The sequence below is a fragment of the Streptomyces rhizosphaerihabitans genome, assembly GCF_025399795.1.
Lineage (GTDB): Bacteria > Actinomycetota > Actinomycetes > Streptomycetales > Streptomycetaceae > Streptomyces > Streptomyces rhizosphaerihabitans.
In genome coordinates this window covers 1-57,671 of record NZ_JAODTZ010000022.1, presented here as the reverse complement: position 1 = coordinate 57,671, position 57,671 = coordinate 1, and the positions used below count along the sequence as shown (strand labels likewise).

42 protein-coding genes are annotated in these 57,671 nt (G+C 71.7%); 15 read left to right on the top strand and 27 right to left on the bottom strand.

What is annotated here, in order from left to right; translation table 11 throughout:
* Positions 1–80: 80 nt before the first annotated feature.
* Both N4G66_RS22400 and N4G66_RS22395 read right to left on the bottom strand, forming a co-directional pair.
* The gene (locus N4G66_RS22400) at positions 81–527 is read right to left on the bottom strand and encodes a DUF3017 domain-containing protein (RefSeq protein WP_391858859.1); all 447 of its coding nucleotides are present in this window, start codon (positions 525–527) and stop codon (positions 81–83) included.
* A 523-nt stretch (positions 528–1,050) separates the two neighbouring features.
* Positions 1,051–1,905: a bifunctional methylenetetrahydrofolate dehydrogenase/methenyltetrahydrofolate cyclohydrolase gene (locus tag N4G66_RS22395; RefSeq protein WP_081218974.1), complete on the bottom strand. Its 855-nt coding sequence runs from the start codon at positions 1,903–1,905 to the stop codon at positions 1,051–1,053.
* Between the two features lie 267 nt (positions 1,906–2,172).
* Here N4G66_RS22395 and N4G66_RS22390 point away from each other — a divergent pair, with 267 nt between their 5' ends.
* Positions 2,173–2,826, top strand: coding sequence for a hypothetical protein (locus N4G66_RS22390; protein ID WP_261705936.1), 654 nt, complete (start codon positions 2,173–2,175; stop codon positions 2,824–2,826).
* Positions 2,827–2,899: 73 nt separating this feature from the next.
* Here the strand turns inward: N4G66_RS22390 and purH are convergent, their stop codons facing one another.
* Together purH and purN are read right to left on the bottom strand one after the other, a co-directional pair.
* Positions 2,900–4,489, bottom strand: coding sequence for a bifunctional phosphoribosylaminoimidazolecarboxamide formyltransferase/IMP cyclohydrolase (gene purH / locus N4G66_RS22385; RefSeq protein ID WP_261705935.1), 1,590 nt, complete (start codon positions 4,487–4,489; stop codon positions 2,900–2,902).
* Positions 4,486–5,106, bottom strand: coding sequence for a phosphoribosylglycinamide formyltransferase (purN, locus tag N4G66_RS22380; protein WP_261705934.1), 621 nt, complete (start codon positions 5,104–5,106; stop codon positions 4,486–4,488). The genes purH and purN overlap by 4 nt, the downstream gene beginning before the upstream one ends.
* Positions 5,107–5,577: 471 nt before the next feature.
* Between purN and N4G66_RS22375 the strand changes: the two genes are divergently transcribed.
* Positions 5,578–6,468 (top strand): hypothetical protein, encoded by an 891-nt coding sequence (locus tag N4G66_RS22375; RefSeq protein WP_261705933.1) that lies wholly within the window; start codon positions 5,578–5,580, stop codon positions 6,466–6,468.
* 330 nt (positions 6,469–6,798) lie between these two features.
* Here N4G66_RS22375 and N4G66_RS22370 read toward each other — a convergent pair whose 3' ends face one another.
* Positions 6,799–8,556: a cell division protein PerM gene (locus tag N4G66_RS22370; protein ID WP_261705932.1), complete on the bottom strand. Its 1,758-nt coding sequence runs from the start codon at positions 8,554–8,556 to the stop codon at positions 6,799–6,801.
* A 108-nt stretch (positions 8,557–8,664) separates the two neighbouring features.
* Here N4G66_RS22370 and N4G66_RS22365 point away from each other — a divergent pair, with 108 nt between their 5' ends.
* The gene (locus N4G66_RS22365) at positions 8,665–9,918 is read left to right on the top strand and encodes a helix-turn-helix domain-containing protein (RefSeq protein ID WP_261705931.1); all 1,254 of its coding nucleotides are present in this window, start codon (positions 8,665–8,667) and stop codon (positions 9,916–9,918) included.
* Between the two features lie 76 nt (positions 9,919–9,994).
* On the opposite strand, the gene sucD is transcribed toward N4G66_RS22365, so the two are convergent.
* The 5 genes from sucD to N4G66_RS22340 form a co-directional block, all read right to left on the bottom strand.
* Entirely contained in the window at positions 9,995–10,879 is an 885-nt protein-coding gene (gene sucD, locus N4G66_RS22360; protein ID WP_261705930.1) for a succinate--CoA ligase subunit alpha, read from the bottom strand.
* A 21-nt stretch (positions 10,880–10,900) separates the two neighbouring features.
* Positions 10,901–12,079 carry an ADP-forming succinate--CoA ligase subunit beta gene (gene sucC / locus N4G66_RS22355; RefSeq protein ID WP_261705929.1) on the bottom strand — a complete coding sequence of 393 codons (1,179 nt, stop codon included), beginning with the start codon at positions 12,077–12,079 and terminating at the stop codon, positions 10,901–10,903.
* A gap of 486 nt (positions 12,080–12,565) precedes the next feature.
* The gene (locus N4G66_RS22350; protein ID WP_261705928.1) at positions 12,566–13,738 is read right to left on the bottom strand and encodes a VWA domain-containing protein; all 1,173 of its coding nucleotides are present in this window, start codon (positions 13,736–13,738) and stop codon (positions 12,566–12,568) included.
* Entirely contained in the window at positions 13,735–16,485 is a 2,751-nt protein-coding gene (locus N4G66_RS22345; protein WP_261705927.1) for a DUF5682 family protein, read from the bottom strand. The genes N4G66_RS22350 and N4G66_RS22345 overlap by 4 nt, the downstream gene beginning before the upstream one ends.
* The gene (locus N4G66_RS22340) at positions 16,482–17,627 is read right to left on the bottom strand and encodes an ATP-binding protein (protein WP_261705926.1); all 1,146 of its coding nucleotides are present in this window, start codon (positions 17,625–17,627) and stop codon (positions 16,482–16,484) included. Before N4G66_RS22340 ends, N4G66_RS22345 begins: the two co-directional genes overlap by 4 nt.
* A gap of 133 nt (positions 17,628–17,760) precedes the next feature.
* Between N4G66_RS22340 and N4G66_RS22335 the strand changes: the two genes are divergently transcribed.
* Both N4G66_RS22335 and N4G66_RS22330 read left to right on the top strand, forming a co-directional pair.
* Positions 17,761–19,116, top strand: a complete 1,356-nt coding sequence (locus tag N4G66_RS22335; RefSeq protein WP_261705925.1) for an SWIM zinc finger family protein — start codon at positions 17,761–17,763, stop codon at positions 19,114–19,116.
* 131 nt (positions 19,117–19,247) lie between these two features.
* On the top strand, positions 19,248–20,867 hold the full coding sequence (locus tag N4G66_RS22330) for a DUF5691 domain-containing protein (protein WP_261705924.1): 1,620 nt from the start codon (positions 19,248–19,250) through the stop codon (positions 20,865–20,867).
* A 316-nt stretch (positions 20,868–21,183) separates the two neighbouring features.
* Here N4G66_RS22330 and N4G66_RS22325 read toward each other — a convergent pair whose 3' ends face one another.
* Complete coding sequence (locus N4G66_RS22325) at positions 21,184–21,600, bottom strand: cobalamin B12-binding domain-containing protein (RefSeq protein WP_037626795.1); 417 nt, start codon at positions 21,598–21,600, stop codon at positions 21,184–21,186.
* Positions 21,601–22,388: 788 nt separating this feature from the next.
* Between N4G66_RS22325 and N4G66_RS22320 the strand changes: the two genes are divergently transcribed.
* Complete coding sequence (locus N4G66_RS22320; RefSeq protein ID WP_261705923.1) at positions 22,389–23,252, top strand: esterase/lipase family protein; 864 nt, start codon at positions 22,389–22,391, stop codon at positions 23,250–23,252.
* 286 nt (positions 23,253–23,538) lie between these two features.
* Entirely contained in the window at positions 23,539–25,248 is a 1,710-nt protein-coding gene (locus tag N4G66_RS22315; RefSeq protein WP_261705922.1) for a M23 family metallopeptidase, read from the top strand.
* A 115-nt stretch (positions 25,249–25,363) separates the two neighbouring features.
* Here N4G66_RS22315 and pcrA read toward each other — a convergent pair whose 3' ends face one another.
* Positions 25,364–27,847 carry a DNA helicase PcrA gene (pcrA, locus tag N4G66_RS22310; RefSeq protein WP_261705921.1) on the bottom strand — a complete coding sequence of 828 codons (2,484 nt, stop codon included), beginning with the start codon at positions 27,845–27,847 and terminating at the stop codon, positions 25,364–25,366.
* A gap of 547 nt (positions 27,848–28,394) precedes the next feature.
* On the opposite strand from pcrA, the gene N4G66_RS22305 reads away from it, so the two are divergent.
* A complete protein-coding gene (locus N4G66_RS22305; RefSeq protein WP_261705920.1) occupies positions 28,395–29,375 on the top strand; it encodes a tellurite resistance/C4-dicarboxylate transporter family protein in 981 nt (326 codons plus the stop codon).
* A 150-nt stretch (positions 29,376–29,525) separates the two neighbouring features.
* On the opposite strand, the gene N4G66_RS22300 is transcribed toward N4G66_RS22305, so the two are convergent.
* The gene (locus tag N4G66_RS22300; RefSeq protein ID WP_261705919.1) at positions 29,526–29,879 is read right to left on the bottom strand and encodes a hypothetical protein; all 354 of its coding nucleotides are present in this window, start codon (positions 29,877–29,879) and stop codon (positions 29,526–29,528) included.
* Between the two features lie 443 nt (positions 29,880–30,322).
* Here N4G66_RS22300 and N4G66_RS22295 point away from each other — a divergent pair, with 443 nt between their 5' ends.
* Positions 30,323–31,423: a C40 family peptidase gene (locus tag N4G66_RS22295; RefSeq protein WP_261705918.1), complete on the top strand. Its 1,101-nt coding sequence runs from the start codon at positions 30,323–30,325 to the stop codon at positions 31,421–31,423.
* Between the two features lie 30 nt (positions 31,424–31,453).
* On the opposite strand, the gene N4G66_RS22290 is transcribed toward N4G66_RS22295, so the two are convergent.
* On the bottom strand, positions 31,454–32,227 hold the full coding sequence (locus N4G66_RS22290; protein ID WP_261705917.1) for a LuxR C-terminal-related transcriptional regulator: 774 nt from the start codon (positions 32,225–32,227) through the stop codon (positions 31,454–31,456).
* Entirely contained in the window at positions 32,224–33,516 is a 1,293-nt protein-coding gene (locus tag N4G66_RS22285; RefSeq protein ID WP_261705916.1) for an ATP-binding protein, read from the bottom strand. Before N4G66_RS22285 ends, N4G66_RS22290 begins: the two co-directional genes overlap by 4 nt.
* A gap of 215 nt (positions 33,517–33,731) precedes the next feature.
* Here N4G66_RS22285 and N4G66_RS22280 point away from each other — a divergent pair, with 215 nt between their 5' ends.
* On the top strand, positions 33,732–35,108 hold the full coding sequence (locus tag N4G66_RS22280) for a PspC domain-containing protein (RefSeq protein WP_261705915.1): 1,377 nt from the start codon (positions 33,732–33,734) through the stop codon (positions 35,106–35,108).
* Positions 35,095–35,319 (top strand): hypothetical protein, encoded by a 225-nt coding sequence (locus tag N4G66_RS22275; protein WP_261705914.1) that lies wholly within the window; start codon positions 35,095–35,097, stop codon positions 35,317–35,319. Before N4G66_RS22280 ends, N4G66_RS22275 begins: the two co-directional genes overlap by 14 nt.
* Positions 35,320–35,326: 7 nt before the next feature.
* Here the strand turns inward: N4G66_RS22275 and N4G66_RS22270 are convergent, their stop codons facing one another.
* Positions 35,327–35,857 (bottom strand): DoxX family protein, encoded by a 531-nt coding sequence (locus N4G66_RS22270; RefSeq protein ID WP_261705913.1) that lies wholly within the window; start codon positions 35,855–35,857, stop codon positions 35,327–35,329.
* Between the two features lie 291 nt (positions 35,858–36,148).
* A complete protein-coding gene (locus tag N4G66_RS22265; RefSeq protein ID WP_391858858.1) occupies positions 36,149–37,522 on the bottom strand; it encodes a hypothetical protein in 1,374 nt (457 codons plus the stop codon).
* 473 nt (positions 37,523–37,995) lie between these two features.
* Between N4G66_RS22265 and N4G66_RS22260 the strand changes: the two genes are divergently transcribed.
* The gene (locus N4G66_RS22260; RefSeq protein WP_261705911.1) at positions 37,996–38,877 is read left to right on the top strand and encodes a DUF4429 domain-containing protein; all 882 of its coding nucleotides are present in this window, start codon (positions 37,996–37,998) and stop codon (positions 38,875–38,877) included.
* A 54-nt stretch (positions 38,878–38,931) separates the two neighbouring features.
* Here N4G66_RS22260 and N4G66_RS22255 read toward each other — a convergent pair whose 3' ends face one another.
* Positions 38,932–39,726 carry a class II aldolase/adducin family protein gene (locus N4G66_RS22255; RefSeq protein WP_261705910.1) on the bottom strand — a complete coding sequence of 265 codons (795 nt, stop codon included), beginning with the start codon at positions 39,724–39,726 and terminating at the stop codon, positions 38,932–38,934.
* A gap of 155 nt (positions 39,727–39,881) precedes the next feature.
* Between N4G66_RS22255 and N4G66_RS22250 the strand changes: the two genes are divergently transcribed.
* Positions 39,882–40,352: a pyridoxamine 5'-phosphate oxidase family protein gene (locus tag N4G66_RS22250; RefSeq protein WP_261705909.1), complete on the top strand. Its 471-nt coding sequence runs from the start codon at positions 39,882–39,884 to the stop codon at positions 40,350–40,352.
* Positions 40,353–40,379: 27 nt separating this feature from the next.
* Here the strand turns inward: N4G66_RS22250 and guaA are convergent, their stop codons facing one another.
* The gene (gene guaA / locus N4G66_RS22245) at positions 40,380–41,960 is read right to left on the bottom strand and encodes a glutamine-hydrolyzing GMP synthase (RefSeq protein WP_261705908.1); all 1,581 of its coding nucleotides are present in this window, start codon (positions 41,958–41,960) and stop codon (positions 40,380–40,382) included.
* 328 nt (positions 41,961–42,288) lie between these two features.
* Between guaA and N4G66_RS22240 the strand changes: the two genes are divergently transcribed.
* Positions 42,289–42,573, top strand: a complete 285-nt coding sequence (locus N4G66_RS22240; RefSeq protein WP_261705907.1) for a chorismate mutase — start codon at positions 42,289–42,291, stop codon at positions 42,571–42,573.
* Between the two features lie 563 nt (positions 42,574–43,136).
* On the opposite strand, the gene N4G66_RS22235 is transcribed toward N4G66_RS22240, so the two are convergent.
* Both N4G66_RS22235 and N4G66_RS45685 read right to left on the bottom strand, forming a co-directional pair.
* The gene (locus N4G66_RS22235) at positions 43,137–44,342 is read right to left on the bottom strand and encodes a hypothetical protein (RefSeq protein WP_261705906.1); all 1,206 of its coding nucleotides are present in this window, start codon (positions 44,340–44,342) and stop codon (positions 43,137–43,139) included.
* 161 nt (positions 44,343–44,503) lie between these two features.
* On the bottom strand, positions 44,504–44,917 hold the full coding sequence (locus tag N4G66_RS45685) for a hypothetical protein (protein WP_315903679.1): 414 nt from the start codon (positions 44,915–44,917) through the stop codon (positions 44,504–44,506).
* Here N4G66_RS45685 and N4G66_RS22230 point away from each other — a divergent pair.
* The gene (locus N4G66_RS22230) at positions 44,910–45,551 is read left to right on the top strand and encodes an LAETG motif-containing sortase-dependent surface protein (protein ID WP_315903678.1); all 642 of its coding nucleotides are present in this window, start codon (positions 44,910–44,912) and stop codon (positions 45,549–45,551) included. The two genes, N4G66_RS45685 and N4G66_RS22230, sit on opposite strands and share 8 nt — an antisense overlap.
* Positions 45,552–45,858: 307 nt before the next feature.
* Here N4G66_RS22230 and N4G66_RS22225 read toward each other — a convergent pair whose 3' ends face one another.
* The 6 genes from N4G66_RS22225 to N4G66_RS22200 all read right to left on the bottom strand — a co-directional run.
* Positions 45,859–47,667, bottom strand: coding sequence for a GMC family oxidoreductase (locus N4G66_RS22225; protein ID WP_261705904.1), 1,809 nt, complete (start codon positions 47,665–47,667; stop codon positions 45,859–45,861).
* An 83-nt stretch (positions 47,668–47,750) separates the two neighbouring features.
* Complete coding sequence (locus N4G66_RS22220) at positions 47,751–49,673, bottom strand: succinic semialdehyde dehydrogenase (RefSeq protein ID WP_261705903.1); 1,923 nt, start codon at positions 49,671–49,673, stop codon at positions 47,751–47,753.
* Positions 49,674–49,881: 208 nt separating this feature from the next.
* On the bottom strand, positions 49,882–51,825 hold the full coding sequence (locus N4G66_RS22215) for a serine/threonine-protein kinase (protein ID WP_261705902.1): 1,944 nt from the start codon (positions 51,823–51,825) through the stop codon (positions 49,882–49,884).
* 109 nt (positions 51,826–51,934) lie between these two features.
* On the bottom strand, positions 51,935–53,605 hold the full coding sequence (locus N4G66_RS22210; protein WP_261705901.1) for a serine/threonine-protein kinase: 1,671 nt from the start codon (positions 53,603–53,605) through the stop codon (positions 51,935–51,937).
* A 61-nt stretch (positions 53,606–53,666) separates the two neighbouring features.
* The gene (locus tag N4G66_RS22205) at positions 53,667–55,433 is read right to left on the bottom strand and encodes a serine/threonine-protein kinase (protein ID WP_261705997.1); all 1,767 of its coding nucleotides are present in this window, start codon (positions 55,431–55,433) and stop codon (positions 53,667–53,669) included.
* 188 nt (positions 55,434–55,621) lie between these two features.
* Positions 55,622–57,671, bottom strand: a 2,050-nt coding sequence (locus N4G66_RS22200; protein ID WP_261705900.1) for a serine/threonine protein kinase, incomplete at its 5' end; no start/stop codon positions are given.

The window sequence follows — 57,671 nt, the reverse complement described above, 5'->3', positions numbered from 1 at the left end:
GGCCCGCCCTCCCCCGAAGGAGAAGACGGGCCGCGGGCACGCACCGGCGAGCCGGCACGCACGCGTACGTCGTCCGCGATTCAGCGCACCGTGAAGTGCAACGTGTCGTCGAGGAACGGGATCACCAGCAAGGGATTGGGCTGGGCCATCAGCGCGAGCACCACGATGGCGATGCCCAGGACGCCGTACGTGAGCATGTCCGTGAAGCGGGAGCGGACCGCGAGCATGCCGACACTGGGCAGTATCCAGCGCATCGCGGCACCCGCGAGCAGCGCGGCGCCGATCAGGATCGTGCCGACGCGGAACAGGTCGAGCGCGGTGAGCAGCAGGCCGAGCGCGACGGCCGACAGCACGGTGAGGATGGGCCACTGCCGCGCGGGCGCCGGGGCGTCCCCGGACGCCGCCCGGCCGCCGCCCTCGGGCCGTGCCGTGTCCCGGGTGAACAGCGGGAAGCGCCGCGTGGTGCGCCGCGGCTTCCCTTCGGCGTCGGGCGCGCTGATCGCGTCCCGCACGGCGAGCCCGTCCAGTTCCTCGCCCTCGGCTTCGACCTCGGCCTCGGCCTCAGTGCCGGCCCCGGTCGCGGCCTCAGCGCCGCCCCCGGACCCGACCCCGCCCGCCGCCTCAGCGCCGGACTCGGACTCAGACCCGGCCCCGGACTCGGCCCGGGCTTCGGTCTTCAACTCGGCCTCGATCACAGCCTCCTCGGACCCGACCCTGGACCCTGCCTCGGTCTTCAACTCGGCCTCGGTCTCGGCCCCCTTTCCGGATCCGGCCTCGGAGCCGGACTCAGGGCCTGCCCCGGACTCGGACCCGGCCCGCGCAGCGCCCTCGGCACCCGCCCCGGGCTCCGGCGCCCGGCCGCCCGTACCGCGCGCCTCGGAGGCAGCGGAGGCCGCAGAGGCGGTGGTGGACGTAGCGGCCGTGGAGGCTCCGGCACGCGCGCCGGTGACGGCATCGCGCAGCGCGCTCTCCGCCTCCCGTACGGCCGCCTCGGTGCCCGCGCCTCGCGCCTCGCGCGCCGCGCCGTCCTCGGACTCGTGGGTGTTGCCGTCAGCCGACACTGCGTTCCGCCGCTTCCACCACGTTGACGAGCAGCTGTGCCCGGGTCATCGGGCCGACTCCACCCGGGTTCGGGGAGATCCAGGCGGCGACCTCGGCGACGTCCGGGTGGACGTCGCCGACGATCTTGCCCTCGGCGCTGCGTGAGACACCGACGTCCAGAACGGCGGCGCCCGGCTTCACGTCCTCGGCCCTGATGAGGTGCGCGGAGCCCGCCGCGGCGACGATGATGTCGGCGCGCTTGAGGTGCGCGGAGAGGTCACGGGTGCCGGTGTGGCACTGGGTGACCGTGGCGTTCTCGCTGCGCCGCGTCAGCAGCAGCGGCATCGGGCGCCCGATGGTCACGCCGCGGCCGACGACCACGACCTCGGCGCCCTTGATCTCCACGCCGTAGCGGCGCAGGAGCGTGAGGACGCCGTTGGGGGTGCAGGGCAGCGGGGCGGGCTCGTTGAGGACGAGGCGCCCGAGGTTCATCGGGTGCAGGCCGTCCGCGTCCTTGTCCGGGTCCATCAGTTCCAGGATGCGGTTCTCGTCGATGCCCTTGGGAAGCGGCAGCTGGACGATGTAGCCGGTACAGGCAGGGTCCTCGTTCAGCTCGCGGACCACCGCCTCGATCTCTTCCTGCGTGGCGGTCGCGGGCAGTTCGCGCTGGATGGAGGCGATGCCGACCTGGGCGCAGTCGCGGTGCTTGCCCGCGACGTACTTCTGGCTTCCGGGGTCGTCCCCGACCAGGACCGTCCCGAGGCCGGGCGTGACGCCCTTCTCCTTCAGGGCCGCCACGCGGACGGTCAGGTCGGACTTGATCGCGGCTGCGGTGGCCTTGCCATCGAGAATCTGGGCGGTCATGACCCCCATCCTCCAGGATGACGCGGTCCAGGTCCCAATCCGGGGCCACAACGGGCGTCCGACGCCCGATTCGCCCGTATCCGGCCATGATCACTCATGTTGCACTTGGACAACACATACGGAATGGCGCTGGACAAGTAAGAGCCTGCTAAAGAACGATGAGCACACAGTGTCGCGGGCAGTACCGGGGGGACGGACCGCTCTGTAGAAATTCCTCCGAACCGTGCCGCGCGTAGTCCCCGCACCAGGCAACGGAGGAATCCCGCCATGAGTTTCGGCGACCCGAACAACCCATACGGCCCGCCGCCGCAGCAGCCTCCCACCGCGCCGCCGCAGGGGCCTCCCGGTTACGGATATCCGCAGGCACCGCCCACCGTTCCCCCACAGGGCTACGGCTACCCGCAGCAGCCCGCGTACCCGGGCTACCCGGTCGGCAACATGATGCAGCCGACCATGCCGGGCCTGTTGACCACGGCCCGCGTCTTCCTGTTCATCATCTCCGCGGTGCAGATCCTGGGGGCCCTCGTCTGGTTCTACGTCGCCGCCTTCGTCAGCGACGTCTCGGACGCGGCGGACCGCTACAGCACGTCGTCCGACGACCCGTTCAGCTCGTTCAGCGACGGCGCCGGCATCGCGTCGGGCGTCATCGTGCTGTTCGCCCTGATCGCGGCGGGCCTCGCGGCTCTGTCGATCATCCTGGGCGTGAAGTTCAGCAAGGGAGGTCAGGGCGTCCGCATCACCACGGTCATCTACGGTGCGCTGGGCGGGATCGTCGGCCTGATCGCGCTCTTTGCGGGCCTGGACTCCGGCCTGGCCTCCGCCATCCTCTTCCCCCTGATCTGGGTGGTGTTCGCGGCCATCATCACGGCGGCTCCGGTCGTGCCGAGCGGCACCGCCTGGTTCGCCCGTCCCCGCTACTGAGCGGCCCTGTCCGCATCGAGGGCCGTGTCCCACCCCGTACCGGGGGGACACGACCCTCGCGTTTGGCGCCGGCTCAGTGGAAGAAGTGCCGCGTCCCGGTGAAGTACATCGTGATGCCGGCCTTCTTCGCGGCCTCCACGACCAGCTCGTCGCGGACCGAACCGCCGGGCTGGACCACGGCCTTGACGCCCGCGTCGGCCAGGATCTCCAGGCCGTCGGGGAACGGGAAGAACGCGTCCGAGGCGGCGTAGGAGCCACGGGCGCGCTCGGCGCCGGCCCGCTCGACCGCGAGCTTCGCGGAGTCGACGCGGTTGACCTGGCCCATGCCGACGCCGACCGAGGCGCCGTCCTTGGCGAGCAGGATCGCGTTGGACTTCACCGCGCGGCAGGCGCGCCAGGCGAAGGCCAGCTCGTCGAGCTCGCCCTCGCTCAGGGCGTCACCGGTCGCCAGGGTCCAGCTCGCCGGGTTGTCGCCGGGGGCCTGGAGGCGGTCGGTGACCTGGAGCAGCGCGCCGCCGTCGACGGGCTTGATCTCGACGGGGGCGGCGGGGGCGTTGTGGGCCCGCAGCACGCGGATGTTCTTCTTCTTGGTGAGGGCTTCGAGGGCGCCGTCCTCGTACTCGGGCGCGACGATGACCTCGGTGAAGATCTCCGCGACCTGCTCGGCCATCTCCTTGGTGACCGGGCGGTTGACCGCGATCACCCCGCCGAACGCGGACAGCGGGTCACAGGCGTGCGCCTTGCGGTGCGCCTCGGCGACGTTCGACGCGACGGCGATCCCGCACGGGTTGGCGTGCTTGATGATCGCGACGCAGGGGTCCTCGTGGTCGTACGCGGCACGGCGCGCGGCATCCGTGTCCGTGTAGTTGTTGTACGACATCTCCTTGCCGTGCAGCTGCTCGGCCTCGGCGAGACCGCCGGTGCCGGAGGTGTAGAGGGCGGCGGGCTGGTGCGGGTTCTCGCCGTAGCGGAGCGTGTGCGCGCGCTCCCAGGTGGCACCGAGGAAGTCGGGGAACTGCGACTCGTCGACCGGCGCGTACGAGGAGGCGAACCAGGAGGCGACGGCGACGTCGTACGCGGCCGTGTGCTGGAAGGCCTCGGCGGCGAGCCGCTTGCGGGTGTGCAGGTCGAAACCGCCGTCCTGGACGGCGGAGAGGACGTCGCCGTAGCGGTCGGGGCTGGTGACGACGGCGACGGAGGGGTGGTTCTTGGCTGCCGCGCGCACCATCGAGGGACCGCCGATGTCGATCTGCTCGACGCACTCGTCGGGGGTCGCCCCGGACTCGACCGTCTCCCGGAACGGGTAGAGGTTGACGACGACGAGGTCGAACGGCTCCACGCCGAGCTCGGCGAGCTGCTGCCGGTGGCTCTCCAGGCGCAGATCGGCGAGGATCCCGGCGTGGACCTTCGGGTGCAGGGTCTTGACGCGGCCGTCCAGGCACTCGGGGAAGCCGGTGAGCTCCTCCACCTTGGTGACGGGCACACCGGTCGCGGCGATCTTCGCGGCGGTGGACCCGGTGGAGACGAGTTCGACGCCGGCCGCGTGCAGCCCGCGGGCCAGCTCCTCGAGACCGGTCTTGTCGTACACGCTGACGAGCGCGCGCCGGATGACCCGCTTGGTGCCCTCGGTGCTCTCGGCCGTGACTGTGCTGTCGGCGGTCACTGGATAACTACCTTTCGTCCCTCAATGCGATAGCCGTTGCGGGCGAGCCGCCCCACGACATCGACGAGCAGTCTTCGCTCGACTTCCTTGATGCGCTCGTGCAGAGCGCTCTCGTCGTCCTCGTTGCGGACCTCGACCACGCCCTGGGCGATGATCGGTCCGGTGTCGACGCCGTCGTCGACGAAGTGGACGGTGCAGCCGGTGACCCGGGCTCCGTACGCGAGCGCGTCACGGACGCCGTGGGCGCCGGGAAAACTGGGGAGCAGCGCGGGATGGGTGTTGACGAACCGTCCGCCGAACCGGGCGAGGAACTCCTTGCCCACGATCTTCATGAACCCGGCGGACACGACGAGATCGGGCTCGTACGCGGCGGTCGCCTCGGCGAGCGCGAGATCCCACTCGTCCCGGCTGCCGTGGTCCCTGACCTTGCACACGAAGGTCGGGAGCCCGGCACGCTCGGCCCGCGCGAGCCCCTCGATGCCGTCCCGGTCGGCTCCGACGGCCACGATCTCGGCACCGTAGGCCGCTGAGCCCGCCTCCGCGACGGCGTCGAGCAGTGCCTGCAGATTCGTACCTGATCCGGAGACCAGCACGACGAGGCGCTTGGTCTTGGCCACGAGAGGGCCCTTTCTCGGGGGAGCGTTTGTACGGTCGTACGAATGCTTCGCGCCCCGGGATACGGGGAAGTCTACGAAGCGGCCGACCGTCAGCAACGATACCGGCACACCGGGCGGCCCCCACGGGACGGGGGCGGGGCCGGAAGGTAGCGTCTGGGGAGGATCCACCCGGGAACACCTCCGGCACGGGGAACGCCCTGTGCCGGCGGGACGTTGACCTGGGACGAGGACGAACATTCGGGGCACGGCCCCGACACCACCTGCGGCACGGGCCCCGGAGACATCCGGAGCGCGTGTCCGGGGGTACGAAGCTCGGGGCGCGAGTCCGGAGTGCGAAGCTCGGGGCGTCAGTCCGGGGCGGACCGGCCCGAGGCGTCAGCCCGGGTGGACCGGCTCGGGGCGCGCGTCGCGAGCGAGAAGCTGTGTGGACACGCCGCCTGCCAGAACCACCAAGGGGAAGACGCTCACCTGATGCCGGACCGCAGTCTCCGACTCCCTCCGCTCCTGCTGCGCGAGCGGCGCCCTTCGTCCACCCCGCCGAGGTCGGACGGGGGCGGCTCCACAGACGGGCCCGGCTCCGCGGACGGGAACGGCGGCGGCTCGGCAGGTGGAAGCGGCGGCGGCCCCTCGGGCGAGCGTGGACCCGACGCGCCCGACACTCCCCCGTCCGGCCCGTCCGCTCCCTCGAACCAGGACGACAATCCGTTCGCGCCGCCGCCGGAGGGGACACCCGACCGGCCGTGGCAGCCGCGTCGGCACGGACAAGGACACGGACAGGGCTCGGGCGAGGACGGCGAGGGCGGACAGCAGAGTCCGGGGCACTCCCCCTGGGGCAGCCAGTGGAGCGACCGGCAGCCCGGTCCCTCCAACGGCGGCGGCTTCGGCGACCGGCCGGGCGCGCCGCAGGGGCAGGGGCAGGGCGGTCCCGAAGGGCCCGGCGGCACACCCGGCGGGGGTATGCGCTGGGACCCCACGGACCCGGCCCAGCGCCGCGCCCGTTACGCACTGCTCTCCGGCATGTGGGCGTTCTTCTTCGTCCTCTTCGGCTGGCCGTACGTGGCCCTGCTGCTCGGCTCGCTCGCCCTGTACTGGGGCGGCAGCGCGCTCCGTTCCAGGAGGCGTACGCCGGACCCGGACGCCCCGGCGCCCGACCCGAACGTCCGCCCCCAGATGACCGCCGCGGTGAGTGGCGTGGTCACCGCGTCGCTGGCCATCGTGATGGTCGCCGGGATCTTCACCGCCCACCTCGTCTACAGCGACTACTACTCCTGCACGAACGACGCTCTGACGAACGCCGCGAAGCAGTCGTGCAACGACCTTCTCCCGAAGGATCTGCGCGGACTGCTGGGCACCCACAACTGACGCCTCGCCTCCTGCCCGGGGTCACCACCCGGCAGGAGGCCGGTCCGCCGCTCGCCAGGAGTCCCGGGACCCCACCGCCCGGCAGGGGCCCGGTCCGCCGCCCGGCAGCAGGCCGGTCCACCACCCGACAGGAAACCCGGGCCACCGCACGGCAGGAAGCCCGGCCCACCGCTGGATTTCCGGGTACCCGCCGGAATCCGCCGTGGCGAGGACCAGAGGCCCCGTCGCGGATCAGCGGGGCGAACCTCTCCCCGGACCACCTCGACCGGGGCCCTCCGCCCTCACTTCGGGCCCCCGAGTTCCTCCGGGCTCTCGAAGTCCTCCATGTGCTCAGGACCCTCCCAGGTCTTCCGGCCCTCCCAGGTCTTCCGGGGCTTCCGGGTGCTCCAGGTCCTCTGATGCGGCGTGCCCGCTCGCCTTCTTCAGGGCCTCCCAGCGGGTCTCCCTCGACGTTTCCTCGTGCCACGCGGCCACCGTGGCCTCCCCCGGCAGAGCGTCGTACGGCCCGTAGGAGTCATAGGGGTCGTACGGGTCGAAGTCGCCAGGAACGGACTCCAGCACCGAGGGTTCGACCCGAGCCGCGGGTTCCGCCCGAGCCGCGATGGACGGCGGCGCCTGCATCCGAACCGGCGTCGGCACCGGCGTCGAGGGGGTGTCCCTCCACCTCGGCAGCCGGCGCGGCATCGACAGCCGGTGAGTCCACCCGATTCCGTGCGCGTCCCAGCCGGCACCCGAGCCCTTCGCCGCCACGCGCCCGCGATCCCTCCACCCGGCCGTGCCCACCGCGACGGGAATCCCGACGACCACCGTCCACACGGCCGCCGCGGGCCCCACCTGCCACCACACCGGCCCGAAATGAGTCAGGGCGCCCACCCCCAGCGGCCCCCCGGCCAGCCCGGCGAGCACGCCGAGCGCGACGCCGCACCATCCGGCGGCGAGCGAGACGACGCCCACCGTCCGCCCGAGCGGCCAGGGCTCCTTCCGGCCCGGGGTCCCTCTTACGGCCCCCGCCTTCACCGCGAACCGTGCCACCGTCGCCCCGGCGGCCACCGGCACCAGCCAGCTCAGCCAGGCCTGCGGCGCCCCGGAATCTGCCCCCGGCAACGCCGCGAGCAGCGGAAACGCGGGGAGTAGATCGGCCGGCGTGTGCGCGCCGGCGACAGTGGCGGACAGCGGTCCCGCGACATGACCGGCGCTCAGGACGACACCAGGCCCGAGCCCGTACGCCGCCCCCCACACCGCCGCGTTCGGCACCAGGACCAGACACAGCAGCAGTACGGCGAGCCGGCCCGACCACCCCCCGGTGAGCTGGACGAACGAGGCGCGAGCCGCGTCCCCGTGCCAGACCAGCGACGCAGCCACGAGCAGGGCACCGCCTCCGACGAGGACCGCGACCCCGGCCGAGGCGGCCCGCGCCGCTCCGCCGAGCACCCGGTCGTCGGCGGCGACGAGACGGCGTACAGCCAGGACCGGACGCACTCCGGCGAGCGGAAGAGCCTTCATGGCCCGATTCCGCCAGAACGCCATCGGCCCCCACGGTCGCCCGTACGCCGTCCAGACCCCCGTTCCGGCGGCGATCACCGTAAGCAGCGGCAGGCAGACCACGGCCCAGGTCCAGGAGGGGCGCAACGTTCCACCCGAGGCGTACAGCGAGGCGGCCCAGCCGACGGACAGATAGCCGGCCACGACACCGGCCCACGCCGTACGCGGCGACGCCCCCGACGTGACATCGGCCGCCTCCCGCGCGGCCCGGTGCAGCAGCCACGCCGGGAGGGCGAGCAGCAGAAGCGGCGTCACCCCCACCGGCATCGGCAGACCGGACAGGGTGTCGGTGCGGATCAACTCCACGCCATGGGCGAGCAGCCAGAGCGCGGCGGCGACATGCAGCGCTCCGCCCGGCCCGCTGTCCGGGTAGGGCGAGCTGATCCACAGCACCATGACGAGGACGGCGAACGAGCCGAGTCCGAGCCCCGCGGCGAGGGCACCGTCCAGGAGACTCGCGGCCAGTCGTGGTGATCGGTCGCGCATCCCGGTGAGCAGGGGCGACAACGAGAGCCTGCGGTCGGTGATTTGGGTCACGGCTCTCATGCTCCCAACGACACGCGCTTTCTCGTCGTAACAGGCGAACCCTGGATGTGTCGCTCAATATGCAGTTATGTACTTTTTCGTACGAAGGGGCACCCTGGGGGATCCGACATGACACAGAGCCCCGCCACCCCGCTGCCGGCGCCCGGGGAACGCCGTCGCCTGCGCGAGGACCGGTCGCTGACCCAGGCCGACGTGGCCACCCGGCTCGGCGTCAGCCGGGCGACGGTGCGCTCGTGGGAGTCCGGCCGTTCGGCGCCGCGCGGCAGCAAGCGGGAGGCGTACGCGAGGCTGCTCACCGCCGAGCCGACCCAGGCCCAGGCACAGGCACAGGCACAGGCACAGGCACAGGCACAGGTGAACGCCCGTCAGGAGGAAATCGCTCCCGAACTGGTGGGAGCGGGGACGGGCGCGGGAACGGGGACGGGGGCGGCCCGTGAGGCCCGGCCGGCCGGCCGGGAGGAGCGTTCCACCGGGGGAAGGAAGCGTTCCGCCCGGGCCGGGGAACGAACCGCCCGGGCCTTGGAGCGGCTTGCCGAGGACGCGGACTCCGATCCCCCGGAGCCGTCACTGACGCCCGCTCAGGCCTTCGACGCGCTCTACGCGTTCTGCGCCCCCGCCCTCGTACGACAGGCCTATCTGCTGACCGGGCGGCGCGAACTGGCCCGCGAGTCCGTGGAACGCGCGTTCCAACAGGCCTGGTACCGCTGGCCCGAGGTGGCCGTGGACCGGGACCCCGCCGGATGGGTGCGCGCGACGGCCTACGAGTACGCGCTCTCCCCCTGGCACCGGCTGCGCCCGCGCTACCGGCACCCGGAGGCGCCGCCCGCCGGCGCCGCCGACCGCGCGCTGCTCGACGTACTCCTCGAACTGCCGCCCGTGTACCGGCGCACCCTGCTGCTGTACGACGGTGTCGGGCTCGGACTGCCGGAGACCGCGGCCGAGACGGAGGCGAGCACGCCCGCGGCGGCCAACCGGGTGCTGCACGCGCGCGAGGCCGTCGCCCGGCGGCTGCCGGAGCTGGCGTCGCCGGAGGCCCTGCACTGGCGGCTCGCCGAGCTGGCGAGCGCGGAGCGGCTGCGCGCGGCGAAGCCCCTCACGGTCCGCTGGTACGGCGAGCGCCGGGCCCAGCAGTGGACCCGGGCGGCCATCGCGTTCACGGTCCTGCTGATCGGGGTGACCGCCCTGACGCTGGACACGGCCCCTGACCACTACGAGGCTCCTCTCTCCCCGCCGGAGACCATCCACGGCCTGCCGCCCCGGGCCGCCCCCGGGCCGCTCTCCGCGGCGGAGCTGAGGCTCCGCGCCAGGCTGAGGTCCCAAGAGGTGAGCGGACCCGAGCGGATGGTCCCGGAGATCCGCTGACGTCCGGGGCGGAGAACGCCGGTGGGCCCGCACCCCCAAAGGGTGCGGGCCCACCGGCGTTCGGTCGAGCGACAGCTCAGCCCGCGAGGATCTCGCGCGCGAGCTTGGCCGTCTCGGTCGGCGTCTTGCCGACCTTGACGCCCGCGGCCTCGAGGGCCTCCTTCTTCGCGGCGGCCGTGCCGGAGGAGCCGGAGACGATGGCGCCGGCGTGGCCCATGGTCTTGCCCTCGGGCGCGGTGAAGCCAGCGACGTAGCCGACGACCGGCTTGGTCACGTTCTTCGCGATGAAGTCCGCCGCACGCTCCTCGGCGTCGCCGCCGATCTCGCCGATCATGACGATCAGGTCGGTGTCGGGGTCGGCCTCGAACGCGGCAAGCGCGTCGATGTGCGTCGTGCCGATGACCGGGTCGCCACCGATGCCGACGGCGGACGAGAAGCCGATGTCACGGAGCTCGTACATCATCTGGTACGTCAGCGTGCCGGACTTCGAGACCAGGCCGATGCGGCCCGGCTTCGTGATGTCGCCCGGGATGATGCCGGCGTTGGACTGGCCCGGGGTGATGAGACCGGGGCAGTTCGGGCCGATGATGCGGGTCTTGTTGCCCTTCGACTTCGCGTACGCCCAGAAGGCGGCGGAGTCGTGGACGGCGATGCCCTCGGTGATGACGACCGCGAGGGGGATCTCCGCGTCGATCGCCTCGACGACCGCGGCCTTGGCGAAGGCCGGCGGCACGAAGAGGACGGACACGTTGGCGCCAGTCTTCTCCATGGCCTCGGCGACCGTGCCGAAGACGGGGATCTCATTGCCGTCGATGTCGACGGACGTGCCCGCCTTGCGCGGGTTCACGCCACCGACGATGTTCGTCCCGTCCGCGAGCATGAGCTTGGTGTGCTTCATACCCGTGGCACCGGTCATGCCCTGGACGATGACCTTGCTGTCCTTGTTGAGGAAGATAGCCATGGCGGTTGTTTCCCTCGTCCCTTACTTCGCAGCCGCGAGTTCGGCGGCCTTGTCGGCCGCGCCGTCCATGGTGTCCACGCGCTGGACCAGCGGGTGGTTGGCGTCCGACAGGATCTGGCGACCCAGCTCGGCGTTGTTGCCGTCGAGACGCACGACCAGCGGCTTGGTGACTTCCTCGCCCTTGTCGGCGAGGAGCTGGAGCGCCTGGACGATGCCGTTGGCGACCTCGTCACAGGCGGTGATGCCGCCGAAGACGTTGACGAAGACGGACTTGACGTCCGGGTCGCCGAGGATGATCTCCAGGCCGTTCGCCATGACCGCGGCGGAGGCGCCGCCGCCGATGTCGAGGAAGTTGGCCGGCTTCACGCCACCGTGGTTCTCACCGGCGTACGCGACGACGTCGAGGGTGCTCATGACGAGACCCGCGCCGTTGCCGATGATGCCGACCTCACCGTCGAGCTTGACGTAGTTGAGGTTCTTGGCCTTGGCGGCGGCCTCGAGCGGGTTGGCCGACTCCTTGTCCTCGAGCGCGGCGTGGTCCGGCTGACGGAACTCGGCGTTCTCGTCCAGCGACACCTTGCCGTCAAGGGCGATGACCTTGCCGGAGGCGACCTTGGCGAGCGGGTTCACCTCGACGAGGAGGGCGTCCTCCTTGATGAAGGTGTCCCACAGCGTCACCAGGATCTCGGCGACCTGCTCGGCCACCTCGGCCGGGAACTTCGCCTGGGCCACGATCTCGCGGGCCTTCTCGATCGACACGCCTTCGTTGGCGTCGACCGGGACCTTCGCGAGGGCCTCGGGGTTTTCTTCCGCGACGACCTCGATCTCCACGCCGCCCTGTACGGACGCCATGGCGAGGAAGGTGCGGTTCGTGCGGTCGAGGAGGTACGAAACGTAGTACTCCTCGACGATCTCGGGCGCGGTCTCGGCGATCATCACCTTGTGGACCGTGTGGCCCTTGATGTCCATGCCGAGAATGTCCGTCGCGCGGGCGACGGCCTCGTCCGGGGTGGCGGCAAGCTTGACGCCGCCGGCCTTGCCGCGGCCACCGACCTTCACCTGGGCCTTGACGACGGACTTGCCGCCAAGACGCTCGGTCGCCTCGCGGGCTGCCTCAGGCGTGTCAATGACTTCACCGGCCAGCACCGGTACACCGTGCTTGGCGAAGAGGTCCCTCGCCTGGTACTCGAACAGGTCCACGCGCGTCCGTCCCTATCAGTGATCTCGCGGTTCGTTGTCTGCGTGGGCGTGCCGCGAAGGGCAACGTGACGTCCGCTGTCACAAGGGTGGCGCACACGGTGTCCGAGCGCGCGGCATGTCCGTCTCGCAGGTTATCGCCGAGGGACGCGGGTCCCTAAATCGCAGATCACACCTCAGCGGTGATACCTGTCACAGAACGTCGCCGGACAGGCCCTCACCAGGCCGGGGATTACCCCGTGAGGCCCCTCTGAGCAGCCGCTGAGGGCGCCGCGGGAGTGGTCCCCACCCCCCATGGGGACCACCCGGCCCTTGCGCGGGGGTCCGGTCGAGTGGATCCGCCGGCCTTCGGCCGTCCGGGTCCACGAGCCCTCGGAAGCCGACCACCCACCGTCGGGACGGAGACCGCTGGATGCCCATGTCCGGATGTCCGTCTCGTCGATCCCCGACCCCTTCGACCGCTGATACTTCGACCGCTTCGGTCTCTTCTCACCTGGTGTCCGGTATCGGGAGCGGTCGCTTCTCGATCGCCGCGGCCATGACCTCGGGGAACAGGTCGGGTGTGCAGGCGAACGCCGGCGCGTCGAGCGCCGCGAGCGCCGCCGCGTGCTCACGGTCGTATGCGGGCGCCCCCTCGTCGGACAGCGCGAGCAGCGTCACGAACTGCACGCCCGCCGCCTTCATCGCCGCGACCCGCTTCAGCATTTCGTTGCGTATCCCGCCTTCGTAGAGGTCGCTGATGAGGACGACGACCGTGTCGGCGGGCCTGGTGATCTGCGCCTGGCAGTACGCGAGGGCCCGGTTGATGTCCGTGCCGCCGCCGAGCTGGGTGCCGAAGAGGACGTCGACCGGGTCGTCGAGCTGGTCGGTGAGGTCGACGACGGCCGTGTCGAAGACGACGAGCCGGGTGGCGATGGAACGCATCGACGCGAGCACGGCACCGAACACGGAGGCGTAGACGACCGACGCCGCCATCGACCCCGACTGGTCGATGCAGAGGATGACCTCCTTCTTCACCGACTGCGAGGCCCGTCCGTAACCGATCAGCCGCTCGGGCACGATCGTGCGGTACTCGGGCAGGTAGTGCTTCAGGTTGGCCGCGATCGTGCGGTTCCAGTCGATGTCGTGGTGGCGGGGTCTGCTGATCCGGGCGCTGCGGTCGAGGGCGCCGGTGAGTGTGGCCCGGGTGCGGGTGGCAAGCCGCTTCTCCAAGTCCTCCACGACCTTGCGCACCACGGCCCGCGCGGTCTCCTTCGTCGTCTCCGGCATGGCCTTGTTGAGGGAGAGAAGGGTGCCCACCAGGTGCACGTCGGCCTCCACCGCCTCCAGCATCTCGGGCTCCAGGAGCAGGGCGGAGAGCCCGAGCCGGTCGATGGCGTCGCGTTGCATCACCTGCACCACGGAGGAGGGGAAGTAGGTCCGGATGTCGCCGAGCCAGCGCGCGACCGACGGCGCCGACGCCCCGAGCCCCGCCGAGCGGTCCCGCCCCGGCTGCCCCTTGCTCCCGTTGCCCCCCTTGCCGTAGAGCGCGCCCAGCGCCCCGTCCATGGCTGCGTCCTGCCCGGAGAGCACGCATCCGGTGCCGTCCGCCTCCTCGCCGCCGAGCACCAGCCGCCATCGCCGCAGCCGCTCGTCGCCGGCGCCCACCGCTGCCTCGGTCATGGAGCCACCCTCACAAGATCGTTGTCGTTGACGTGGTCCGTCCGGTCGCCACCGTCCCCGTCGTCGGCCCGGCGATCCGTGTCGTCTTCGGCATCTGCGGACTCGCCCAGCCCCAGCAGCAGGCTCAGCAGCGGCAGCACGGCGTCCGCGCGCCCGGGGTCGAGGTCGGGGGCGAACCCGGGTATGCCGGAGCCGGAGCCGGTGGCCTCGGCATTCGTCCGCAGCGCCGGGCCGCGCCGGACCAGTTCCCCCAGCGTCCTGCGCACCCCTGTCTCGTACGCCGAGAACGTCCGGCGCAACAGCGGCAGCACATCGGTGAACGCATCCGCGGGCACCCCGGTCAGCCACGCGTCCACCAGCCCGAGCAGCCGCTCGTCGTGCACGAGCAGCATGCCGCCGGAGCCGCCCCCGACGAACCCCTCGATCCACGCGGCCGCGTCCGCGGGCTCCGTCCCCGGCGACAGCACGAGCCCCATGAGCCGCGCGGCCTCCTCCTGCGCCAGCTCTCCTTCGTCGAGGAGCAGTCGGACCGCCCGTCCCCTGACCACTCCGGGCACGGTGTCCCGCGCGGCGAGTACCCGCAGCACGGAGTGCCAGCGCCCGCGGATGCCGTCGGCCGGAGCTCCGTCGCCGAGCGAAGCGGTCCCCGCGGTCACCTCCCCCAGCAGTCCCACCGCCCCGTGCACGGCGTCGACGTGGCGGCGCATCTCCTCGGCCGCGTCGCCGTCGAGGGCGGCGCAGGCCGGCGGGAGACCGACGAAGACGCGCTCGGCGAGACCGGCCGCGACATCGGCGAGGGCGTGGGTGTCCGTGCCGCGTACGTCGCCGTAACGAAGGGAGCGGACGAGGGCGGGCAGGGCCTGCGCCAAGTGGCCCACGTCCGCGTCGAGGGCGGCCCGGTCGGCGAGCACCCGCATCACCACGGGCAGCGCGTCCGGGAGTTCGGCGAGGAGGCAGTGCTCGGCGAGCGCCGTGACATCGGCCAGTGAAGGCGCACCGACGGCATCCGCCTCGGCCTTGGCCGTCGCGGCGGCCAGAACGGTCGTGCCCCACACGCCGGCCTCGGCGACCCGCACCGACAGCTCCGGCTCCCAGCGGAGCCGCCAGGTCTCCCGGAAGGTGCCCGTGCTGCCGCGGGACGTCGCTGGCTCGCCCCACGCGATACCCAGGAGCCGCAACCGGTGCAACAGCGTGCTGCGCCCCGCGTCGGTCTCCTTGCGCAGGTCGAGCTCCATCTCCCGCTCCAGCGCCTCGGGTCTGAGCCGCAGCCGCCGCTGCGACCGCGTGAGGTCCCGCTGCAACGGAACCGCCGGGGCGGACTCCGGCACCTCCCCCAGCACATCCCCGACCACGAGCCGGTCGCGCACCAGCGCCAGGGGCACGTCCGAGCCCTCGCACATCACGGCCCGGACGGCGTCGGTGGTCTCGGTCAGTCCGGGCAGCGGGCGACCGCGCATCGCGGCGAGCGTGTCGGCCAGCCGCACGGCCTCGATGACGTGGGCCGACGACACGCCCCGGTCCTCGTCGCGCAGCAGCCGGGCCACCTTGGTCATCCACCGCGCGACCGGACGGTCGGGGGCGCTGAACAGGTGCCCGTACCAGCCCGGCGAGTCGATGCCCGCCCCGTACCCGCTGACCCGGGAGAGCCGGCGGTGCGTCCAGGGCACCCACGTCAGGTCGGCCTTGACCTTCGGCAGGCCCTTGAGGAGGGCCCGGTCGGCGCCGACCGGGGTCCGCTGCCGCAGCGCGGGCACGTGCCAGGCCCCGCACACCACGGCCACGTCGTCCCCGAACTCCCGCTGCGCCGCCCGGATCTGGAGCCGCATGTACGCCTCGCGCACCAGGTCCCGGTCGTGTCCCCCGACCCCGTACGCCTCGCGCATCACCCCCATCGCCTCCTCCAGCACGGCGAAGGGTGCGAACGGTTCGCCCGCCGTCCCGGCCCGGTGCTCGACCACGTCCTCCCACCAGCGCTCCGGGTCGTCGTGACCGGCCGCCTCGGCGAGCACCGCGAGGGGGTCGATCCGGACGGCCGCCGCGTCGAGGGGACGGTCGGTTTCACCCGCTGCCGCGTCCGGCCGTCCGGGAGCACCTGCCGGGCCGGAATCACCCGCCGGACGGGGATCTCCTGCCACCCAGTGGTCTTCTCCCGGACCAAAATCAGGTGCCGGGCCGGAATCACCTCTCGCCTCGTGGTCTCCTCCCGGGCCGGAATCACCGGCCGACCCGCGGTCTTCTCCCTGCCCGCGGTCTTCTCCCTGCCCGCGGTCTTCTCCCGGGCCCGACGCGCCGGGGTTCCCGGGCGGGGCCGGGGCCGTGGAAGGGGTGCTTCCCGGTGCGTCGCGCTCCGGCTCCGCCTCTTCCCTCCCCCAGGCCAGGGTGTGGGCCGCCGGAAGGTCGATGAAACGGACCGCCGCTCCGTGCTCCAGAGCCCACTGGATCGCCACCCACTCCGGCGAGAACCCGGCCAGCGGCCAGAAGGCCGAGTGGCCGGGCTCGTCCACGACATGGGCGAGGAGCGCCACGGGGGGACGCATGTCCTTGTCGGCGGCCAGCGGTACGAGGGCGTCCGCCTCGGGCGGCCCCTCGATCAGTACGACCCGCGGAGCCGCCGCATCCAGCGCCGCCCGCACGGCCCTCGCCGACCCCGGCCCGTGATGCCGCACCCCGAGCAGCAGCGGCCCCGCGCCCCGGCCGGTCACCCCGTCCTCCGGCGCGGGCGGCCCGGCGTCCCGCTCCGCGCTCATGCGCTCACCTCGCGGCAGGCACGGTAGAAGTCCTTCCAGCCGTCACGCTCGCGGACGACCGCTTCCAGGTACTCCTGCCAGATGACGCGGTCCGCCGCCGGGTCGCGCACGACAGCGCCGAGGATGCCGGCGGCGACATCGCCCGCCCGCAGGACGCCGTCTCCGAAGTGCGCTGCCAGAGCAAGGCCGTTGGTGACGACGGAGATCGCCTCGGCCGTGGACAGCGTGCCGCTGGGCGACTTCAGTTTCGTCCGCCCGTCGGCCGTGATCCCGCCGCGCAGCTCCCGGAAGACGGTGACGACACGGCGGATCTCGTCGACGCCCTCGGGCACGGCCGGCAGGTCGAGGGAGCGGCCGATCTGGTCGACACGGCGGGAGACGATCTCGACCTCGGCGTCGGCACTCTCCGGCAGCGGCAGCACCACCGTGTTGAAACGGCGGCGCAGCGCGCTGGAGAGTTCATTGACCCCGCGGTCGCGGTCGTTGGCCGTGGCGATCAGGTTGAAGCCGCGGACGGCCTGCACTTCCTGGCCCAATTCCGGTATCGGCAAGGTCTTTTCGGAGAGAATCGTGATCAGGCTGTCCTGTACGTCCGCGGGAACCCGGGTCAGTTCCTCGACGCGGGCCGTCATGCCCTCGGCCATGGCCCGCATGACGGGGCTCGGCACGAGCGCGTCCCGGCTGGGCCCGTGCGCGAGCAGTTGCGCGTAGTTCCAGCCGTACCGGATGGCCTCCTCCGGAGTGCCGGCCGTGCCCTGCACGAGCAGCGTCGAGTCGCCGCTGACCGCGGCGGCCAGGTGCTCGGAAACCCAGGTCTTCGCGGTGCCGGGCACACCGAGCAGGAGCAGCGCCCGGTCGGTGGCGAGCGTGGTGACGGCGACCTCGACAATGCGGCGCGGCCCCACATATTTGGGGGTGATCACGGTGCCGTCCGGCAGTGTGCCGCCCAGCAGATAGGTGGCCACGGCCCAGGGCGACATCAGCCAGCGTTCCGGGCGGGGCCGGTCGTCCTGCGCGGCGAGCGCGGCGAGTTCGGCGGCGAAGGCGTGCTCGGCGTGCGGCCGCAGCACCTCGCTCGGCCGGCTCGCCTCCCTCTCTCCCGCGGGTGTGTGAACGGACGTCGGTTCAACGGACACGGTCATGGCTCGGTCCCCCTCCAGCTCGGCCGGTTCGAATCTGGTTCCACCGTGCACCACGCCACTGACAATGCGCCCTGACCTGCACAAACGCGCTCGCGGGGATCGATTGTCAGTGGTGGGACCTACCTTCGATGACATGACACAGCAGGCGGTGCGCTGGACGGCGGATCAGGTGCTGGCACTGGCGCCTGACGCCGCGTCACGCAAGGCGGGGAGCAAGCTCGGCGCGGCCGGCCCGTGGTCGGAAGCGGGCAGTACTGAGGAGGGGACGGTATGGGGACTGTGCAGGGGAAGTGGCAGCAAGCCGTATCAGACGGTCATCGACATCGCGGACTCGACGGGGCCCGCTTACAAGTGCAGTTGCCCGAGCCGGAAGTTCCCGTGCAAGCACGCGCTGGGACTGCTGCTGCTCTGGGCGGGCGCGGACGGCGCGGTGCCGTCCGGGCAGGCGCCGGACTGGGCCGCGCAGTGGCTGGAGGGAAGACGCAGGCGCGCCGAGGGCCGGAGTGCGGCGGGCGGGGGATCTGGAGCTTCCTCCCCGGGTGATCCCGAGGCGGCGCGGCGCCGGGCGGAGCGGCGGGCCGAGCGGATCACCGCGGGGGCGACCGAGTTGGAGCAGCGGCTGGCGGACCTGCTGCGCGGCGGGCTCGCCTCCGCCGAGCGGGCGGGGTACGGGCTGTGGGAGGAGACGGCGGCCCGGATGGTCGACGCGCAGGCACCAGGCCTGGCCGCGCGCGTAAGGGAGTTGGGCGCGATTCCCTCGTCGGGACCGGGCTGGCCGGTGCGGCTGCTGGAGGAGTGCGCACTGCTCCACCTCCTCGACCAGGGCTGGTTGCGGCGCGAGCGACTGCCGGACGGCCTGGCCGCGACGGTCCGTTCCCGCGTCGGGCTGCCCGGCTCGGCGGACGGCCCGCCGGTGCGCGACCGCTGGCTGGTCCTCGCGCAGTACGACACGGCGGACGCCCGGCTCACGACGCGCAGGATCTGGCTGTACGGCGCGGAATCCGGCCGCACGGCCCTGCTCCTCTCCTACGGCGCGGCCGGCCGGGCACCCGAGCTGGCGCTTCCGGTGGGGCTGGCCTTCGAGGCGGAGCTGTCCGCGTACCCGGGCGCCGGTCAGCTGCGGGCGGCGCTGGGCGAGCGGTTCACTCCTCCGGCGCCCGCGGCGATACGGCCGACGGGGCTGACCACGCCCGAGGCCGCCGCCCGTTACGGAGAGGCCCTGCGCGCCGACCCGTGGCTGGACTCCTACCCGGTCACACTGGAGCGGGTCGTCCCGGCCCCGGACGGCGATGCATGGCAACTCGCCGATGTCGAAGGCGAGTCGGCCCTTCCCCTCTCTCCTTCTTCGCGGTCCCGCCCTGATCTGTGGCGTCTGGTCGCCCTGTCCGGCGGCGCCCCGGTCACGGTCTTCGGCGAATGCGGCCACCACGGCTTCACTCCGCTGACGGCATGGCCGCAGGGCGAGGGCGAGGCGGTGCCGCTGTGCTGACCGTCGTCACCACCCGCCCTGGCAGCGAACAGTCTCCCGCTGCCCTGCTCCGCAGGAGTCCGTTTCTCCCCCGCAAGCGGGAGGTACCCCCACCCCGGCCCGAAGGCCGGGGCATCCACGGAGGAATCCCGATGAACACGACTTCGGCTTCGACGGACGCGCCCGTCGGCGGTTCCTGGGAGGAGCTCGTCACCGTGGCGCTGCTCGGGACCGAGCGACGTACGCCCCCCGGGCAGCGCCCAGGGCAGCAGGCTCCGGTGGCGCTGCTGGACGCGGCCGCCGTGGAGACCGTGCGGCGGCGGGCCGGGATACGGCCGGCACGGGCAGCGGCCCGTCCGGAGCCTGCGGCACCGGACCCGCGGACCACGCTGCCGCCCGCGGCGGCCCGCAGACTGGCGACGCTGCTGGCGGACCGCCCCGGCACGGGCGGCGGCCGCAGGGGGGCGGCGCCCGATCTCATGGAGCTGCTGCCCCAGTGGCTGAGCCTGGCGAACGCGCGCGGATTCGCCGCACCCCCGCAGACCCTTCCGGCGCTTCTCGACGCGGCCCGGGGGCGCACGGACCTGCGTCCCGCCGCACTGACCTTCGCCGGGCCGCGGGCGCTGTGGCTGGCCCGGCTGAATCCGGAGTGGCGGTTCGCGCTGCGCGCCTCGCCCGGCGGCGGCGCCGCGCTGCCGGATCCGGAGGAGGCCGGTCACGTACAACAGCTTTGGCAGGAAGGGCTGTTCGCAGAACGGGTCGCCCTGCTGGCGGCGGTGCGGGCCAAGGACCCGTCCGCCGCGCGCGAGTTGCTGGTCGCGACCTGGACGACGGAGCGGGCCGAGGACCGGCTGATGTTCCTCGACTCGCTGCGGTCCGGGCTGTGCGCCGAGGACGAACCGTTCCTTGAGCGGGCCCTGGCCGACCGCAGTCGCAATGTACGGGCGACGGCGGCCGAGCTGCTGTCCGCGCTGCCGGGATCCGCTCTCGCCGCCCGGATGGCGGCCAGGGCCGTCTCGTGCGTGGCCGTCGACCGTACGCGCCCCGCGCCCGTGATCGTGGTCGAGGCACCGCACGAGTGCGACGCGTCGATGGAGCGGGACGGGGTGGTGCCGAAACCCCCGGCCGGTCGAGGTGAACGGTCTTGGTGGCTGGGCCAGTTGGTCGAAGCGGCATCACTCGGGACCTGGCGGGAGCGGCTCGGCGGGCGTTCACCGGAAGAAATGGTCGCCCTGCCCGTGGCGGACGGCTGGCAGGCGGAGCTGCACGCGGCGTGGTGCCGGGCGGCAGTACGCCAGCGCGATCCCGGGTGGTCGAGGGCGCTCCTCGGAACACCCTCCGCTCCGGAGGCCGGGGGGCCCGGGGCTGTGTCGCTGGCCGAGCGGGCCAAACTGCTCGCCACTCTGGGCGCCGGGGAGCGGGCCGAGTGGGTGGCCGGGTTCATCGGTACACACGGGCTGTCCGAGGCGTTCCAGCTGCTCGGGGTGTGCGCGGTGCCCTGGGCGGGGAGCCTCGGGCGGGCGGTGGTGGACGCGCTCGACATCGCGCGGGACGCGGGGAACTATCCGTGGAGCTTCAGCGGGGTCATGGGACTGGCCGAGCGCTGCCTCGACCCCGCGGAGGCGGCGCGGCTCGACGGCCTCACCTCGGTCCCCGACGAGTCGGAGAACGCAGTACCGGGGGCCGGGGGCTACTGGGCCGAGGCGTTCCAACGACTCGTGACGACCTTGCGCCTGAGAGCAACCATGTCCGCCGAACTCACGACACCGTGAGCCTGCGCCCCCGCCCCGGCGCGGACGGTGGCACCCGGACCCGACCGAGGCCGCGGCCCGCGGGCATTCCGGCCCGCGCGGCACATCGCCCCACACAGAATCCAGGCCTGCACGGCACCTCGGGCCGGCCGGTGCCCGACCCGCCGCCATCGAGCCGCCGAGCGGCCGGTCCCGCCTGGCGTCGCCACCCGGCCCGCTACTCGGACGCCGGAGAACCCGGAGAACCCGGAGAACCCGAAGCTCTCCGGGTTCCCCGGCGCCGGAGAATGCCGGGGGCCGCCGTCCGCGTCCGGGTGAGGGCACAGGCGCCCGCCGGTTACGCGCCGGCCGGCTGTCTGACGTTGGCCCGTACCCAGTCCACGATCGACACCGTCGTCGCGCCCGGCGTGAAGATCTCCGCGACGCCCTTCTCCTTGAGGGGGGCGATGTCCGCCTCGGGGATGATGCCGCCGCCGAAGACCTTGATGTCCTCCGCTTCGCGCTCCTTGAGGAGTGCGATGACGGCCGCGAAGAGCGTGTTGTGAGCACCGGAGAGGATGGACAGGCCGATCGCGTCGGCGTCCTCCTGGATCGCGGTGTCGACGATCTGCTCGGGGGTCTGATGAAGACCGGTGTAGATGACCTCCATACCGGCGTCGCGCAGCGCCCGCGCGATCACCTTGGCCCCGCGATCGTGGCCGTCGAGCCCCGGCTTGGCCACCACCACGCGGATCGGACCGGCTGCCACACCCATCACTGCCTCCATGAACCGACTACATCAACCTGCACCGACGAGGACTGCCGACACATGCCTACGACTACCGACTGTCGACCGACGATGGCCGATACTGATCGATAATTTACCGATTGACCAGTACTGACTACCCGCTGTCACCAACGGATACCTGTCGACCGCGCCGACTACTGACCATCGACACATATCGCTCAATTTTCCGCTCGCCACACCGGATCACTCCGGATCGCCGATCGCGTCAAGCGGCACAGGCGCCCCGGACCCTTTCGGCCGGGGAAGTGAACGAACGTTATCGCCAGCATCCCGCACCCGGCAGTTTCGCGGTGGAGACCGAGGGGGAAATCACACACTGGGACAAGTTCGCCGCGCACGGTTCCGTATCGTGGAACTGGCGTCGCAGGCAACTGCGGCGTACGGGCCACGGCCGGAGCGGGCGCAAGAAGAGCCGCGACCAGGTGGCCGCACCATCGCGTCGTCAGCGGACGGCGTGGTGCTGGGGCACATCGGCGAAGACACGACAGCGGGGAGCAACGCCGGCAAGAGGACCACGGGAACACGAAGGCGACTCCACACCACGACACGACGTCGGCGCATCCAGCGCGGCGGACCCGTCGCGGAGCCGGGGTCGGCGTCGTATCCCGCCCCCCTTCGGCCGAGCACTCCGTAGCGTCACCGGTCTCACACGCCACAGACGCGCCGTCGGCCACCGCCGTCGCCGACCTCACGGCTTTCCACTAGGGCACACGGGGGACGGAGCGGTCCTCCCGCGTGTCGACTGGAGGTCGGCCATGAAGGTCACTGAGGCTGCGTCGCCCTTTCTCCCCCTGTGTCAGCGCCTGTTTCCGACGAAACTGGCAGGGCTGTCGGTGGCCCTCCTGAAGGCAACGGCTCTGGAGCTCGCGATCCTCGCCGGACACCTCCTCCTCTACCCCTCCGGGATCACCCAGGAACGCCGCACCGGACCCGCGCTCCCCTCACCCGATGTCGCCGCCCAGCTGCCCACCGAGGCCAAACCCCCGGTCGTCCTGTTGCACGGCTTCATCGACAACCGCTCCGTCTTCGTCCTGCTGCGCCGCAACCTCGCGCAGCACGGCAGGCAGCACGTCGAGTCCCTCAACTACTCGCCGCTGACATGCGACATCCGCATCGCGGCGGAGCTGCTGGGCCGGCACATCGAGGAGATCTGCGAGCGCACGGGTCATGAGCAGGTGGACATCGTCGGGCACAGCCTCGGCGGGCTGATCGCGCGCTACTACGTGCAGTGTCTCGGCGGCGACACCCACGTCCGCACACTCGTCACGCTCGGCACCCCGCACTCGGGCACCCGCGTCGCCCCCTTGATGAACGCGCACCCGATCGTCCGGCAGATGCGCCCCGGTTCCGCCGTGATCCAGGAGCTGACCGGGCCCGCCCCTGGCTGCCGTACCCAGTTCGTCAGCTTCTGGAGCGATCTCGACCACCTGATGGACCCGCTGGAGACGGCCTGCGTCGAGCATCCCGACCTGCTCGCGCAGAACGTCCGCGTGAGCGGTGTCGGCCATCTCGCGCTGCCCGTGCATCCGGCCGTCGCCACAGGGATCCGGCAGGCACTCGACATCGAGGTCTCGGGAAGCCGTACCGCCGCCCGGATCAGCGGCCTCACGGTGGCCTGAGGACAGGGTGAGGACAGGGTGAGGACAGGTTAGGGAGGGGTTGAGGACGGGGTGAAGGCCGGCCGAGGGAGGGCTGACGGCCGCCCGACACCCCTCCTGGGACCCCAACACTTCGAACGCTTATCGAACGCCAGGCCAAAGCCTTGCCCTCCCTTCCCCGAAACACGGCCGAATGCCCGTTTCCTACGAAGGGGAAACCTGCCGAAGATTGTCGCGCCCGCATACCGCCGGGTACAGTCACCGCACTGCTCTGCCAGCCCCTGTTGTCGAGGCGAAAGAGAAGTTGGTGAACGACCGTCACCCGTCGGGGATCGTGACTCCTCCGGCTCCGGCTTCCGACGCCGCCTCGGCGCTCTACGCGCCGTACGGTGCGCAAGAAGCCCAGTACGGCGACTTCACCGCGTACGGCGACTACTCCGCCACGGCTTTCGACTCGGGCGAGAACGCGGCCACCGCAGGCTCCTGCTCCGGCACGGATTTCGCCGGTGACCCGCTCTTCGGCACTATGCCGGGCGGAGGCGGTGGCACCGGTTCGTACGACGCCACGCAATGGAACGCCGGCGCCCAACAGCCGCTGAACTACGACCCGTACGCGGCACAGCACCAGGCCGCCTACGACACCGGCGCCCACGACACGACGGCATGGACGAACGGCTACCAGCAGCTCGCCGACATCCCCGCGCAGCATCCGGGCCCCGACGCCTCGGGCCAGTGGGACGCGAACGCCTGGATCCGGCCCGAGCAGCCGCTGGACGGGACCCAGCAGTGGACCGTGCCGACGCAGGGAACGGGCGCGTACGACGCAACGCAGTGGAACAGCGCCGGCGGCCAGGACGCATACCAGGGGTACGAGCACCCGCAGCACGAATCCTACGAACAGCAGCAGTCCCCGTCCGAGCCGTATGAGCCGTACGAGCAGCAGCACCCGCAGGCCGAGTCGTACGAACAGCAGCACTCCGAGCCCGGGTCGTACAACCACGAGCTCACGCAGCTCGACATGACGTACGAGCAGCAGTCCGATCCGAGTGCTCCGGTCCCCTTCGACCAGCAGGCGACCGCGACCTTCGACCAGGCGGCCCACGGTCAACTCACCTCCGACGAGGACGAGTTCGACGATGCCGAGGACGTCGCGGACACGGACGACTCCGACGACGCGTACGACCCGTACGACGAGGGGCGCGAGAGGCCGCTGCTCGACGACATGGAAGAGATCACCCCGGCCCGGCGTCCCGTGACACGAACCGCTTCCCGTTCCCGGCGCCGCAGCCCCGCGAAGCGTTCCGCTCTGCTGACCGTCGCGGTGCCCTCCGTCTGCGTGATGGGGGTCGCGGGGATCGCCGCCGCCTCCGTGGGCGGCGTCGGTGGTCTCGGCGGGGACAACTCGAAGGACACGACGGCCAGCGCCTCCGACGCGACCTCGGTGAAGCCGTCGGCCGCCAACATCAAACTGGACACCCAGCTCCAGAGCCTCTCCGCGGGCGCGGACGACTTCGCCGACCGGGCGAGCCGCACGCAGGAACGTATCGACCTCAAGGCCCAGCAGACGACGGAGAAGAAGAAGGCGGCGGAGGAGGCGGCCCGCAAGGAGCGGCTGCGTCCGAAGTTCCTTCTCCCGGTGACGCAGCGGGGCCTCAGCGCCTACTTCGGCCAGGCGGGCGTCAACTGGATGTCCGTGCACACGGGCATCGACTTCCCGGTCTCCTACGGCACGCCGGTGATGTCCGCGACCGACGGGACCGTCCGGACGCAGTGGAACAGCGCGTACGGCAACATGATGATCGTGACCGCGATGGACGGCACGGAGACGTGGTACTGCCACCTCTCCACGTACAAGGTCCCTTCCGGCACCACCGTGAAGGCCGGTGACCAGATCGCCTTCTCCGGGAACTCCGGCAACTCGACCGGTCCGCACCTGCACTTCGAGGTCCGTCCGGCCGGCGGCGCGGCGATCGACCCGCTGCCCTGGCTCCGCAGCCACGGCCTGGACCCCACGTAACAACCCGGGGCGCACGTGGTCCCGGGGCGCGAGGGGCGGGTGACCGCCGGGCCCCCCAGCCGTCCTCGGACAGCCAAAGGTCCCCGCGATCCGGTGCCGCGAATGATCTCGCGGGCTACAGCTTCTCCACCGGCGCGTACCGCAGCAGCAGCCGCTTCGGCTTGGGCTCTCCGAAGTCGACCGTCACCTCCGCGTTCGCACCCGTCCCCTTCACCCCGACGACGGTGCCGAGGCCGAACTGGTCGTGCGTGACCCGGTCCCCGACGGCCAGCGAGACCACCGGCTTCTCGGAGAAACCACGGCGCGTGGCGAACCCGGAGGCACCCGAGGCCGCGGACCGTGAGCGCGACGAGGACAGGGACGCGGCGACACCGGAGACCGGGCCGGCCGACACGGGCGCCATCGCTCCCGTGCGCTTCCAGTCCAGATGGGTCGCCGGGATCTCCTCCAGGAAGCGGGAGGGCGGGTTGTACGAGGGCTGCCCCCAGGCACTGCGCATCGACGACCGGGTGAGGTAGAGCCGCTCCCGCGCGCGGGTGATGCCGACGTACGCCAGGCGCCGCTCCTCCTCCAGCTCCTTGACCTGTCCGAGGGCGCGCATGTGCGGGAAGACGCCGTCCTCCATGCCGGTCAGGAAGACCACGGGGAATTCGAGGCCCTTGGCGGTGTGCAGGGTCATCAGGGTGATGACGCCGTTGCCGTCCTCCTCGTCCGGGATCTGGTCGGAGTCGGCGACGAGCGCGACCCGCTCCAGGAACGCGGCGAGTCCGCCCGCGTTCTCGCCCTCACCGGTCTCCTGCTCGAACTCCAGGGCCACGGAGGCGAGTTCCTGGAGGTTCTCGACCCGGGTCTCGTCCTGCGGGTCGGTCGAGTTCTGCAACTCGGCGAGATAGCCGGTGCGTTCGAGGACTGCCTGCAGGATGGTGGCCGGGCCCGCGCCGGACTCGACGATCGTACGGAGGTCCTCCATCAGCGTGTTGAACCGCTTGACCGCGTTGGTGGAGCGCGCGGCCATGCCGTAGGCCTCGTCGACGCGGCGCAGCGCCGCCGGGAAGCTGATCTTCTCGCGCTGCGAGAGGGCGTCGATCATCGCCTCGGCGCGGTCGCCGATGCCGCGCTTGGGCACGTTCAGGATGCGGCGCATCGGGACCGAGTCCTCGGGGTTGGACAGCACCCTGAGATACGCCAGGACGTCCCGGACCTCCTTGCGCTCGTAGAAGCGGACGCCGCCGACGACCTTGTAGGGCAGGCCGACGCGGATGAAGACCTCTTCGAAGACACGGGACTGCGCGTTCGTACGGTAGAAGACCGCGACGTCGCCGGCCTTGGCCTCGCCCGCGTCGGTGAGACGGTCTATCTCGTCGGCGACGAATTGGGCCTCGTCGTGCTCGGTGTCCGCGACGTAGCCCGTGATGTTCGATCCCGCGCCGGCGTTGGTCCACAGGTTCTTGGGGCGGCGGGACTCGTTGCGCTCGATGACCGCGTTGGCGGCGGACAGGATCGTCTGGGTGGAGCGGTAGTTCTGCTCCAGGAGGATCGTCGTCGCGCTCGGGTAGTCCTCCTCGAACTGGAGGATGTTGCGGATGGTCGCGCCGCGGAAGGCGTAGATCGACTGGTCCGCGTCACCCACGACGCAGAGCTCGGCGGGGGGCAGGTCGAACTCGCCGGGCGGTGCGTCCACGGGGTGCTCGGAGGTGCCCACGAGTTCCCGGACGAGCGCGTACTGCGCGTGGTTGGTGTCCTGGTACTCGTCGACCAGGACGTGCCGGAAGCGGCGGCGGTAGTGCTCGGCGACGTCCGGGAAGGCGCGCAGTAGATTGACCGTGGTCATGATCAGGTCGTCGAAGTCGAGCGCGTTGGCCTCGCGCAGCCGCGACTGGTACATCGCGTACGCCTGGGCGAGGGTCTTCTCGAAGCCGTCGGAGGCCTGGGCGGCGAAGTCCTCCTCGTCGATCAGCTCGTTCTTCAGGTTCGAGATCTTGGCGCTGAACGACTTCGGCGGGAACCGCTTGGGGTCGAGGTCGAGATCACGGCAGACGAGCGCCATCAGACGCTTGGAGTCGGCGGCGTCGTAGATCGAGAACGACGAGGTGAAGCCGAGTGTCTTGCTCTCGCGGCGCAGGATGCGGACGCAGGCGCTGTGGAAGGTCATCACCCACATCGCGTTGGCGCGCGGGCCCACGAGCGCCTCGACGCGCTCCTTCATCTCGCCCGCGGCCTTGTTCGTGAAGGTGATCGCGAGGATCTGGCCGGGGTGGACGTTGCGCTCGCCGAGCAGATGCGCGATCCGGTGGGTGAGCACCCGGGTCTTGCCGGAACCGGCACCGGCCACGATGAGCAGCGGGGAGCCGGAGTGCACCACGGCCGCGCGCTGGTTCTCGTTCAGTCCGTCCAGCAGGGCCGCCGGGTCCACGGCGGGTCTGGGCGCGCCGTCGCGGTAGTACGCGTCCCGGCTCGGCGGCATGTCGAACTTCCCGCCGAACAGATCGTCCGGAACCTGCTCCGGTACGTGATCGTCCTCGGGCGGCGGGTGTTTGTCCTCGTGGGCCCCGGAGGGCTTGAGGTCCGCCAGGAAGCTGTCGTCAAAGAGGCTGCTCATCGCTCTCCGAGTCTAGGCCGCCCCACTGACAGCCCGCCGCCACCCCGAGAACTCGACCGGAAGTCGTGACGCGATTCATGGCCGGACCGGCTTCCGGCCATGACACCTCGACGGCCCGTGACCGCAGACGACCTACCGGTCACCCCGGGTGACGGTCCGGCAGGAGGAACCGGCATCGACCCGGAAGCCGCACACATGACGGCACGGTGACAGCGGGTGCACGCGAGGGAGCCTCCGCACCCCACCCCGGCGGCGGCCCCCGCGACACGCGCCGGGGAAGCCGGGGTGCGAGCGACGCCGTTCGCGGGGCACGCGTGCGTGGAGCGACTGGAGCGGCTCAGGCCCCACGCACGCGCCCCACGTTTTCGTACCCTGCCCACGCAACCCGGGCGTTTTCGTACCCCACGCGCGCGTGCCAGGCGTTTTCGTGCTCCCCACGCGCGGCCCCGCGGTTTCGCGCTCCCCACGCCCGGGTGCCCCGCGTTTTCGTACCCCGCCCGCGCGTGCCCCGCCGGCAACCGGTCCGGGGATCCCTAGCATCGGGCGCATGCCAGACACACCGGACATGCCGGACACTCCTTCGTTCCGCGCCTGGTGGGCGGAGCGGCCGCCCGCCGCCGGGACCGCCGTCATGGCCACCGGCATCATCTCGATCGGACTGCGCCTGACCGGCCACGAGACCCTCTCCCGGATCGCGCTGGTCCTCGCTTCGCTCGCCTGGCTCGGGCTCGCCGCGGACTTCCTCGTCCGGCTGGTGGGCGACCGGGAGCAATGGATGCAGCAGGCCGGCACGCCGGCCGGGCTCAACGCGGTCGCGGCGACCACCGTGCTCGGCACCCGGATCTCCGAACTGGGGTGGCAGGGGCTCGCCGAGGCCCTGCTCGCACTGTCGGCGGCGCTCTGGCCGATCCTGCTCCTCACCGTCGTACGGCACTGGCGGCGCCGTATGGCGGGAGAGGTGTTCCTCGTCTGCGTGGCCACGCAGGGACTCTCGGTGCTCGGCTCGACGATCGCCACCGCCGTGGGCTCGGACTGGCTCGCGCATACCGCGATGGTGCTGTTCTGGCTGGGGATCGTGCTCTACGGGGTGTCGTTCGGGCACTTCGACGTGTGGGAGGTGAAGCGGGGTGCCGGGGACCACTGGGTGGCGGGCGGCGCGTTCGCGATCTCGGCGCTGGCCGGGGCGAGACTCGTCACCGCGCACGACGTGAACATCTACCTGTGGAACAACGACGACCAGGGCGTCCTGCGCGCCGCGACCGGCGCACTGCTCGTGCTCGACCTCACCTGTTACTGCGTGCTGCTCGTCACGGAGGCGGTGTGGCCGCGCCCGCGGTACGACGCGCGGCGCTGGGCGACCGTCTTCCCGATGGGGATGACGGCGGTGGCGACCCTCTCGGTCGCGGCCGCCCTCGACGTCTTCTGGCTCAAGGGGCCGGGGCAGGTGCTGCTGTGGATCGCGGTGGCGGCGTGGCTCGCGGTCGCCGCGGGCGCCGCCCTCGCCGTCAGATCCGCGACTGGCGGGTGAGGATGCCGGGTCAAGTCCGCGGCGCAGAGGTGGGGGCGAAGAGGTTCAGGGGCCGGTCAGCCCGCCGCGCGGGAGGGGGCGAGGGCCGGTCAAGCCTGCCGCACGGGGGTGAGAAGGCCGGCGCATCCCCGCGCGCGGGTGTTTCGCCGGTCAGGTCCAGAGGACGGCGATGAAGATGTTCGCGACGGTCAGCAGCCCGACGAGGCCGAAGAGGCGCTTGTCCACCGTCTCGTCGTCCCGCTTCACATAGACGAGCCCGAGGATCACGATCAGCAGGGCCAGCTTCACACCGATCTTGAAGGTGTTGACCGTGTTGCCGTCGGCCTGGTTGAGCCCGACCAGGGCGACGCCGGTGACGAGCATGGTCAGCGCGCCGTGCAGCATCGCGGGGACGAAGCGGGCGGTGCCCTTGCCCATCGCCTTCATCTGGGTGAAGAAGCCGCCGAGGAGCGCGGCGATGCCGATGATGTGCAGGCCGACGAAGAGATGGATGAGTACGTCCATGGGGCCGGAGCCTAACCGCACACCCAGGCGCCCCTTCTCACCGGGCCGCCCCTTCGCTTCGCCCCCTCTTGTCACCCTTTTTTCACCGGGCCATCGCGTGTCGTCCGTAGCACCGGCGCCACTCCGGTTGTCCGGGATTCGCCGCATCGGTCATCACCCTGTGTGAAGTCGGCGATGCGGGGCTTGAATCTTGGCCACATGCGGTCACTCGGCGATCCAGTAGCGACAGTTCCGCACATAGCGTTACCAACGCCGCACTCCCAGGTTTAACGTCCTCCCCCAGGTGACCGGCTCCCCACCGCCGCCCGGGCCAGGGGCGGCAGTCGGACACCACCGCCGAGAAGGTCCGGCGGCGGCCCGCTCCCCCTGTGTGAGCCGTCGCCGGACGTGTCACCGCTTGACCGCACCCGCAAGGGCGGTCGCACGGAAGGATGTGGGCCCTCGTGGCAGCGCACCGCAAGTCCAAACAGCGCTCGATCGGCGGAAACACGGCCCGCACAGCAGTCACCATCGCCCTCGCGGGCGCGGCGACGGCGACCGGCTTCGACGGGATCGGGCATGCCGACCCCCAGCTGTCCCCGGCGCAGGTGAAGGCCAAGGTCGACAAGTTGTACGAGGAGGCGGAGGTCGCCACCCAGAAGTACGACGGCGCCAAGGAGAAGGCCGACCGGACGGAGGCGCACCTGGGCGCACTCCGCGACGAGGCGGCCCGCCGGGAGGACCGGCTCAACTCTGCGCGGGAGGCACTGGGTTCGATGGCGGCGGCGCAGTACCGAAGCGGTGGACTCGACCCGGTGGTGCAACTCGCGCTCTCCGACCGCCCCGACCAGTACCTGGAAGGGGCCGCGTTCGCCGAGCGGGTCGGCACCCGGCAGTCGGCGGAAGTCGCCGGGGTGCGCAAACAGCTGCGTGAGATCGAGCAGTTGCGCGGCGCGGCGCACATCGAACTGGCCGCGCTCAAGTCGCGGCAGACCGAACTGAAGCAGCAGAAGAAGGTGATCAACGAGAAGCTCGACGCGGCACGCCGACTCCTCGCGCGGCTCACCCCGGAGCAGCGCACGCAGTACGTGGAGCGGGGTGGCGCGGGCGAGCAGCAGCACGTCTCGCGCTCCTCGGCCCGCGATCTGGCCCCGGTGGCACCATCCGGCACATCCGGTGCCACCAGTGCGGGCGGCGCCACCACCGCGGCGCCCAACTCCCGGGCGGCGGCGGCCGTCGCCTACGCCTACTCGAAGCTCGGCAGCCCCTATGTGTGGGGCGCCACCGGCCCCGACGCCTTCGACTGCTCCGGGCTCGCCCAGGCCGCGTACCGTTCCGCGGGCATCTCCCTGCCCCGGACGACCTATTCGCAGATCAACGCCGGCCAGCGGGTCACCCTCTCCGAACTCCGCCCCGGCGACCTGGTGTTCTTCTACTCGGGGATCACCCACGTGGGCATCTACGTCGGCAACGGCCAGATGATCCACGCCCCCAATCCGTCGGCACCCGTACGGCTGGCCCCGATCAGCGAGATGCCCTTCGCCGGAGCCACCCGAGTGGTGTGATCAACGGGCTCCCGTTTGGGCTACGGCTCGTCAGACCAGCCGACGTGCCGTAGCCCAGCGGGTCAGCTCGTGGCGGTTCGACAGCTGGAGTTTGCGCAGGACCGCCGAGACGTGCGACTCGACCGTCTTGACGGAGATGAAGAGCTGCTTGGCGATCTCCTTGTACGCGTAGCCCCGGGCGATCAGGCGCAGGACCTCGCGTTCGCGCTGGGTGAGGCGGTCCATGTCCTCGTCGACGGGCGGGGCGTCGGTGGAGGCGAAGGCGTCGAGGACGAATCCGGCGAGTCGCGGGGAGAAGACCGCGTCGCCGTCCTGGACGCGGAAGACGGAGTCCACGAGATCCGTGCCGGTGATCGTCTTGGTGACGTACCCCCGGGCACCGCCGCGGATCACGCCGATCACGTCCTCTGCGGCGTCCGACACGGACAGCGCGAGGAAACGGACCGGCTGCTCGGCGTCGCCCATCAACGGGGCGCAGCGGCGCAGTACTTCGACACCGCCGCCGCCGGGAAGGTGGACGTCGAGGAGGACCACCTCGGGGCGGGTGGCCGTGATGACCGTGACCGCCTGGTCGACATCCGCGGCTTCGCCGACCACTTCGACGCCGGTCCGCTCGGTCTCGCCGATCTCGGCCTGGACCCCCGTACGGAACATGCGGTGGTCGTCGACGAGCACCACGCGCACCCGGCGCCCGCCCTCGGCGCCGCCCGGACCGGCCGCGGGGGCGGCGCCTTGGGATGCTGCGGCCGCGGGGGTCTCCCCGGCCGAACCGCCGGACTCCACAGGCTCGTTCGTGTCGCTCATGACGTCTTCTCCGCCCTTTCCATCTCCAGCTCGACCTCCGTGCCGCCGTCCGGCACCGCGCGCAGTCGCGCCGTGCCGCCGTTGCGCTCCATGCGGCCGATGATCGATTCTCTGACGCCCATGCGGTCGGCGGGTATCGCGTCGAGGTCGAAGCCGGGGCCTCGGTCGCGGACGGACACGAAGACCGTCCTGCCCTCGACTTCGGCGTAGACCTGTACGGCGCCGCCCTCGCCACCGTACTTGGCCGCGTTCACCATCGCTTCGCGTGCTGCCTGCATCTGTGCGGTCAGACGGTCGTCGAGCGGGCAGTCGCCCACGACGACGACCTCGATGGGAACGCCGTGCTTGTCCTCGACCTCGGCGGCATGGCGGCGGACCGCCTCGGCGAGGGTGTCGGGTTCCTCGTCCTCGTCCTTGCCGCTGCCCTCCGGCTTGTAGAGCCAGGCCCGCAGATCGCGCTCCTGGGCGCGGGCCAGCCGGCGCACCTCGTTCGCGTTCTCCGCGTTGCGCTGGATCAGGGTCAGGGTGTGCAGCACCGAGTCGTGGACGTGGGCGGCGACTTCGGCCCGCTCCTGCGCGCGGATGCGCATCAGGCGCTCCTCGGAGAGGTCCTGGGTCATCCGGATCAGATAGGGGCCGGCGAGCAGCGCGATCCCGACGAGGACCGCGAGCGCCGCCTGGAGCACCGAGCCGAGGTGGGCCGCGGAGCCCTGGAGGACGAATATCCCGGAGACGCCGGCGGTGACGAGCAGAACGCCCGCCGCGGACCGCAGCAGCGTGAGCGTACGGCGACGGCGGCCGACCTCCGCCCAGCGGGCGCGGCGCGCGTTGTCCGCCTGGCGCCAGACCAGGGCGACACCCGCGCCGACGAGGACCGTCGGCCACAGATACGCCTTCGTGCCGCCGCCGAGATTCACGTTGCCGACGAAGACCATGGCCACGACGACCATGAGGAGCAGGGCGACGATCTGGCCCTTGTCCGGCTTGCGGGCCACGAGTCGGCGCCGGCCGTCGGGCGAGGTCTCGGTGGTGAACGCCGATGTGCGGCCGCCGGAGCCGACGCCGCCGACGCCGAGCGGCACGAAGAACCAGAACGCCGCGTACAGCAGCGCGCCGAGTCCGTCCGCCATGAACAGTCCGACGAACATCAGCCGCACCCAGACCACGGGCAGCCCGAGATGCCCGGCAAGCCCTCGCGCCACGCCCCCGAGCCAGCGTCCGTCGCTGCTGCGGTAGAGCTTGCGCGGGGGCCGCGGGTCGTCGACGGGCATGGCTGCGGCTTCCGGCATGCCATCGATGTTCACACGCCCGGCGGACCGGAGCATCAGGGTCGGCCCCCGATACTCCCCTGATCTTCGCTCCTGATCTTCGCTCCTGATCTGCACTCCCCTGATCTCGGGGACCGGCGCTCGAACGGTCCCGCCCACCCCTCCGGGCGGATATCAGGGTTCGGCCAGGGTCATCCCGACTGCCGCCGCGCCGTCCCGCCCGTCACCATGGACGCATGACAGATCAGCAGCACGCGGCGGCGGAGCCGGACCCCGGCACCGCTCGGGGTGATGAGCCGCGCGCTCACGGGGAAGCGGCCGCGGCGCGGCCCGCGGACGCCGGCGCCGCCCCCGAGGTGCCGCGCAGGTTCCGGCGCGACCGTCGGCAGAAGATGCTGGGCGGGGTGTGCGCCGGGCTCGGCCGGCAGTGCGACATGGACCCGGTGATCTTCCGGATCGTGCTCGCGGTGCTCGCCGCGACCGGCGGCATCGGCCTCATCTTCTACGGCTTCGCCTGGCTCTTCGTCCCGTACGACGAGGAGGAGGAGAACGAGGTCCGCAAGCTGCTCACCGGCCGTGTCGACGGCCAGGCGCTGACCGCCGTGCTCTTCGCGCTGGTCGGCTGCGGAGTGTTCCTGTCCATGCTCAAGAACGGCAGCGTGCTGACGTTCGCCGTCATCCTGTCGCTGCTGCTGGCGGGCGCGGGCTACTGGTCGCAGAACCGCGGCGCCCCCGACCCGGATCCGCTCGCCGCGCAGGCCGTCGCCGACGCCCCGCCGGAGGCTCAGGCCCCGCCCGTACCCGCCTCCTATCCCTCCTGGTGGCGCGACCCGATCGTCAAGGACGGTTCGCACGTCGGCGGCACCGGCTACATGTGGGGCCCGCCGGAGACCCTGGACCGGGATGTCGCGGCCGCGCTCAACATCGCCCGCGGCACCTCCCGCCCCGACCTGCGCACGGAACGGGAGCACAAGCGGCGCGGCCCCCGCCCCATAGGCGGCCGGATCTTCCTGCTGGCCCTCCTCGCGGGCGGCCTCGGCACCGGCCTGACCTGGCACGACCAGGCGCTCGGCACCAGCCTTCAGGCCGGACTTGCCGCCGCCCTCATCGTGTTCGGCCTGGGCATCACCGTCAGCGCCTTCCGTGGCCGCACGGGCGCGGGAACAATCTTCCTGGCGGTGATCACGGCAGGCCTCCTCGCGGCCTCCGCGGCCCTGCCCAAGGACATCGACACACACTGGGTACGGACGAGCTGGACTCCGGCGACCGCGGCCGACGTACGGCCGAGTTACGACCTCGGCACCGGCGTGGGCACCCTCGACCTCAGCCGCGTCGACCTGGCCAAGGGGCAGACGGTGAAGACCGATGCCCAGGTCGGCGCGGGCCGGCTGAAGGTGATCGTCCCCAAGGACGCGACCGTCCGGCTCACCATCGAGGTGGGCGTCGGAGACATCCAGTTGCCGGGTGACAACAAGAAGGACGTGGACGTGGAACCGGGCAAGCACAAGCAGGTGACCCTGCCGCCGACGACGGGCGGCAAGGACGGCGGCACCCTCGACCTCGACCTCCAGGTCGGCGTGGGCCAGGCGGAGGTGGCCCGTGCCACGTCATGAGTTCCAGCCCGGAAAGCTGGTGGCGGGCCTCTTCCTCACCGCCGGAGGCATCGCCTACGCCGGAGACGCGGGCGGCTGGTGGGACACCGAGTGGTTCGCGATCATCCCCGTCGTTGTCGTCGGCCTCTGCCTGGCGGGCGCGGTGGCATCCGTGACCCACGGGATACGCAAACGCCGCGCGGACCGGGGTCCGCGCGGCGTGAACTCCTAGGACGGTTCTAGCGGTAGGCCCCGGCGCGCTGCTTGCGCCGGGCTCGTAGAGCCGAATCCACGGAGAAGATCGAGGTGCCCGCCAGCACGAGAGGGGTCCAGGCCATCAGATAGGCCAGGTCGTTGCCGTAGTAGTACGGGTCGGAGGCCCAGCTCACGGTCAGCCACAGGCTGAGCGAGATGAGTGCGCCGCCCAGTGCGGCGAGGCGGCCCAACAGGCCGATCAGGGTGCCTATTCCGACAGCCAGCTCGCCGAACGCGATGGCGTAGCCGAAGCCGACGGGGCTCTTCAGGGACAGGTCGACGAGGGCCGGTATCGCGGAGGAGTCACGCACCGTGCGCATCATGTCGCCGATCGAGCCCGATCCGGAGGCCTTCATGAAGGCGCTGTCGGTCAGTTTGTCGAGGCCGGCGTAGATGAAGGTGACACCCAGGAAGATGCGGAGTGGCAACAGGGCGTAGCGGGTAGCGGTGTCCCGCCAGTCCCGCCTCTCCTCCAGATACTGGGTGTGAGTATCCGTCCGCATACCGTGAGTCATCGCTCTCCGCCGCCTTTCGCCCGCGTGCCGTTGACCACTCAACAGACCATACGTACGAATCCGTTCCCCCACTCAAGGGCTGGAACCTTTTTTCGGGCTCCACCTCACGGAACGCCCGGGCTCGCCCCGCCCGGCCCAGGCACCCCACAACCTTTCTTCGCCCCCTCCGCCCCTGCCCTTCCCATCCGTGGGGCTCCGCCCCGGACCCCGCTCCCAAATGCCGGACGGACTGATTGCCGCCCCCGCAGGCGGAGCCGAAGCCGGGCTGCCGCGATGGGCGACAGCTACTCCTCAGTCCGTCACGTCGATCTCGTAGCGATTCGTCTCGACGCCCGCCGCCGTGACCACCTGCACCTCCACCCGGCCCGGCTCCACGTCCACCGGCACGGGCACCGTCAGCACCGCGTCCGTGGGATTGCTGAACCCCCCGGGCACCGGCACCAACGGCACGTGCACATGCACCGGCCCGATCCGCACGACCATCCGCGACAGCCGGTCCGCGGTCTGCGCCCCGGGCGGCACGAACCCGGCCCCCCGGATCTCGATGTCGTCCCCGGTGCGAATGGGCGCGTCCAGATCACCCGCCTCACGGGACCGGACCACGGAGAGGATCACCGGCCGCCCGCCCTCGGCGTACTTCCCGGCGAGATAGGTCGCGGCCGACACCAGCACCAACAGGGCCAGCCCCCACGGAAGATCGGGCAATTGGGACGGCCGCCGGGCCAGCCGCACCGCCGCGAAGACCAGAGCGACCCCGCCGATCACGACGTACTGGATGTCCGCGAAGCTCCCCCGCCCGGAGTCGTCGGTCAGCAGGTCCGCCGCGCGCGGCCGGCCCGCGCGGACCTTCTGCAGCCGCTGCCCCAGCACCCGCAGCCCGACCACCCGCCGCACCAGCACCGCGACCCCGCACACCACGGCGACTACGGTCACGACACCGGCGCCCCGGGCAAGTTCGAGCCCGGCGATGAGTTCGTCCCGGCGGCCGGGCGCCGAGGCCACCGCCAGCTGGCCCACCAGCACGAGCACCGCGTACACCACGAGCAGCACCCAGCCGGTGGCGACCGCGCGCGAGGTGGAGAGCCGGTTGTCCTCGCCGATGACCGGCGCGAGGGCCCCGCCCCGCGTCCGGTGCAGCCGGGCCGCACCCGTCAGGAGTCCGGCCAGAACGACCGCGGCGAGCAGCCCGGCCGTCCGTGCCGCCGTCCAGCCGGCCCCGATCGCGGTGAGCGCCTGCACGAGCAGGAGGACGACGACGCCGGCCCACACGGTGTACGCGGTGTACCGCCACAGCCGGCCCAGCCATGCCTCGCCCTCGAGGCGGCCGCGTTCGGCGACGAGGTCCGCGGACTGGGTGAGTTCGTCGGACACCCACTGCCGGGACGCGGAGGCCGAGTGCGCGACGCCGGCGGGCAGTCCCTGCCCGGACGCCAGCGCGTCACGCTTGGCGAGGAACGCGGCGACAGCCCGCCGGTGCCCCGTACGCGCCCCGTGCGGGCAGTCCCCGCACGTGCATTCGCCCTCGTGCACGCCCGCCCCCCCGCCCAGGCCTCCGCCCGGCCCGCCACCCGGACCACCGCTCCGCCCGCCACCCGGTCCGGTGCCCGACCCGGCACCCGACCCGGCACCGTGCCCCGCACCGTGTCTCGCCTCCTGCACCGCCACGCCCACTGCCGCCTTCCCGCACCAGAAAACTCCGTACAGCCGGAACGTCCGTACGCCCGACCGCCACATCGCCGGAGCGTCGCACACGCCCGGCCGTCACACCACCAAGGCCTGACGTACGCCCGGTAGCCGGCCGCACAGCCCGAAGCCCGCACCCTCCCGGCCACCCGACCGTCCACGACGCGAAGCACCCGTGAGGCCGCCGCACGACCGGAATCCGGTACGCCCTTCCGGCCGGCCGCGGGGCCTGATCCGCTGCGCCCGGACGTGCCCGGCCGCCGTTGGGCCTGACCTGATGTGCCCGACCATCGCACACCGGAGCGTCCGTACGCCTGACTGCCGCACACCTGCCTGACAACTGTTCGGTGATGACAGCGAATTGTGCCGTACGGAGCACGGAGCGCACGCGTCAGGTCGGTTCGGCGCGGGTGAAGCGAGGGACCCCTTGTTGACCCGGCTGGGAGAATTCGTCCATGGCCGAGATCATCCAGCGCGACGGGACCTGGGCCTTCGACGGCAGCACGGTCAGGATCACGCCGGGACTGCACCGCACCGTGCCGCTGTTCCGGCAGACGTACGGCGAGATCTCCGTTCCTCTGGAAGCCGTGTCGGGCATCGTCCACGAACCCGAACGCAAGCGTGGCCGGCTGCGGCTGCGGCTGCGCGAGGGCGCCGACCCACTGCTTCAGGCGACCGGGGGCCGGCTGCCCGACGCGGCGGACCCCTACAAGCTGTCGGTCGACATCGACCGTTCCGGAGTGGCCGAGTACGTCGCCGAGGAGATCCGCCGCGCGCTGCTCCTGGACCAGATCCCCAAGGAACCGGCGACGACGTATCTGCTCGCTGGACCGCCCGTCCCGGTGTCCGTCCGGTCCAGCGACGGCACGGTCTCCTTCGACGGGACGCAGGTGCGCATCGACTGGGCGGACACCTCGGACCGGGTCAAGCGGGCGACGGGGCCGCGGATCATCGCCCTGGGCGACCTCGTGCAGGTCGAGTGGCTGCCCAACTCCGGCTACGAGGACGGTTTCCTCCGTTTTGTGACACGCGAGACGGTCTTCTCCAAACTGCCGCCCGACAAGGACCCGTACACCCTCGATCTGTGGGGCAGCACCCGCCGCGACCTGCTCACCGCACTGGTCGCCACCGCGGTCACGGCACGGCTGCCGCATCCCTCCACGCGCACCGGAACGCATGCGGACCGTCCCCGGCCGGCCCCGGTGGTGCCGTCGCGGTCCGACCATCACGACGTACTGCTGCGCCGCCTGCGGGAGTTGGGCGAGCTGTACCGCGACGGCGTTCTGACGGACGAGGAGTTCGCCCTGACGAAGGCGGCCGTCCTACGGGGCTTCTAGCGTCGCCACCACGACCGCTCCCGCCCCCCGTATCGGCCCATAACGGGACAACTCCTAGCTGAGGAGATCGGGTTCACTGCGGCTGATGTCCTGCCACAGGGGCTGGTAGTTGATCCAGGCCACCAGGTCACCACCGAGCTGTTCGCGGGTGGCGACCGCCTGCTTGTGGTCGATGAGGAGGGGCCGGCCCGCGGCCTTCGCGGTGAGCTGGACCTGGCTCGACCGCTCCATGGACAGGAACCACCAGGCCGCCGCGTCCACCGAGTCCCCGACGGTCAGCAGCCCGTGGTTGCGCAGCACCAGCGCCTTGCGGCTGCCCAGCGCGGACGCGATCCTGCGGCCCTCCTCCGCGTCGACGGCGACCCCGGAGTAGGTGTCATAAAGTGCGTGGTCCTCGTAAAAAGCGCAGCTCTCCTGGGTGATCGGGTCGAGCAGATCACCGAGGGCGGCGAGGGCGCGGCCGTGCACGGAGTGGCAGTGGGCGACGGCGACGACGTCGGGGCGGGCGGCGTGGACCTGGGAGTGCACGGTGAACGCCGCCTGGTTCACGTGGTAGCGGCCCTGGATCACCTGGCCGTCCTGGTTGGCCATGACCAGGTCGCTCACGGTGACGTGCTTGAACGGCATGCCGAACGGATTGACCCAGAAGCAGTCGCTGTACTCCGGGTCGCGCGCCGTGATGTGTCCGGAGACGCCGTCCTCGAAGCCGAGCCGTCCGAACAGCCTGAGCGCGCCCGCCAGCCGCTCCTTGCGGTGCCGCCGTTCGTCGTCCGTCGACTCGTGCATCGGCGGCATGGCGAAGCGCAGCTGATCGGTGGGGCGGGGCAGGGGCGGGGTGGGCCCGTGCATATGTCCTCCAGCACTGGCGTGTTCGGTACGGAGCGGAAGTTACCCGGGGTCAGCGCAGGAGAACAGGGGTGTTCCGTGAGAGAAAAAAGAGGAACAAAGAGGGACACCAGTAATACCCGACAATAGGTGTCGGGTATACGCGCCAGACTCGGGTCATGAACTGGGCAGCTCTCTCCACGGCCGAACCGGTCCTCGCCGGCACCGTCGAACAGCGCTTCGGCGCCTTCACCCACCACGTCCTCGCCACCCTCCGCCAGGACGGCTCGCCCCGCACCTCCGGCATCGAGGTGCGCTTCCTGGACGGCGAGCTGTGGCTCGGCATGATGCCGGACTCGCTCAAGGCGCTCGACCTGCGCCGCGACCCGCGCTTCGCACTCCAGGCGAATCCGGGGGCCGGCACGGACATGGGCGGGGGCGACGTACGGATCAGCGGGCGGGCGGTCGAGGTGGGCGACGACGTCCCGGCGAAGGCGGCGTACGTGAAAGAGGTGGAACCGCCGGAGCCGTTCCACCTCTTCCGCACCGAGCTGACGGAGGTCACGCGGACCTACGTCGAGGACGACACGTATCTGGTCGTCCAGGTCTGGAAGCCCGGCGCGCCGGTGCGCACGCTCAAGCGGACCTGAAGGGGGAGGGTCACTCCCCCGGGAGGACTACTCCCACTCGATGGTGCCCGGGGGCTTGCTCGTCACGTCGAGCACGACGCGGTTGACGTCCGCGACCTCGTTCGTGATGCGCGTCGAGATCTTCGCCAGGACGTCGTAGGGCAGCCGCGACCAGTCGGCCGTCATGGCGTCCTCGCTGGACACCGGACGGAGCACGATCGGGTGGCCGTACGTCCGGCCGTCGCCCTGCACACCCACGCTGCGGACGTCCGCGAGCAGGACCACCGGGCACTGCCAGATGTCCCGGTCGAGACCGGCGGCGGTCAGCTCCTCGCGGGCGATGGCGTCGGCGGCGCGGAGCAGGTCGAGACGCTCCTTGGTCACCTCGCCGACGATCCGGATGCCGAGGCCGGGGCCGGGGAACGGCTGGCGCTGGACGATCTCGTCGGGCAGGCCGAGCTCCTGTCCGACCATCCGGACCTCGTCCTTGAACAGCTGGCGCAGCGGCTCGACGAGCTGGAACTCCAGGTCCTCGGGGAGGCCGCCCACGTTGTGGTGGGACTTGATGTTGGCGGTGCCGGTGCCACCGCCGGACTCGACGACGTCCGGGTAGAGCGTGCCCTGGACCAGGAACGCGACGTCCTCGCCCTCGGCGGCCTCGGCGATGATCTCCGCCTGGGCCTGCTCGAAGACGCGGATGAACTCGCGCCCGATGATCTTCCGCTTCTCCTCGGGGTCCGAGACACCCTTGAGCGCGGTGAGGAAGCGCTCCTCCGCGTCCACGACCTTCAGCTGCACGCCGGTCGCGGCGACGAAGTCCTTCTCGACCTGCTCGGTCTCGCCCTGGCGCATCAGACCGTGGTCGACGTACACACAGGTCAGCTGGGAGCCGATGGCCTTCTGCACGAGGGCCGCGGCGACCGCCGAGTCCACTCCGCCGGACAGACCGCAGATCGCGCGCTTGGTGCCGACCTGCTCGCGGATCAGGGCGACCTGCTCGTCGATGACGTTGCCGGTGGTCCAGGTCGGGGTGATACCCGCGCCGCGGTACAGGAAGTGCTCCAGGACCTGCTGGCCGTGCGTGGAGTGCATGACCTCGGGGTGGTACTGGACGCCGTAGAGCTTCTTCTCGTCGTTCTCGAAGGCGGCGACCGGGACGACGTCCGTGGAGGCCGTGACGGTGAAGCCCTCGGGAGCGGCGGAGCAGGCGTCGCCGTGCGACATCCACACCGGCTGCTCGTCCGGGGTGCCCTCGAAGAGGGTGGAGCCGGACTTCGAGACGTGCAGCGGTGTACGGCCGTACTCGCGGGCGCCGGTGTTGTCGACCGTGCCGCCGAGGGTGGTCGCCATCAGCTGGAAGCCGTAGCACATGCCGAAGACGGGGACGCCCGCCTCGAAGAGTTCGCGGTCCAGGCGCGGAGCGCCCTCCGCGTAGACCGACGAGGGGCCGCCGGAGAGGATGATCGCGGCCGGGTTCTTGGCGAGCATCTCCTGGACCGGCATGGTGCTCGGCACGATCTCGCTGTAGACCCGGGCCTCACGGACGCGACGGGCGATGAGCTGGGCGTACTGCGCACCGAAGTCGACGACCAGGACGGTGTCGGGGGCGGCGGGGGACGCTTCTGGCACGGTCTGCCTTCCGGCGGTGAGCAAAAGGGTGTGTACGGCCGATTCTACCGGGGGCCGCGGTGGGCATGGCGCCGCCGGGGTTCGGGGCCCGGGTCTCACCATCCGAACCTGCTTGGCCGGCGCCCTCGCAGACGTGCATACTGCCGTCATGCTCACGCACACGACCTTCCTGTTTACCTATGGCAACCGGCCCACCGGCTGCCATGGTCGTGCTGCTTGAGCAACTGACAAGCGACTTCCCAGGCGCCCCGGGCCGACAAGGCCCGGGGCGTCTGCCGTTTCCGGGCCGTGCCGCTCCGGGGCATCTCTTCCACAGAGGAGCCCCACCATGGCCGACGTACTCGACAAGACCGGCGCCCGCACCGACGAGGCCGCCGATGTGATCACCGGTGCCCGTGAGCGCATCGACGCCCTCGACGACCGGATCATCGGTCTCGTGCAGGAACGGATGGCCGTCTCGGCCGTGATCCAGGAGGCCCGGATCACCTCCGGCGGCCGACGGGTCAACCTGTCCCGCGAGATGGAGATCCTCGGCCACTACCGGGAGGCGCTCGGCAAGCCGGGCACCTCGCTGGCCATGACCCTGCTCGAACTGTGCCGTGGCCGGGTCTGAATCCCGGAGGCGGAGTACGACGACGGGCGACGGGACGCGACGACGGGCGAAGGCGTCCGGTACGCGGGGTCCGGTACCCGGCGTACGCACGTACGCATTCCCTCTCACCCGTACGGCGCGTGACCCGGGTGCCGCGGACTTCGTTTCTTCTGGTGTCCGTGTCAGCCAGGGGCGGGCCCGAAGGAACCACGCGTGGCTTCGCTGGAACGATGAGACGCACGGATCGTGCCGTGCGTCGTGGGACCTCGCTCCAGGTGGTGTGACCGGACGGCAGGGGACAGCAGCCCGGTCACTCAAGAGAACGGTCGGCCCCGGGGACGCCCGGGGCCGACCGACGGAAACCGTTCAGGGTCGGCATCACGTGCGCGCCCTCGTGCGCCGCCGCGCGCGACCGGCGGCCACTACCGCGACCAGCGGCGTATCCCCGGCGCCGCTTCAAGGCACCGGCGCCGCCCTGACGTCGGTGCTGTCGGAAGAAGGGCCCCGCGGACATCCGGCCCGCGGGGCCCTTCGACGTGCCGGAAGCACGGACGCCCGAACGCGGACGCCGGGGCGCGGAGGCGTCAGGTGCGGGACACCGTGCCGCAGTCTTCCCTGTGAGAGGCCGAGAGGTCACGGCTGCGGTCGTACGGGTCGGTGGTCGGGCCGGTCGGCGGTGCGCCGGTGGGTGCGGTCGAGTCGAACTGCGGGTGCAGGAAGCCGTCGTAGACGTCGCAGGCGGAGTTGCCGATGTTCTGGTCGTACTGACGGATCATCACCTTGCCCGGTGTGACCCGGAATTTCCTCGAGTCCAGGAAGATGACATCGAGGACGCGGCGCACGATGGTGCGCGTCACCTCGTCCGCGTTCCCGTCGACCGGGGACACCGGGTAGACGAAGGTGTAGTCGGCGTGGATGGCGACGGAGCCGTCCTTGCCCGCCTTGAAGGTGATCCGGCCCCGCGTCTTGACGACGTGCCCGACCAGGCGCACCTCATCGGGGTCGAAGCGGCTGAACAGGGTGACCGGATCGTGCTTCTTGTCCGGCGAGCGCAGCATGCGGTCGATGTCGTCGACCATGTGGGGCTGCTTGGGGTCGAGGACGGCTATCGCCGCCTCGGGACGCTCGCCGCGCAGGGTCGCCGGATCGAGGTTCGCCCCGACGAGCAGGTTTTTGGTCTGCCTCAGCGCGGTGGCCACCTGCTCCTTCGTGAGGGAGCCGACCGGGGTGGCCTCGGGGACGACGACGGCGGGCGCGCCGGTGGCCCAGCGCTCGGCGGGGGATCCGGCGAACGGGCGTTCCCTGGTGGGTGATTGCGGGTCCGGGGCGGAGGGTGGCGCGGTCGGGGCCGCTGTCTCGGCGGGCAGCGTGGGGCCGGTCGAGGGGGACTTGGCCGAGGTGGACCCGGCCGAGAAGCCGAAGGGATTGCCCGGCAGCAGGGACGGCTTCATCGCGACGACCGCCACGGCGACGGCGAGCGGGATCCCGAGGATCGCCCACAGCTTGCGGCGCCGGGCCGAGCGCCCGTCCATCTCGCGCCAGGCGGGGCCCGTCCGCCAGCCCTCGGGCTGCGCGGCCGGCCGCACCTCCTTCCGGGCGGCACGGCGGGCGGCCCGCTCGGCCTCCCGCGCGTCCTGCAGCCGCAGCCGCTCCGTCACCATGCGCGCCCGGGCGGACGGCTCCTTGGGGGCCGAGTCGCGGATGTCGCGTTCGCTGTCCGCCGCGAAGCGTTCCCACACGTCGTCAGGAACCGTCGGTTCGCCGGTTTCCCCGGGCTGCTTGTCAGACACGAAGCCAATTTGTAAGCGGCTCGAACGGGCGTACGCAAGTCGGACCAGGGTGTGACTCGGGCCACATAAGAATTCTGTGAGCCGGAGGACAACCCTTCACAGGTTTCGCCGGTCACACCTGCAGAACCAACGGCCACACCCGCGCCCCACACGCGGAGGCCTCACCCATAAACGCCATATGCGCGCCACGAGTTCACGGCGCACCGGACATCCGAGGTCTTCATGAAGCTTCGCCGTGCCATGGCCACTGCGGCCGCGACGGCTGTCATAGCACCGCTCGCGTTGCTGTCGGTCGCGCCGGCCGCGTTCGCGGACGAAAGCCCGTCCCCGAGCGTGAACACGTCCGAGTCCGCGTCGCCGAGCGCGCCCGGGACCACTCCCGAGCCGTCGTCCAACACAGAGTCGGCCTCCGCCCCCACGTCCACGCCCGCGTCCACGCCCACATCCCCGTCCGCGAGCGCTCCGGCCCCGAGCGGCTCCGCTCCGGCGTCGTCCCCGGCGCCGAGCACCTCCGAGTCGGAGTCCCCGGAGCCCGAGCCCTCCGAGTGCTCGGACTCCAAGGTCCAGGTGTCCATCACCGGCCTGCCGGGCAAGATCGCGGCGGGCAGCGGCTGGCACAAGTTCTCCCTGAACGTGTTCAACAACTCCGACTCCACCCTGAGCGACCTCGGCTACTTCGCCGCCGCGTCCTCCGACAAGGACGGCGAGGACCTCTTCCGGAGCAAGCAGGTCCAGCTCCAGGCGTACAACCCGGAGGACAAGGCCTGGGAGAACGTCGACTCCGACGGGGCCGCGTTCGGCTTTGTCGGCTACACCCCCGAGCTCAAGCCCGACTACGAGGTCGACGTCCCGCTGCGCATCAATGTGAAGTCCAGCGCCCCGGTCGGCGCCGGCTTCTCGCTCGGCGCCAGCATCTACAGCGACGCCGACGCGGAGTGCGCCGGCTTCGGCGAGGTCGCTTACAAGTTCCAGATCGTCGCGGCCGGCACGGACACCGACGGCACCAAGCCGCAGGAAGGCGGCAAGGTTCCGGTCTCGGACAAGCCTGCCGACAAGAGCAACACGCCTCAGGTCGACGGCAGCCTCGCCGAGACGGGCTCCAGCTCCGCCCTCCCGATGATCGGCCTCGCCGGCGGTATCGCCGTCGTCGCCGGTGCGGGTGCGCTGGTCGTCGTCCGTCGCCGCAAGTCCGGTGGCACGACCGCGTAACACGGCCCGGCACGACCGACGCGGGCAGCAGCCTCGCAAGAAGTCGGAAGAACCGGAAGCAGCCGTACATAGAGAAGGACCCGCGCTCGGAGGGGGGCGCGGGTCCTTCTTTTCGCTGTCCGGGGGCCGCAGTTCGGGTTCGACGCCCGGTTCGGGCTGGGCTTCGGGTTACCGGCTCGGGCTTCGGGCGGGGCCGTTCCGGCCGGGGCTCGGGCTCGGGCGGGTCTCAGGCTCGGGCGGGGCCGCACCGGGCCTGGGCCTGGGCTCGGGCTCCGGCTCGGCGGGGTCGTAGCGGCCGGGGCTCGGGCTACGGCTTCGGCGGCACCGCCGGCATACCCAGGAACGGCAGCCGCAGTGCGCCGAAGGCGTCCGCGGGGACGGCGGGCCGGCGCGGCTCCACCGCCCTGAGACGCTCGTACGCGGCTCCCGGCGCCGGACGTGGATCGGCCTCGCCCTTGTTGGGCCAGAACGACATGGCCCGCTCGGCCTGCGCGGTGATGGTGAGCGACGGGTTGACGCCGAGGTTCGCGGAGACGGCGGCACCGTCGACGACGGAGATGCCCGGGTGGCCGTAGAGCCGGTGGTAGGGGTCGATGACACCTTCCTCCGCACCGGCGCCGATCGGGCAGCCGCCGAGGAAGTGCGCGGTGAGCGGGGTGCCCATCAGCTCGCCGACGTTGCTGCCCGCGAAGCCGTTGATCTCCTCGGCGATGACGGAGGCGGCCTGCGAAGCGGCCCTGATCTGCTTGGGGTTGGGCGCACCGTGCCCCTGACGTGCCGTCAACAGCCCCTTGCCCGCACCCTTCGGCTTCAGATACGTCGTCAGGGAATTGTCGAGCGACTGCATGACCAGCCCGATGATGGTGCGTTCGGACCAGCGGCGGTTGGACAGCGACCGCAGCATCAGCAGCGGATGCCTCGCCGCGTTGACCAGCCACCCGGCCACCCTCGACGAGCCCTCGGCGTAGGGGACTTGGAGGATGGACATGCCGCCCATCGCGTTGGAGCCCTTGCCGTAACGGACGGGTTCGATGTGGGTGTTCTCGTCCGGGTGGATCGAGGACGTGATGGCCACACCCTGGGTGAAGTCGGCCCTGGGCGTCCCGTGCGCCTTGCGGTAACGGCGGTTGTCCGTCTGCGCGCCGACCAGTGCCTCGGAGTTGGTGCGGGTGAGCTCGCCCAGCCTCTTCGACAGGTACGGCAGCTGGCCGCCCGCCTTCATGCGGTGCAGCAGCGTCTGGGTGCCGTAGGTGCCGGCCGCGAGCACGACCCGGTGCGCCGTGAAGGTCCGCCCCTCCCCCTTGCGCCGCTCGTCCGTCGGCAGCGTCCGGACGGCGTACCCGCCCCGCGAGTCGTCGGTGACGGACACGACGGTCGTCATGGGATGGACGACCGCACCCGCCTTCTCCGCGAGGTGGAGATAGTTCTCGTTGAGGGTGTTCTTGGCGCCGTGGCGGCAGCCGGTCATGCACTCGCCGCATTCGGTACAGGCCTTGCGGGAGGGTCCGACGCCCCCGAAGTACGGGTCGGCGACCTCCTCGCCGGGCTTCGCCCCGGCGGACCCGTCAGCGTCCTGTCCGTCACCGAAGAAGACGCCGACGGGCGCCATGTGAAAGGTGTCGCCGACCCCCATCCGCTCCGCAGCCGCCTTGAGGTGCACGTCCGACGGGGTCATCGTCGGGTTGAGCCGTACACCCAGCATGCGCCGGGCCTGGTCGTAGTACGGCTTCAACTCCCCTTCCCAGTCGGTGATGTCCTTCCACTGCGGGTCCTCGAAGAAGGGCTTCGGCGGTACGTAGAGGGTGTTGGCGTAGTTGAGGGAACCGCCGCCGACGCCCGCGCCCGCGAGCACCATCACGTTGCCCAGCAGATGGATGCGCTGGATGCCGTACATGCCGAGCCGCGGGGCCCATAGGTAGTTCTTGATGTCCCAGGAGTTCTTGGGGAGCGTGTCGCGGGTGAAGCGACGGCCGGCTTCCAGGACACCAACGCGGTACCCCTTCTCCGTCAGCCGCAGGGCGGTGACGGAGCCGCCGAAGCCGGAGCCGACGACGACGACGTCGTAGTCGTACGTTCCCTCGTCCGGCTGTTCCTGGACAGAGCTCTCCTGTGACACGTGCCGCTCTCCTCGTCGAGAACCGTTTGAGAACTGTTTGAGAACCGTGGATCGTTGCCGAGGGCCCGTGAAGGGCCGTAGGGCTAGCGCAGCCGGAACGCCTTCATGACCTTCAGGCTCCGGCTCATGAACGCCGCGTACTTCTCGTCGTCCATGCCGAGGGACGGCGCCATCGGCAGCAGCCTCTGGTGGGCGACGGTCTGCGCCTCGGTGTACTTGAGGATGCCCTCGGAGCCGTGCCGGCGGCCGAGGCCGGAGTCCTTCATGCCGCCCATGGGCGACTGGACGCTGCCGTACGCGGGCGCGTACCCCTCGTTGACGTTCACCGTGCCGGTCCGCAGCCGGGCCGCGACCGCGCGACCGCGCCGCCCGTCCTTCGTCCAGACGGACGAATTGAGGCCGTACGACGTGGAGTTGGCGAGTTCGACGACCTCGTCCTCGGTCTTGAACCGATAGAGGGAGACGACGGGTCCGAAGGTCTCCTCGGCGCAGACGGCCATCGGGGCCTCCACTCCGTCGAGGATGGTGGGCTCGTAGAAGTACGGGCCGATGTCGGGCCGGGCGACACCGCCCGCGACGACCCTGGCCCCCTTGGCCACGGCTTCCTCGACGTGCCGCGTCACGGTCTCCAGCTGCCGCTCCCCGACCAGCGACCCCATGTCGGCCCCGTACGCCAGGGATGTGCCGAGCCGCATGGCCCTGGTCCGGGCTGCGAACCGCTCCGCGAAGGCATCGGCGATCGACTCGTGGACGTACAACCGCTCGATGGAGATGCAGAGTTGGCCGGCGGAGGAGAAGCAGGCGCGGACGGCGCCCGCGGCGGCCTTGTCGAGGTCGGCATCCTCGAGGACCACCATGGCGTTCTTGCCGCCGAGTTCGAGCGAGACGCCGACGAGACGGGCGGCCGCGCCCTGGGCGACCTCGCGGCCGGTCCGGGTCGACCCGGTGAAGGAGACGTAGTCGGCGTGCTTGACGACCTCGGGTCCGACGACCGGCCCTTCCCCGATGACGACCTGGAAGATCTCGGCGGGCAGCCCGGCCTCGATGAGCAGGTCCCGCGCCCACAGGGCGGTGAGGCAGGTCTCGGTGTCGGGCTTCATGACGACCGCGTTGCCCGCGACGAAGGCCGGCAGCGCGTCCCCGACCGACAGCTCCAGCGGGTAGTTCCAGGGCGCGATCTGCCCGACGACACCGCGCGGGTGGCGGAGTTCGGTGACCTTGGTGAGGGTGGGGACCGCGCCCGCGTGCCGCTTGGGGCGCAGGTACGAGGGCGCCTTGCGTCCGTAGTGCCGCGCGGCTACCACGACGGCCTGGACCTCTTCGTGGGCGTGCAGCCGGGCCTTGCCGGTCTCCAGCTGGATGAGGTCCAGCACCTCGGCCTGCCGGGCGAGCACGAGGTCGTGGAAACGGAGCAGGACGGCGGCGCGCTGCCGTACAGGGGTGGCCGCCCAGGCGACCTGGGCGGCACGGGCCCGCTCGAAGGCCTTCTCGACGTCCTCCGGGGTGGACTCGGGCACGTCGGCCAGCTTCTCGCCGGTGAACGGCGTGTGGTTGGCGGTCCGCCCGGACCCGGCCACACCCTTGGTGAGCTGCGCGACGAGCTCGGGGGTGACCACGTCGGCGGCGGTACGGGCGCCTGCCGGGGCGGGAGCGAGGGGGTTGGTGCCGACGGCACCGGAGGGCGCGGACGCGTCGGGGCCCGCGACGACGGCGGCCGTGCCGTCGACGGCTGCGGTGCCGACGGCTGCGGTGCCGACGGCTGCGGTGTCGGCGACGCTCACGGTGTCGTCACCGCCCGCGGCGCTTTCGCTGCCCGCGGTGTCGCCGACGCCCGCCGTGTCTTCGGTACTCGCCGTGCCGTCGCCGGCCGTCGTGTCCTCGGGGTCGGCGGCGGACGTCAGGTCCGCGTCGGTCGCCGCGGCCACGCCGACCGCCGCGTCGGTACCGGCCGTCTCGTCGGTGCCGGTGTTTTCCGTGGCCTGCTCCGCGGCCTGCGAGTCCGTCATGAGCCGCAGGGTATGCCCGCTCGCTCCCTTTGGGTACCCGTCGGTAATGGCCTTTCACGGAGTACTCACAAAGCGCCAGTGATCACTGGCAGCAAATACGCTGATCAGGGCGTTGTCGATCCGACGATCACCGGGGGATCGTTTCTCCGGTCACAGTCCGGTCACCGGGGACGAGAGGGCCGCCACCCGCACGGCACCGGCCCGGCGGTCACGGCTTGTCGATGTCCAGGTTCGCGATCGCCGCGTCGGCCACTTCACGGCCCCGCACGGTGAAGTCGCCGTCGCCCGGATAGCTGATCGTGAGCTTGTACATGTCGCCGGCCTTCGACTTGTAGTAAAAGAGCCTGACTTCGCGGGGGCGGGGATTCTGGCTGTCCGTGGTCCTGTACCTCACGGTGTTCTCGGCGGACTCCCGGCCCCGGTACGTCGCCTTGGCGTCCGGGGTCGTCCTCGGACCCGCGGGCATGCTCAGGTCGTACGCTCCGGAAGCCTTGAACTCACCGTCGTCCGCGTACATTTCGGCCCGCGCCGAGTCCTTGATCTCCCTGGTGGTGTCCTCGGACTTCCTGGCGAGACTCAGCCCGATCCAGATGCTCCCGCTCCAGTCGGTGTACGTGACCCAGTGCTTCTTGTCCGACCTCCGGTCCGGTGTCCCCTCCTGGTAGCGGGCGGGCACCGCCAGCGTCGCGGCGACGTCCGCCACATGCCGTTTCCGCCAGCCGTCGGGCAGCGGACCGGCGAACGGGTCCGCGATCACCAGGTACGCCCCCACCGCGGCGGCGGCGACCACCGCGACGACCGCGGCCGCAAGGCCGATCAGGGCCCGGCGGCCGACGCGGAATCCCCCGGCCCCGGGCTCTCCGGGTCCGTCCGGGCCCTCGATCCGCGTGACCTGGGTGGGCGCCGGGGCGGGCGGCCGCGCGGCCTCCTCCAGGAGGCGCCGGACCTCGGCCGCTCCGGGGCGGTGGGACGGCTCCTTGCTGAGCAGGCCGTTGATCGCCTCCGCGAGCGGGGCACCCGCCGAAGCGGGCGCGGCCGGCGTGGCGTTGAGGACCGACTGGAGCGTGGCGGGCGTGTTGCTGCGCCGGAAGGGGGAGACGCCTTCGGTGGCGGCGTAGAGCACCACGCCGAGCGACCAGAGGTCGGAGGCCGGACCGGGACGCTGGCCCAACACCCGTTCCGGGGCGATGTATTCGGGCGAGCCGACGAAGCCGCCGGTGTCCGTCAGACTGGTCTCGCCTTCGATCCGGGCGATTCCGAAGTCGGTGAGCACGACGCGGTCGTGCCGGCCGAGGAGCACGTTGTCGGGCTTGACGTCGCGGTGCAGGATCCCCGCCGCGTGCGCGGCCTCCAGGGCACCGAGGATCTCCAGGCCGATGCGCGCGGCCTCGCGGACGCCGAGTGTGCCCTCCTGGAGGGCGTCGCCGAGCGAGCGGCCCCGCACCAGCTCCATGACGATCCAGGGCTGTCCGTCCACGACCGCGACGTCGTGGACGTTGACCACGGCGGGGTGGTCGAGCCGTGCCGCCGCGCGTGCCTCGCGCCGCATCCGCTCGTACGCGGTGGCCCGTTCGCGCTCGGGAAGATGGTCCGGGACGCGCGGTTCCTTGACGGCGACCTCACGGTCGACGGTCTCGTCCGTGGCCCGCCACACCGTGCCCATGCCGCCGTGTCCGAGCTTGGCGAGCAGGCGGTAGCGCCCGGCTACGAGTCGGCCCGCCCCCGGTTCCCGCGAGGGCTCCGAGCCGGAAGCCTCCGGCTGGTCCGGGACGGTGGGGGCGGGTGTGGCATACGGATTGCCCGGGTACGGGACGGCGACCTGGACTCCCGGTGTCCGGCCCGGCGCCGGGGCTCCCGGCGCCACGGCTTCCGGCTGCCCACCCTGCACCATGGCCTCCGGCCGCCCACCCTGCACGGCGGTCTCCGCCTGCCGGCCCTGCGCGGCAGGCTCCGGCGGCCCACCCCGCACAGCCGTCTCCGGCGGCCGTCCCCGCACGGCCGTCTCCGGCGGCCCAACCTGCACGGCGGTCTCCGGCGGCAGGTCCGGCACCGTGACCCCCTGCTGCCGGCCCTGCACCGCGGGTCTCGGTGGTTGCAGACCGAAACTCGTCGGCTCGTCGCCCCTGCGAGGGACTCCCCCGTCGTCGCTCATGCGTCCATCTGTACCGCGGCGGGCGCCTCGCCATCCAGCCTCTTCGCCCACCGGTCACAGACCCGTGACGCACACCATCCCTTATCTCCCCTTTATGGGGATACAGCCTCTATGAGGCCACGAACGTGTTCACCGCCACGTCGAAGTACTCCTTCTCCTCCGTCACCCGGCCCACCGGCGCGGAGACCCAGACGTCGTACATCCGGCCACCCTCCTCCCAGCACAGGTCGTAGGTGTGCCGTGCGCCCTCCGACTTGGTGAAGCCGTTCCAGGTGAACTCCCAGAGGGCGGCGGGGTGTCCGTCGTGGGTCGTCCGGGCGACCGTGCCGTCGCGATAGCCGGGGTTGTTGGAAGGCCCGTCGGCGTCCGCCCGGCGCATCACGCCCAGCGGACCGCCCGTCTCGGGATCGGCCACCTTGATGCCGAGGCGGAAAGTTTCGCCCGGTGACATGTAGAAGATCCGCTCGCCCTGCGGATCCCGTGTGAAGCCGTTGGGCACGGCGAGCGAGAAGCCGTTCGGATCCGACGCGGTGCGGTAGCCCGAGGGTGCCGTGCGGGGAGTGGCGGCCGATGTCTGCCGCCGGGTCACCGTGACGGTGGGGCCGGCACTCCTGGGCGGGGCCGAGAGCGTGCCGGACGCCGAGGACGACGCATTCGGCGTCCTCGATGCGGACGCCGTACTCGGTGTGCGTGACGTGCCCTGCGAACTCGACGAGGCCGGTTTGCCGTCACCGCCACCGCCGTTGCCCATCAGCAGCGCGGCCGCCGACACACCCGCACCGGCCATCGCGGCGACCAGCGCGGCTGCGACGAGGAGACTGCGCGTGGACTGTCTGGGCGGTTGGTCCGCCGGGGTGGCGGAAGAGCCCGGCGACGGCTCGCGCGCGGGTCTGTGCAGGGGTACGTCCCGCCGCGTCGGCGTGTAAGGGACCGACAGCCGCGGTGTACGGCCGGTGTCCCGGAAGGCGCGCAGCATCCGCTCCGCCTCCGCCGCGTCGAGCCGCCGCTCCGGATCGCGCTCCAACAGTCCTCGTACGACGGGCAGCAGCGGCGCAGCCTGGGCCGGCGGACGGATCTCGTCGACGACGACCGCGTGCAGGATGCCGCCGAGCGAGTCGCGGCGGAAGGGCGACGCTCCGCTCAGCACCGTGCACAGCAGCGCGCCGAGCGACCACAGGTCGGACTCGGGGCCGGTCCGTGCCCCGGCCATCCGTTCGGGCGCGGTGTACTCGGGCGAGCCGACGAACGCGCCGGTCTCGGTGAGCGTCGTCGCGCCCGCGACCTGGGCGATCCCGAAGTCGGTGAGCACGATGCGGTCGGTGCCCGCCTCGACGAGGACGTTGGCGGGCTTGAGGTCGCGGTGCAGGACGCCCGCCTCGTGCGCGCGGCGCAGCGCTCCGAGCAGGTCGATGCCGATGCGGGCGGCCTCGCGCGCGTCGACCGGCCCGTTCGCGGAGATCCGTTCGGCGAGTGAGCCGCCGTCGATCAGCTCCATGACGATGTAAGGGCGTTCGTCGTCCTCGACGACGTCGTGCACGACGATGATGTGCGGGTGGTGCAGTTGCGCCACGGCCCGGGCCTCGCGCAGGGTGCGGTCGCGCTGGAGCCGGGCCTCCTCCGCGGAGAGCGAGTCGTCGAGGACCAGCTCCTTCACCGCGACCCGGCGGCCGAGCAGCTGGTCGGTGGCACGCCAGACGACGCCCATGCCGCCCCGGCCGATTCTGGCCTCCAGCCGGTAACGGCCCGCGATCACACGGACGTTCTCCCCCTCGGTCCCCATGGGCCCATCATGCCCCACCGGACGAAGACCCTCCGGGGCGGTGACGTCGCCGTAGGTGTTATCAGGCCTTGGGGCTCCAGCTGCGCAGGATCACCTTGAACTGCTGAAGCGCGGTGTCCCAGTCCGCGGCGGGCGAGGACATGTAGATCGCGTACTCGACGCCGTCCCGGCCGAGGTAGGTCTGCTCGATGGCGCGGCGCGGCCCCGGGAACGGCGTCTGCTTCGGCAGCGCGGTCCAGGTGAAGTCCCAGAGGGAGCCGTGGCAGTCCCGGAACGTGTTCGCCTCGAGGCTCACCCGCGCGTAGTCCTGGAGCTTCGTCAACTGCTCCTCCAGGTCCAGCTGGTGGCTGTACGGATCCGGGAAGTCCGGTGAGTCGTCCACGGCGATGCGGACGAAGTGCTCGCCGCCGTCCGGGGTGTAGTCGACCTGGGAGCCGTTGGCCTTCCGCTTCCATTTCTTGCCGGGAAGGGCGATGTTGAAGCCGTCGGGGTCGTCCACGCTCACCCAGTGCGCGGGGAGGGCGCCGGCGGCGGTTCCTGACCCGCCGTCCGTGGCCCCGCCGCTGGGCTTGCCGGTGGCGCCGCCCTTGTTCCCGCCTGTTCCGACGGAGTCGGCCGAGTCGCCGCCGGCCCGCCGCCAGTTGTCCGCGTACCGCATGGCTACGGCACCGCCGCCGCCGACCAGCGCGGCCATGACCAGGACGAGGGCGATGGTGCGGCCCCGCCGACGCTTGCGGGGCTCGGGGCCGGGCAGGAGCTGGTACCTGGTCCCGGCGGGACCGCCGCCCTGGGGCGCGCCCCCCTGTGTGGTGACGCCGGTTCCATGGCCGTGGCCGCCCGTGGTCGGTGCACCGTAGGACAGACCGGCGTGGGCGGTACCCCCGTGGTTCTGACCACCATGGGTTCCGCCCCCATGTGCCCCGGCCCCGTGTATCCCGCCTTCGTGGGAAGGGTCGCGTCCCCCACTCGTGTCCACATGCTGTGTCGGCACATACGCCTGTGCCGTCCTCGGACGGCGGCCCTCCGCGGCCTCGGCGAGCATCTCCTCGGCCTCGTCCGGGCCGGGGCGTCCCGCGGGGTCCTTGCAGAGCAGCGAGACGATGACGGGCTCCAGCGCACCGGCGTACTGCGGGGGCGTGAGCTCCTCGTCCACCACGGCCTGCATGGTCGACAGGGGCGACGTGCGCCGGAACGGCGACCGCCCCTCCACCGCCGTGTACAGCGTGGCCCCGAGGGCCCACAGGTCGGCGGCCGGACCGGGGTCGTGCCCGCGCACCCGCTCGGGCGCGAGGTAGTCGACGGAACCGACGATCTCGCCGGTGCGCGTGATGGTCGTGTCACCCTCGACCTGCGCGATCCCGAAGTCGGTGAGCAGCACGCGCCGGTCGGACGACAGCAGGACATTGCCCGGCTTCACGTCCCGGTGCAGCACCCCGGCCGCGTGCGCGGCGCGCAGCGCGCGCAGCACCCACAGCCCGATCCGCGCCGCCTCGGCCGGTTCGAGGCGGCCCTGCTCCTTGACCTCGTCGGCCAGCGAGTTGCCCTCGACCAGCTCCATGACGATCCACGGCCGGTTGTCGTGCTCCAGCACGTCGTGGACGGTGACGACGGCCGAGTGGTTGATCCTGGCCGCGGCCCGCGCCTCGGCATGGGTCCGGGCGAGCAGCCGGGCGCGGTCGCTCTCGGCCACGTACAGCGCGGCGGTCAGCTCCTTGATCGCGACCGCGCGGTGCAGCACCTCGTCATGGGCGCGCCAAACCCGGCCCATGCCACCGCTGCCGATGGAGTCGACAAGCCGGTAGCGGCCCGCGAGGAGCAGGCCCTGCATCTGATTCACGTTTCCCCGCAATGGTATTGACAGGGTCAGACTAAAGAGCGGTACCCACCCAGGGAACAAGCGGGGTCGTACGGAGACCGCACTGTGACGGTTGTCCCTTCCTTGTACGGAAGGGAACCGTTTGGCGTTCAGACGTTCTCGCCTGCGCAAACGCGGCGTCCGGTGCGCAAAAGGGTTGTTCAGCCGGTGACTTGGTAGGTCGACGACGCCTGCTCGTAGAGCCGTGTCACCTCGTCGCGCTCGGCATCCGGGCCGCGCACCTGCACCACGTGGTAGTGACCGCCGACGAGGATCGCGAGGTTGCGCACGTAGAGCGAACGTCCCCCGGAGTCCTGCCAGGTGAACTGGCCCTCGGCCATCACCTTGCCGCCCACGTCGATCCGCCGCATCCCGCTGGAGGTGGCCCAGGTCGAGTCGCGGAAGGGCTGCAACTCCTTCTCGTTCTCCCGCTGGTAGGTCATCGGGTCGCTGCCGTACGTGGCCGTGCCGTCCCGCCCGGGTACGACGATGAGCTCGAAGTCCCCCTGGGAGTAGATGATCTGGCCGCTGCCGTTCTTCGGCGAACGGTTCCAGCCGCTCGCCACGGCGACCTGGAATCCCTCGGGGTCCTTGCGGAGGGTGAACCCCTGGGCCACGTCGGGGTCGGCGGAGGTGTGCGAGGAGGTCGAACTGGACTTCCCCGAGGGGCTCTTGCCGGGGTCCGGCGAGGTCCGGTCGGGGCGGGGCCCGCCGCTCGCCGTCGTGTCGCCGCCGGCGCCGGAGGTGGGGCCGGCCTGTCCTGCGGAGCCGGTCCGCCCGGCGCCCGTGCCGCTCCGGTCCGACTTGGGCATGAAGACCACCGCGTACGCGACCGCCGCGGCCAGCAGGAGCAGGACCAGCAGGAGCAGGTTCCGGCCCAGCCGGCGGGGTCCCGCCTGGCTCTCCCGCCTGGCACGCTTGTGGCGGGCGTGCGGGCTGGTCGCGGGCAGCCCGGCGCGGCGCCTGCGGACGAGCTCGCCCCGGCGCCGTACGATCGGCAGCCGGCTCGGATCGACGGGCGGCGCGGGCACGACATGCGCCCCGGCCTCGGGCTCCGGCGCGGACCGCACCAGGGACCGCAGCCAGCCGCGCAGTTCCTCGAAGTCGAGCCGCTCGGTGGGGTCCTGGCGCAGCAGCGACTCGACGACGGGTCGCAGCGGTCCGCACTCCTCGGCGAAGGCGGGCGGCTCGGCGCACACCAGCTGCACCAGCTCGGCGGTGTTCTCCTCCGGGTAGGGAGCGTGTCCCTGTACGGCGCGGAAGAGCAGCGCGCCCAACGCCCACAGGTCGGTCGCCGGTCCGATCGGGGCGGCCAACTGCCAGTTCTCGTGCACCGGTCCGGCCTGCTCCGGCGCCCAGCGCTCGGTGACCGGTCCGACCACGGCCATCCGTGCCTGCCGGGCCCGCTCCGCCGCGAGCGCGGTGGCCGGCCCTCGGTGCGGTGGTGTCCCGACGACCAGCTCACCCCAACCGCCGCCACGGCGCTCGGGGTTGTGCGGGGCGGGAGCCGGACTCTGCGGGGTGCCGGGAGCCCCGGTGCGGTCGGGGGCCGCAGAGGCGCCGGGCAGGCGGGCTCGGCCGGAATCCGTGAACCCGCCGGGGTGTCCGGGCGCTTGGGCGTGGCCGGAGGTCTGGAAGCCGCCGGAGAACCGGCCGTTGTCCGGACCCCGGTCGTCGTCGCCGGGCCGTCCGGGGGCCGGGACGCCTGGACGGCCGCTGTGGCCTGCGGCGTAGGGCGCCTGTCCGGGCGCGGGGTTGTCGTACCCCGTGGCACCCGGGGCCGGCCTGCCGCCCACTCCCGGTCCCGGTCCCGAGGGGAGCGTGGGGCGCCCTTGGCCGTTGTCCCCGCCGGCAGCTCCGGCAGGGCGCGGCTGAACCCCGTGCCTGCCGATGCCGCCGACTCCGTACGGGTCGGCTATCTGACCCGGAGGGGCTGTGTGAGGGTGCTGCCGGCCGCCTTGGCCGGGCAGCTGCGGCGGGGTGTGTGCCTGGGCCTGCGTGGAGTGCGGGAAGGCGCCGTACCGGCCGTCCTGGCCGGCCTGCTCGCCCTGCTCTCCGGGTGCCGAGGGCCGGGGTGCCGGAAGGGCGAGCGGATCGCCCCGCTGTTCCCCCTGGACGCGGGCGGCGGCGCGTGCTCCGGCGCGGTACGCGGCGATGGCTCCGGCGCGTGCGGCACGGATGTCGTCCCCGGCGTCCTCCGCTCCCCCGCCC

Excerpts from the sequence above, each read along its gene's own strand:
- N4G66_RS22395 (WP_081218974.1), bottom strand. The coding sequence starts at position 1,905 with ATGACCGCCCAGATTCTCGATGGCAAGGCCACCGCAGCCGCGATCAAG.
- N4G66_RS22390 (WP_261705936.1), top strand. The coding sequence starts at position 2,173 with ATGAGTTTCGGCGACCCGAACAACCCATACGGCCCGCCGCCGCAGCAG.
- N4G66_RS22375 (WP_261705933.1), top strand. The coding sequence starts at position 5,578 with ATGCCGGACCGCAGTCTCCGACTCCCTCCGCTCCTGCTGCGCGAGCGG.
- N4G66_RS22370 (WP_261705932.1), bottom strand. The coding sequence starts at position 8,556 with ATGAGAGCCGTGACCCAAATCACCGACCGCAGGCTCTCGTTGTCGCCC.
- N4G66_RS22365 (WP_261705931.1), top strand. The coding sequence starts at position 8,665 with ATGACACAGAGCCCCGCCACCCCGCTGCCGGCGCCCGGGGAACGCCGT.
- sucD (WP_261705930.1), bottom strand. The coding sequence starts at position 10,879 with ATGGCTATCTTCCTCAACAAGGACAGCAAGGTCATCGTCCAGGGCATG.
- N4G66_RS22350 (WP_261705928.1), bottom strand. The coding sequence starts at position 13,738 with ATGACCGAGGCAGCGGTGGGCGCCGGCGACGAGCGGCTGCGGCGATGG.
- N4G66_RS22345 (WP_261705927.1), bottom strand. The coding sequence starts at position 16,485 with ATGAGCGCGGAGCGGGACGCCGGGCCGCCCGCGCCGGAGGACGGGGTG.
- N4G66_RS22340 (WP_261705926.1), bottom strand. The coding sequence starts at position 17,627 with ATGACCGTGTCCGTTGAACCGACGTCCGTTCACACACCCGCGGGAGAG.
- N4G66_RS22335 (WP_261705925.1), top strand. The coding sequence starts at position 17,761 with ATGACACAGCAGGCGGTGCGCTGGACGGCGGATCAGGTGCTGGCACTG.
- N4G66_RS22330 (WP_261705924.1), top strand. The coding sequence starts at position 19,248 with ATGAACACGACTTCGGCTTCGACGGACGCGCCCGTCGGCGGTTCCTGG.
- N4G66_RS22325 (WP_037626795.1), bottom strand. The coding sequence starts at position 21,600 with ATGGGTGTGGCAGCCGGTCCGATCCGCGTGGTGGTGGCCAAGCCGGGG.
- N4G66_RS22320 (WP_261705923.1), top strand. The coding sequence starts at position 22,389 with ATGAAGGTCACTGAGGCTGCGTCGCCCTTTCTCCCCCTGTGTCAGCGC.
- pcrA (WP_261705921.1), bottom strand. The coding sequence starts at position 27,847 with ATGAGCAGCCTCTTTGACGACAGCTTCCTGGCGGACCTCAAGCCCTCC.
- N4G66_RS22305 (WP_261705920.1), top strand. The coding sequence starts at position 28,395 with ATGCCAGACACACCGGACATGCCGGACACTCCTTCGTTCCGCGCCTGG.
- N4G66_RS22300 (WP_261705919.1), bottom strand. The coding sequence starts at position 29,879 with ATGGACGTACTCATCCATCTCTTCGTCGGCCTGCACATCATCGGCATC.
- N4G66_RS22290 (WP_261705917.1), bottom strand. The coding sequence starts at position 32,227 with ATGAGCGACACGAACGAGCCTGTGGAGTCCGGCGGTTCGGCCGGGGAG.
- N4G66_RS22285 (WP_261705916.1), bottom strand. The coding sequence starts at position 33,516 with ATGCCGGAAGCCGCAGCCATGCCCGTCGACGACCCGCGGCCCCCGCGC.
- N4G66_RS22280 (WP_261705915.1), top strand. The coding sequence starts at position 33,732 with ATGACAGATCAGCAGCACGCGGCGGCGGAGCCGGACCCCGGCACCGCT.
- N4G66_RS22270 (WP_261705913.1), bottom strand. The coding sequence starts at position 35,857 with ATGACTCACGGTATGCGGACGGATACTCACACCCAGTATCTGGAGGAG.
- N4G66_RS22260 (WP_261705911.1), top strand. The coding sequence starts at position 37,996 with ATGGCCGAGATCATCCAGCGCGACGGGACCTGGGCCTTCGACGGCAGC.
- N4G66_RS22255 (WP_261705910.1), bottom strand. The coding sequence starts at position 39,726 with ATGCACGGGCCCACCCCGCCCCTGCCCCGCCCCACCGATCAGCTGCGC.
- N4G66_RS22250 (WP_261705909.1), top strand. The coding sequence starts at position 39,882 with ATGAACTGGGCAGCTCTCTCCACGGCCGAACCGGTCCTCGCCGGCACC.
- N4G66_RS22240 (WP_261705907.1), top strand. The coding sequence starts at position 42,289 with ATGGCCGACGTACTCGACAAGACCGGCGCCCGCACCGACGAGGCCGCC.
- N4G66_RS45685 (WP_315903679.1), bottom strand. The coding sequence starts at position 44,917 with ATGGACACCTGGACCTTGGAGTCCGAGCACTCGGAGGGCTCGGGCTCC.
- N4G66_RS22220 (WP_261705903.1), bottom strand. The coding sequence starts at position 49,673 with ATGACGGACTCGCAGGCCGCGGAGCAGGCCACGGAAAACACCGGCACC.
- N4G66_RS22215 (WP_261705902.1), bottom strand. The coding sequence starts at position 51,825 with ATGAGCGACGACGGGGGAGTCCCTCGCAGGGGCGACGAGCCGACGAGT.
- N4G66_RS22210 (WP_261705901.1), bottom strand. The coding sequence starts at position 53,605 with ATGGGGACCGAGGGGGAGAACGTCCGTGTGATCGCGGGCCGTTACCGG.
- N4G66_RS22205 (WP_261705997.1), bottom strand. The coding sequence starts at position 55,433 with ATGCAGGGCCTGCTCCTCGCGGGCCGCTACCGGCTTGTCGACTCCATC.